The sequence below is a fragment of the Defluviitalea raffinosedens genome (assembly GCF_016908775.1).
In the GTDB taxonomy this organism is placed as follows: Bacteria; Bacillota; Clostridia; order Lachnospirales; family Defluviitaleaceae; genus Defluviitalea; species Defluviitalea raffinosedens.
This window is the reverse complement of the sequence record NZ_JAFBEP010000002.1, coordinates 1-57,671: the sequence shown is the minus strand read 5'-3', so window position 1 is coordinate 57,671 and position 57,671 is coordinate 1. Positions and strand designations below refer to the sequence as shown.

Annotated in this window: 50 protein-coding genes and 3 other annotated features (1 of these 53 running past the window's edge); of the genes, 40 read left to right on the top strand and 10 right to left on the bottom strand. The window is 36.3% G+C overall.

Translation table 11 applies throughout. From position 1 onward, the window contains the following. Positions 1-347, top strand: the end of a protein-coding gene (locus JOD07_RS02180) for an FtsX-like permease family protein (RefSeq protein ID WP_158740222.1). The gene continues 1,600 nt to the left of window position 1, outside the view; only the last 347 of its 1,947 coding nucleotides appear in the window; the start codon falls outside the window, past its left edge; its stop codon occupies positions 345-347. Between the two features lie 63 nt (positions 348-410). Here JOD07_RS02180 and JOD07_RS15775 read toward each other — a convergent pair whose 3' ends face one another. The 4 genes from JOD07_RS15775 to JOD07_RS02160 form a co-directional block, all read right to left on the bottom strand. Continuing rightward, a complete protein-coding gene (locus JOD07_RS15775; protein WP_204611920.1) occupies positions 411-1,769 on the bottom strand; it encodes a nucleoside recognition domain-containing protein in 1,359 nt (452 codons plus the stop codon). Then, a complete protein-coding gene (locus tag JOD07_RS15770) occupies positions 1,762-2,529 on the bottom strand; it encodes a FeoB small GTPase domain-containing protein (RefSeq protein ID WP_204611918.1) in 768 nt (255 codons plus the stop codon). Before JOD07_RS15770 ends, JOD07_RS15775 begins: the two co-directional genes overlap by 8 nt. A gap of 12 nt (positions 2,530-2,541) precedes the next feature. Beyond that, the gene (locus JOD07_RS02165) at positions 2,542-2,784 is read right to left on the bottom strand and encodes a FeoA family protein (protein ID WP_204611909.1); all 243 of its coding nucleotides are present in this window, start codon (positions 2,782-2,784) and stop codon (positions 2,542-2,544) included. 119 nt (positions 2,785-2,903) lie between these two features. Then, positions 2,904-4,742, bottom strand: coding sequence for a sensor domain-containing protein (locus JOD07_RS02160; protein ID WP_204611907.1), 1,839 nt, complete (start codon positions 4,740-4,742; stop codon positions 2,904-2,906). Between the two features lie 461 nt (positions 4,743-5,203). On the opposite strand from JOD07_RS02160, the gene uxuA reads away from it, so the two are divergent. The 11 genes from uxuA to JOD07_RS02105 all read left to right on the top strand — a co-directional run bounded on the left by uxuA (position 5,204) and on the right by JOD07_RS02105 (position 17,030). Further along, positions 5,204-6,274 carry a mannonate dehydratase gene (gene uxuA / locus JOD07_RS02155; RefSeq protein ID WP_204611905.1) on the top strand — a complete coding sequence of 357 codons (1,071 nt, stop codon included), beginning with the start codon at positions 5,204-5,206 and terminating at the stop codon, positions 6,272-6,274. A gap of 5 nt (positions 6,275-6,279) precedes the next feature. Further along, positions 6,280-7,884, top strand: coding sequence for a mannitol dehydrogenase family protein (locus JOD07_RS02150; protein WP_204611895.1), 1,605 nt, complete (start codon positions 6,280-6,282; stop codon positions 7,882-7,884). A 149-nt stretch (positions 7,885-8,033) separates the two neighbouring features. Beyond that, complete coding sequence (locus JOD07_RS02145) at positions 8,034-9,107, top strand: TRAP transporter substrate-binding protein (protein ID WP_204611893.1); 1,074 nt, start codon at positions 8,034-8,036, stop codon at positions 9,105-9,107. A 69-nt stretch (positions 9,108-9,176) separates the two neighbouring features. Continuing rightward, positions 9,177-9,656 carry a TRAP transporter small permease gene (locus JOD07_RS02140; protein ID WP_204611891.1) on the top strand — a complete coding sequence of 160 codons (480 nt, stop codon included), beginning with the start codon at positions 9,177-9,179 and terminating at the stop codon, positions 9,654-9,656. A gap of 14 nt (positions 9,657-9,670) precedes the next feature. Continuing rightward, entirely contained in the window at positions 9,671-10,948 is a 1,278-nt protein-coding gene (locus JOD07_RS02135; protein WP_204611889.1) for a TRAP transporter large permease, read from the top strand. Between the two features lie 19 nt (positions 10,949-10,967). Next, positions 10,968-11,987: an alcohol dehydrogenase catalytic domain-containing protein gene (locus tag JOD07_RS02130; RefSeq protein WP_204611887.1), complete on the top strand. Its 1,020-nt coding sequence runs from the start codon at positions 10,968-10,970 to the stop codon at positions 11,985-11,987. 297 nt (positions 11,988-12,284) lie between these two features. Then, complete coding sequence (locus JOD07_RS02125) at positions 12,285-13,007, top strand: GntR family transcriptional regulator (protein ID WP_204611885.1); 723 nt, start codon at positions 12,285-12,287, stop codon at positions 13,005-13,007. 330 nt (positions 13,008-13,337) lie between these two features. After that, positions 13,338-14,099 (top strand): IclR family transcriptional regulator, encoded by a 762-nt coding sequence (locus tag JOD07_RS02120; protein WP_158740235.1) that lies wholly within the window; start codon positions 13,338-13,340, stop codon positions 14,097-14,099. A gap of 184 nt (positions 14,100-14,283) precedes the next feature. After that, entirely contained in the window at positions 14,284-14,928 is a 645-nt protein-coding gene (locus JOD07_RS02115) for a bifunctional 4-hydroxy-2-oxoglutarate aldolase/2-dehydro-3-deoxy-phosphogluconate aldolase (RefSeq protein WP_158740272.1), read from the top strand. 14 nt (positions 14,929-14,942) lie between these two features. Then, a complete protein-coding gene (locus JOD07_RS02110; RefSeq protein ID WP_158740236.1) occupies positions 14,943-15,968 on the top strand; it encodes a sugar kinase in 1,026 nt (341 codons plus the stop codon). Between the two features lie 114 nt (positions 15,969-16,082). Further along, entirely contained in the window at positions 16,083-17,030 is a 948-nt protein-coding gene (locus JOD07_RS02105) for a sugar kinase (RefSeq protein WP_158740237.1), read from the top strand. Positions 17,031-17,139: 109 nt separating this feature from the next. On the opposite strand, the gene JOD07_RS02100 is transcribed toward JOD07_RS02105, so the two are convergent. Next, the gene (locus JOD07_RS02100) at positions 17,140-17,514 is read right to left on the bottom strand and encodes a phage holin family protein (RefSeq protein WP_158740238.1); all 375 of its coding nucleotides are present in this window, start codon (positions 17,512-17,514) and stop codon (positions 17,140-17,142) included. Positions 17,515-17,757: 243 nt separating this feature from the next. Beyond that, positions 17,758-17,996, top strand: a binding site (T-box leader). Between the two features lie 225 nt (positions 17,997-18,221). Between JOD07_RS02100 and leuA the strand changes: the two genes are divergently transcribed. From leuA to hcp, 10 genes are all read left to right on the top strand, one after another. Next, positions 18,222-19,898 (top strand): 2-isopropylmalate synthase, encoded by a 1,677-nt coding sequence (leuA, locus tag JOD07_RS02095; protein WP_330636088.1) that lies wholly within the window; start codon positions 18,222-18,224, stop codon positions 19,896-19,898. Positions 19,899-20,243: 345 nt separating this feature from the next. Further along, on the top strand, positions 20,244-21,896 hold the full coding sequence (gene abc-f, locus JOD07_RS02090; protein WP_204611883.1) for a ribosomal protection-like ABC-F family protein: 1,653 nt from the start codon (positions 20,244-20,246) through the stop codon (positions 21,894-21,896). Positions 21,897-21,980: 84 nt separating this feature from the next. Next, positions 21,981-22,481 (top strand): pyridoxamine 5'-phosphate oxidase family protein, encoded by a 501-nt coding sequence (locus JOD07_RS02085; RefSeq protein ID WP_158740240.1) that lies wholly within the window; start codon positions 21,981-21,983, stop codon positions 22,479-22,481. 212 nt (positions 22,482-22,693) lie between these two features. Next, positions 22,694-23,149 (top strand): IS200/IS605 family transposase, encoded by a 456-nt coding sequence (gene tnpA, locus JOD07_RS02080; protein WP_204611881.1) that lies wholly within the window; start codon positions 22,694-22,696, stop codon positions 23,147-23,149. 287 nt (positions 23,150-23,436) lie between these two features. Then, positions 23,437-24,381, top strand: a complete 945-nt coding sequence (locus tag JOD07_RS02075) for a methyl-accepting chemotaxis protein (protein ID WP_158740241.1) — start codon at positions 23,437-23,439, stop codon at positions 24,379-24,381. A 228-nt stretch (positions 24,382-24,609) separates the two neighbouring features. Continuing rightward, positions 24,610-25,833 (top strand): FprA family A-type flavoprotein, encoded by a 1,224-nt coding sequence (locus JOD07_RS02070; protein WP_207756771.1) that lies wholly within the window; start codon positions 24,610-24,612, stop codon positions 25,831-25,833. 218 nt (positions 25,834-26,051) lie between these two features. After that, a complete protein-coding gene (locus tag JOD07_RS02065; RefSeq protein WP_204611871.1) occupies positions 26,052-28,175 on the top strand; it encodes a DNA topoisomerase III in 2,124 nt (707 codons plus the stop codon). A 79-nt stretch (positions 28,176-28,254) separates the two neighbouring features. After that, complete coding sequence (locus tag JOD07_RS02060) at positions 28,255-28,896, top strand: YesL family protein (protein WP_204611869.1); 642 nt, start codon at positions 28,255-28,257, stop codon at positions 28,894-28,896. A 53-nt stretch (positions 28,897-28,949) separates the two neighbouring features. Further along, positions 28,950-29,834: a C39 family peptidase gene (locus JOD07_RS02055; RefSeq protein ID WP_204611867.1), complete on the top strand. Its 885-nt coding sequence runs from the start codon at positions 28,950-28,952 to the stop codon at positions 29,832-29,834. A gap of 154 nt (positions 29,835-29,988) precedes the next feature. Beyond that, on the top strand, positions 29,989-31,623 hold the full coding sequence (hcp, locus tag JOD07_RS02050) for a hydroxylamine reductase (protein ID WP_207756768.1): 1,635 nt from the start codon (positions 29,989-29,991) through the stop codon (positions 31,621-31,623). Between the two features lie 234 nt (positions 31,624-31,857). Here hcp and JOD07_RS15315 read toward each other — a convergent pair whose 3' ends face one another. Continuing rightward, the gene (locus JOD07_RS15315; protein ID WP_330636086.1) at positions 31,858-32,022 is read right to left on the bottom strand and encodes a hypothetical protein; all 165 of its coding nucleotides are present in this window, start codon (positions 32,020-32,022) and stop codon (positions 31,858-31,860) included. Positions 32,023-32,359: 337 nt separating this feature from the next. On the opposite strand from JOD07_RS15315, the gene JOD07_RS02040 reads away from it, so the two are divergent. Together JOD07_RS02040 and JOD07_RS02035 are read left to right on the top strand one after the other, a co-directional pair. Then, complete coding sequence (locus JOD07_RS02040; protein WP_158740244.1) at positions 32,360-33,826, top strand: NADP-dependent glyceraldehyde-3-phosphate dehydrogenase; 1,467 nt, start codon at positions 32,360-32,362, stop codon at positions 33,824-33,826. A 278-nt stretch (positions 33,827-34,104) separates the two neighbouring features. Then, positions 34,105-34,371 (top strand) — a binding site (T-box leader). A 62-nt stretch (positions 34,372-34,433) separates the two neighbouring features. Further along, the gene (locus JOD07_RS02035) at positions 34,434-35,921 is read left to right on the top strand and encodes a sodium:solute symporter family protein (RefSeq protein WP_204611859.1); all 1,488 of its coding nucleotides are present in this window, start codon (positions 34,434-34,436) and stop codon (positions 35,919-35,921) included. Positions 35,922-35,988: 67 nt separating this feature from the next. Here the strand turns inward: JOD07_RS02035 and JOD07_RS02030 are convergent, their stop codons facing one another. Both JOD07_RS02030 and JOD07_RS02025 read right to left on the bottom strand, forming a co-directional pair. Next, a complete protein-coding gene (locus tag JOD07_RS02030; RefSeq protein WP_204611857.1) occupies positions 35,989-36,174 on the bottom strand; it encodes a DUF1858 domain-containing protein in 186 nt (61 codons plus the stop codon). A gap of 1 nt (position 36,175) precedes the next feature. Continuing rightward, the gene (locus JOD07_RS02025; RefSeq protein WP_204611855.1) at positions 36,176-36,835 is read right to left on the bottom strand and encodes a hypothetical protein; all 660 of its coding nucleotides are present in this window, start codon (positions 36,833-36,835) and stop codon (positions 36,176-36,178) included. Positions 36,836-36,952: 117 nt separating this feature from the next. Here JOD07_RS02025 and JOD07_RS02020 point away from each other — a divergent pair, with 117 nt between their 5' ends. The 13 genes from JOD07_RS02020 to JOD07_RS01960 all read left to right on the top strand — a co-directional run bounded on the left by JOD07_RS02020 (position 36,953) and on the right by JOD07_RS01960 (position 53,090). Continuing rightward, positions 36,953-37,639: a Crp/Fnr family transcriptional regulator gene (locus JOD07_RS02020; RefSeq protein ID WP_158740248.1), complete on the top strand. Its 687-nt coding sequence runs from the start codon at positions 36,953-36,955 to the stop codon at positions 37,637-37,639. 98 nt (positions 37,640-37,737) lie between these two features. Next, positions 37,738-39,321: a putative bifunctional diguanylate cyclase/phosphodiesterase gene (locus tag JOD07_RS02015; protein ID WP_204611841.1), complete on the top strand. Its 1,584-nt coding sequence runs from the start codon at positions 37,738-37,740 to the stop codon at positions 39,319-39,321. A 75-nt stretch (positions 39,322-39,396) separates the two neighbouring features. Beyond that, positions 39,397-39,654 (top strand) — a binding site (T-box leader). Between the two features lie 50 nt (positions 39,655-39,704). Then, positions 39,705-41,315 (top strand): biosynthetic-type acetolactate synthase large subunit, encoded by a 1,611-nt coding sequence (gene ilvB, locus JOD07_RS02010; protein WP_204611839.1) that lies wholly within the window; start codon positions 39,705-39,707, stop codon positions 41,313-41,315. Positions 41,316-41,347: 32 nt separating this feature from the next. Further along, positions 41,348-41,863 carry an acetolactate synthase small subunit gene (gene ilvN / locus JOD07_RS02005; RefSeq protein WP_204611824.1) on the top strand — a complete coding sequence of 172 codons (516 nt, stop codon included), beginning with the start codon at positions 41,348-41,350 and terminating at the stop codon, positions 41,861-41,863. A gap of 3 nt (positions 41,864-41,866) precedes the next feature. Continuing rightward, the gene (gene ilvC / locus JOD07_RS02000; protein WP_158740252.1) at positions 41,867-42,862 is read left to right on the top strand and encodes a ketol-acid reductoisomerase; all 996 of its coding nucleotides are present in this window, start codon (positions 41,867-41,869) and stop codon (positions 42,860-42,862) included. A 37-nt stretch (positions 42,863-42,899) separates the two neighbouring features. Beyond that, entirely contained in the window at positions 42,900-44,501 is a 1,602-nt protein-coding gene (gene cimA, locus JOD07_RS01995) for a citramalate synthase (RefSeq protein ID WP_330576556.1), read from the top strand. Between the two features lie 16 nt (positions 44,502-44,517). After that, positions 44,518-45,780, top strand: coding sequence for a 3-isopropylmalate dehydratase large subunit (leuC, locus tag JOD07_RS01990; protein WP_158740253.1), 1,263 nt, complete (start codon positions 44,518-44,520; stop codon positions 45,778-45,780). Between the two features lie 15 nt (positions 45,781-45,795). Then, on the top strand, positions 45,796-46,287 hold the full coding sequence (leuD, locus tag JOD07_RS01985; RefSeq protein WP_158740254.1) for a 3-isopropylmalate dehydratase small subunit: 492 nt from the start codon (positions 45,796-45,798) through the stop codon (positions 46,285-46,287). Between the two features lie 91 nt (positions 46,288-46,378). After that, the gene (gene leuB, locus JOD07_RS01980) at positions 46,379-47,449 is read left to right on the top strand and encodes a 3-isopropylmalate dehydrogenase (RefSeq protein ID WP_158740255.1); all 1,071 of its coding nucleotides are present in this window, start codon (positions 46,379-46,381) and stop codon (positions 47,447-47,449) included. Between the two features lie 57 nt (positions 47,450-47,506). Beyond that, a complete protein-coding gene (gene ilvE, locus JOD07_RS01975) occupies positions 47,507-48,391 on the top strand; it encodes a branched-chain-amino-acid transaminase (RefSeq protein WP_204611817.1) in 885 nt (294 codons plus the stop codon). A gap of 11 nt (positions 48,392-48,402) precedes the next feature. Further along, the gene (ilvD, locus tag JOD07_RS01970; RefSeq protein ID WP_158740257.1) at positions 48,403-50,064 is read left to right on the top strand and encodes a dihydroxy-acid dehydratase; all 1,662 of its coding nucleotides are present in this window, start codon (positions 48,403-48,405) and stop codon (positions 50,062-50,064) included. A 59-nt stretch (positions 50,065-50,123) separates the two neighbouring features. Next, positions 50,124-51,794 carry a biosynthetic-type acetolactate synthase large subunit gene (gene ilvB, locus JOD07_RS01965; RefSeq protein WP_158740258.1) on the top strand — a complete coding sequence of 557 codons (1,671 nt, stop codon included), beginning with the start codon at positions 50,124-50,126 and terminating at the stop codon, positions 51,792-51,794. A 222-nt stretch (positions 51,795-52,016) separates the two neighbouring features. Further along, positions 52,017-53,090, top strand: coding sequence for a hypothetical protein (locus tag JOD07_RS01960; RefSeq protein ID WP_158740259.1), 1,074 nt, complete (start codon positions 52,017-52,019; stop codon positions 53,088-53,090). A 209-nt stretch (positions 53,091-53,299) separates the two neighbouring features. On the opposite strand, the gene JOD07_RS01955 is transcribed toward JOD07_RS01960, so the two are convergent. Further along, the gene (locus JOD07_RS01955; protein ID WP_204611815.1) at positions 53,300-54,115 is read right to left on the bottom strand and encodes a DUF2225 domain-containing protein; all 816 of its coding nucleotides are present in this window, start codon (positions 54,113-54,115) and stop codon (positions 53,300-53,302) included. A gap of 34 nt (positions 54,116-54,149) precedes the next feature. Further along, complete coding sequence (locus JOD07_RS01950; protein WP_158740261.1) at positions 54,150-54,872, bottom strand: heparan-alpha-glucosaminide N-acetyltransferase; 723 nt, start codon at positions 54,870-54,872, stop codon at positions 54,150-54,152. A gap of 259 nt (positions 54,873-55,131) precedes the next feature. Here JOD07_RS01950 and JOD07_RS01945 point away from each other — a divergent pair, with 259 nt between their 5' ends. From JOD07_RS01945 to JOD07_RS01935, 3 genes are all read left to right on the top strand, one after another. Then, positions 55,132-55,608: a MarR family winged helix-turn-helix transcriptional regulator gene (locus JOD07_RS01945; RefSeq protein ID WP_158740262.1), complete on the top strand. Its 477-nt coding sequence runs from the start codon at positions 55,132-55,134 to the stop codon at positions 55,606-55,608. Further along, entirely contained in the window at positions 55,577-56,944 is a 1,368-nt protein-coding gene (locus tag JOD07_RS01940) for an MATE family efflux transporter (RefSeq protein WP_158740263.1), read from the top strand. The genes JOD07_RS01945 and JOD07_RS01940 overlap by 32 nt, the downstream gene beginning before the upstream one ends. A 302-nt stretch (positions 56,945-57,246) precedes the next feature. Next, positions 57,247-57,671: transaldolase family protein (locus JOD07_RS01935; protein ID WP_204611813.1), on the top strand; the 425-nt coding region annotated here is incomplete at its 3' end.

Here is a 57,671-nt window from a genome sequence, read left to right as displayed (position 1 = left end):
TGGTTTTTATTATGGCTACTGTACTGATTATTTATTATAAGCAGATTTCCGAAGGGTATGAGGATAAGAATCGGTTTGAAATCATGAAGAAAGTAGGAATGACCAAAGATGAGATCAAAAAAGTAATTAAGAGTCAAGTCCTTATGGTATTTTTCCTGCCATTGATTACGGCAATCATTCATTTTATGGTTGCGCTTAAAGCCATTATAAAGGTTTTTGCAATGCTTAGCCTTATGAATACTACCTTATTTCTGTATTGCATCATTGGGACCATTGTGATTTTTACATTTTTTTATGTTGCCATATATGTCCTTACTTCCAGAACGTATTATAAAATAGTCAGTTAAATGATGAGAGTAGACGGGCAGTTTTGAAGTGATGATTTCAAAACGGCCCTTTTTGATGGAGTATTATATTAAATGAAGCCAGTGGGTGATCTTAGTAGTACTAAAACATATAACAATGGCAACAAGTGTTGGAATGATAAATGAAGCTATGGTCCATTTAAGACTCTGGGTTTCTTTCCTAATTGTCCATAGGGTAGTACCACAGGGGAAATGGAAGAGAGAGAACAGCATAACATTTAAACAGGTAAGCCAGGTCCAGCCGTTGGCTATAAAGACATTTCTCATTTCTTCAACGGTTTCAAGCTCAATCATAGAGCCTTTTGATAAATAACTCATGAAAATAATAGGCAATACGATTTCATTGGCTGGTAATCCGAGAATAAAAGCGAGAATAATAACCCCGTCTAACCCTATAGCTCTTCCAAACGGCTCTAAAAATCCGGAAATATGATTCAGGATACTGGTATCTCCCACCATTATATTAGCCACAATCCAGGTAATGGCGCCGGCAGGAAGAGCTACACTGACTGCACGGCCGAGAACGAATAAGGTTCTGTCAAATATAGATCTGACAATGACCGTACCAATTTGAGGTTTTCTGTAAGGAGGCAGTTCTAAATTAAAGGTGGAAGGAGTACCTTTCAGTAAAGTTTTAGACAGTATGAAGGATACAATAAAAGTAACTGCTATTCCGGATAGCACAAGGAGTATAACGATCCCGGAGCTTAAGAAAGCAGCAAAAGGTGAATGAACAGAAATACCAATAAGGATCATAGAAAGTGCAATAAGGGTAGGGAATCTGCCGTTACAAGGAACGAAATTATTTGTTATCGTGGCAATCAGTCTTTCTCGTGGAGAATCAATAATACGGCAGGCAACAACCCCTGCTGCATTACAGCCAAATCCCATGGCCATGGTAAGGGCCTGTTTCCCATGGGTTCCGGCTTTCTTAAATAATCGATCCAAATTGAAAGCAACTCTGGGCAAGTAACCAAAGTCTTCAAGTAAGGTAAAGCATGGAAAGAAAATAGCCATAGGCGGCAGCATAACAGATACAACCCATGCTACAGTACGATACATACCAAGAATTAAGATACCATAAAGCCAGTCAGGAGCTTTAAAGAATATAAAAATTTCAGTTAATCGGTCTTCCATCCAGAATAAAAAATTAGCGAGCATAGCAGAAGGAACATTGGCCCCAACAATAGTTAACCAGAAAATAAAGCAAAGCAGTATGAGCATGATGGGGAATCCGGTCCACTTTGAAGTTAAAATGTCATCCAGCTTATGGCTCCAATCTATATGTTTTTGCTTGGGGCAGTTAATGACAGAGTCTGATATTTCCTTTGCACGTTTATAAATGGACGTTACAATATCATCTCTAAAAAGATCAGACGAAATCGTTCTATTCGAATCATGCATGTTTGCACACCCCTTTACAATAAGAATAATGGGTAATTTTATCTAAAATATCAGTTTCTCCGTCAAGAAGTCGTAAGGCAATCCATCTGGGGTTGAATCCATCTGGTACTATGGGTTTTATCATATTAAGAATTTTTTGGATTTCTGTTTCAATGGTTTCAGTATAGATCGTAGGCTTCGGACTCGGAATAATTTTCTTGGTACACACATTATAAACAGTATCCATCAGTTCTTCTAAACCTTTTCGGCTTCTTGCAACTGTTCCAATTACGGGGATTCCCAGTTCATCTGAAAGTTTCTTTAGATCAATTTTAATATGTTTTTTTTCTGCTTCATCCAGAAGATTTACGCATAGGATCACACGATTTGTAATTTCTATCACTTGAAGGACCAGATTTAGATTTCGCTCAAGACAGGTTGCATCTACAACGACGATGGTCGCATCAGGTTTTGCAAAACAGATAAAGTCCCTTGCTACTTCTTCCTCTACAGAGTTGGCGAGAAGAGAATAGGTTCCCGGCAGATCGACTATAATAAATTCTTTATCCTTTCTTTTATGAAATCCTTTAGCATTGGTTACGGTTTTACCGGGCCAATTTCCTGTATGTTGTTTCAATCCTGTCAGTTCATTAAATAGTGTACTTTTACCCGTATTAGGATTCCCTGCTAAGGCGACTACCATTTGATCAGCGGATGTTTTTTCAACATGATATAAGTCCACAATAGATTTTCTTTTGCAGGTACTGCACGTTAATCCCATAAGGATACCTCCTTAATGATTTACTTTTACAAGGATTTTTGAGGCTTCTTCTTTTCTTAAGGCGATAACGGTGTTTCGAACGAAATAAGCCGTAGGATCTCCCAGAGGGCTACACCGCATAACTTTTACTTCAGTATCTTTTATAAACCCTAAATCAAGCATGCGTCTTCTTTGCGCTCCTGTGGCCCTTAGATCTTGAACGATACAGGTTTGCCCAGTTTCAACTTTATTCAAAGGAATATATATGGCTTTCATTATGTCTCCCCCCTTTATAATGTTAGACATGGCAAATATCAGCATTCAAATCAATAACATACTATTCAGCAAGTAAAAAAAAGAAACTTGTCATACCAAGTTTCTTTTTTGAAATTTATTTAAAGGATTTCAAATTTCCCCTTTTTAAGCAGTTCTTCAAATTGGTCAGCAGGAACAGGAGGGCTGAATAAAAAGCCTTGTACTTTTGGACACAAATTTTCGGTGGTGATTTGAGGTTTACTTTGGGTCTGCAATTGGGCATTTATTTTAAGCTGTAAGGTGCTGCGGGCAAAGTTTAAGATTTTTTTGAGAAAATCCAATTGATTCTGTGTTTCTATGCCTTCAGGCACTATATTTAGGTTGAGACTATTTGCCAAAAAAAGAATTGCGGTAAATATGGCACAGTTATTGGAATTTAAGTCGATGTCGTATAAAAAGGAACGGTCAATTTTCAGATGATGCAGGTTCAGATTTTTGAGGTTATTCAGTGAAGAATAGCCCATGCCGAAATCGTCCATGGAAAATTTAATCCCCAGTTGTTTTAATTGATTCAGCTTGATCAAATCTTCAATATCACTTTTCATAACAATACTTTCTGTAATTTCCAGTTCTAGATCGCTGGGATTTAATCTGCTTGTTCTTAAAATATTGGTGACAGTATCAACAAAGTCATTTTGCTGAATTTGTAGTGCGGATAGATTAACAGCGATTTTGATTGGCGAGTATCCAAAGTCTTGCCATTTTCTGTTTTGCATACATGCGGTTTCCAGAACCCATTTTCCGATGGGAATGATTAATCCGTTATCCTCTGCCAGAGGAATAAATTGATCTGGATTGAGTAGCCCCAATTCCGGATGCTGCCATCGGATTAAAGCTTCGGCGCCTACTATTTCACCAGTGCATATATTGACTTGAGGTTGATAATATAATACCAATTGGTTTTTTTCCAAAGCATGATATAAATCGTTTTCTAATGCAAGACTGGAGAAAGCAGATAAATTTATTGCGGAAGAATAGAGTTGATAATTGCCCCTAGAGTGCGTTTTAGCCTTATACATGGCTGTATCTGCATTTTTGATGAGTGTTTCTGAATCTGTGCCATCATAGGGGTAGATTCCTATTCCCATACTGGTTGTGATAAACAATTCTTTGCCATGAATAATGAATGGGAGTTCAAAAAGTTTAATAATTTTTTCAGCAGTTTTTATAATGATGTCAATGTAATATACTTCTGGAAGCAGAATAACGAATTCATCACCACCAAAACGAGATAAGACATAAGTTTCGTCCAGGGATTTTCTTAACCGTTCAGCAACGGACTGAATCAGTAAGTCTCCTGCTGAATGGCCTAATACATCATTTATATTTTTGAATCTATCTAAATCAAGAAACATGACTGCAAGCATATGATTACATTTGGAGCATTTTTCACGGGCGGCATTTAAACTCTCCATAAAATATTTTCGGTTAGGCAATCCGGTAAGACTGTCATGATAGGCTTGATAGCGAAAAATTTCTTCTATCTTTTTTTGTTCAGTAATATCAACAACATAAGATGCTTTTTTAGGTAATGCATTGGAGTCTGTAAAATAAACAGAGGTAACAATCACAGTAAACTGTTCTTGTTTTTTATTGATGACTTTGAATTCGTTTGTAGTAGTGATACGATTCATCATAAATGCTTTATGTTGCTCAATCAGCGCAGCTTTGTTTTCAGAAGGTATGACCATGGAAAAATGCTTCCCTATTAATTCTTCTGGAGTATATCCATATAATTTACAGTAAAATTCATTAACATATTCATACAATCCTTCTTCGTTCACAATGGAAAGACCGATAGGAGCTGTATTGAATAAAGTTTGAAGATTCTCGTGAGTTTTTTTTAATTTCTCAATTTCTTTCTCCATGGCTTCAATGTCTTGAATCAATTCTTTTTTAGTTTTATGGTACCTGTTCACTTTGCCACCTCCAAATATGGCGCTCCAAAAACAGATAAAATGTGCTATGTATTTCAATATATGCAGGAAAGATGCAAAAATGATAATGGTATATTTGCCTTTTGCTTTTGAAAGATTTTATAGAAGAGATCAGAGCAGGCATAAACTACGGAAAGCGGCATAGGCTTAACCATTGTAAAAAGTGTTTTAGACTTTCAAATACTTTGAATTAAGCGAGAGGTAAGAAGTATTTGATTTTTAGATAAAAAACTGTTCATTATTTCAAATCAGAGCAAAACAAGTATGGATAGCTATAGGAATTTCAAGAAGTGACTTAAAGGGAACACCAAAAAGATCTTCTACAGGATTTAATGAAGGTAGAGTAAAGTTTTAAAAAGTATTTAGCTAGTAAAATGTGAAAGGCAGGTGAAAGTGTTACAGATTTACTAAAGTTATTAGTAAGTACATTGTAACAATGCGATATGCAGATGACATTTCGATGGTATGGAGAAGGAAATGACTCAGTAACACTGGAACAGATCAAACAAATTCCGGGAGTAACAGGAATTGTTTGGGCACTTCATCACAAGCAACCGGGTGAAATCTGGTACGAGGAAGAGATTGCTGAAGTTAAAAAACAACTGGATCAATATGGATTCAACATGGATGTTGTAGAATCTGTAAATGTACATGATGATATTAAGATAGGATTGCCTTCAAGAGATCAGTACATTGAAAACTACAAAACCACTTTGCGCAATCTGGCAAAGTTTGGTGTTAAGGTTGTTTGTTACAACTTTATGCCAGTATTTGATTGGACCCGTACAGATTTGCACCATAAGCTTCCGGATGGTTCCACTGCTTTGTTTTATGAAAAGAATTTAATTAAAGAAGATCCAATGGAAATGGCAGAATATATTCTTAAAGAATGCAAAGGGTATACCATGCCAGGCTGGGAACCAGAACGTATGGCTAAACTTCAAGAATTATTTGAAGCCTATAAACCAGTTACCAAAGAAAAGCTTTGGGAGAACTTAAAATATTTCCTTGAAGCAATTATGCCTACTTGTCATGAATGTGACATCAAAATGGCTATTCATCAGGATGATCCGCCATGGGATATTTTTGGATTGCCACGATTGCTTGTTGACGAAGCTTCTATTTCAAAATTTTTATCTATGGTGGACGATCCATACAATGGACTGACACTTTGTTCCGGTTCCTTAGGGGCTAACCCAAACAACAATATTGCAGATATTATTCGTAAACATCATGATCGTATTTATTTCGCCCATATCAGAAATGTGAAGCATTATGAAAATGGGGATTTTTCAGAGGTATCCCATCGTGATTGCGATGGAGATGTTGGTATTCTAGACATTGTGAAAGCATATCACGATTGCGGCTTTAAGGGATACATTCGTCCTGATCATGGTCGTCACATATGGAATGAACAGTGTCGACCAGGTTATGGTTTATATGACCGCGCTCTTGGGGTTATGTATATTCTGGGTATATGGGATATTTTGGATAAAATTGAAGGGAAGAAGTAGCAATTATGAAGCTTAATCGTGAATCTATTAAGAATAAAGAGGCATGGAAAGGCTATAAACTTCCAAAGTATGATCTTGAAATGATCTCAGCAAATACAAAAGAAAGACCCAATTGGATTCATTTCGGAGCGGGCAATATTTTTCGGGCATTTCAAGCCAATGTTTTAAATAATCTCTTGAATGAAGGGAAAACAGATGTTGGGTTGATTGTTGCTGAAGGATATGATTATGAAATTATCGATGCAGCATATCAAAAGCAAGATAATTTAGGAATTCATGTAAAGCTTAACGGAGAGGGTTCTATCGATAAAACAGTGATCGGCAGTGTATTAGAATCCTTAAAATTAGACTCTGCTAATAAAAAGGATTTTGACAGATTGAAAGAAATTTTTAGAAAACCGTCCCTGCAAATGGCAAGTTTTACAATTACGGAAAAGGGCTACAGTTTAGTAAATGGAAAAGGTGAGATTGTTCCAGAAATAGCTGAAGACTTAAAAGAGGGTCCACAAAAAGTATCCAGCTATCTTGGAAAAGTTGCTGCCCTATTATATGAAAGATACAAAGCAGGCGAGCTGCCCATTGCTATGGTTAGTATGGATAACTGTTCCCACAATGGAGATAAGCTGAAAAGTGCCATGATTACCATCGCAAGTAGGTGGGTGCAAAATGGAGTTGCGGATGCTGGATTTGAGGCATATGTCGACAATCCTGATAAAGTGACTTTCCCATGGTCCATGATTGATAAAATTACACCCAGACCAGATGATAAAGTAAAAGAGATTTTAATAAATGATGGTTTAGAAGATATGGACCCTGTTATTACTTCTAAAAGTACTTATGTCGCTCCCTTTGTAAATGCAGAAGAAGCAGAATACCTTGTTATTGAAGATGCATTTCCCAATGGGCATCCTCCAATTGATTTAGGTGGTGTGATTTTCACCCAACGAGAGATTGTAGATAAGGTTGAAAAAATGAAAGTTTGTACTTGCTTAAACCCATTACATACGACACTTGCAGTATTTGGATGTTTGTTATCCTATACCAAGATATCTGATGAAATGAAAGATCCAGATCTTAAAAGATTGGTTGAAAGGGTAGGTTATGTAGAAGGATTACCGGTAGTAGTAGATCCAGGAATTATTAATCCAAAGGAATTTATTGATACAGTTGTAAATGTAAGAATACCTAATCCATTTATGCCGGATACCCCTCAACGTATAGCGTGTGATACCTCACAGAAACTTGCCATTCGCTTTGGAGAAACCATTAAAGCATATGTAAAAAGTCCTGACCTGGATGTTAAGAGTTTAAAAGGTATTCCACTTGTTTTGGCAGGATGGTGCCGTTATCTTATGGGAATTGATGATCAAGGTAATAAGTTTGAACTAAGTCCAGACCCAATGCTTGACAAGGTATGCCCAATTGTAGCGGATATTAAATTGGGAGATAAAGTAGATATTCATAAAGTACTACAACCCCTTCTTTCAGATGAAAGCATTTTTGGTGTTAATTTGTATGAATGTGGACTTGGTGAGCTAGTTGAATCCTATTTTAGTGAGTTGATCAGCGGTACTGGTGCAGTCAGAGCGACGATTAAAAAGTATGTATAGATTTTAGGAGTTTTTTTGAATCAAAATTAAGCGGACATGTGCAAAAACACTAAGGTCAAAAAAGTGCTGCAAAACAAATATAGTGGTTTTTATTTAAAAATTTAATTATATAATTTAAAGCATTTTACTTTTATTAGGAGGGAACAAAAATGAAGAAGAGAATTTTAGCAGTTATTTTAACAATTGGAATGATGTTTTCGTTAGCGGCATGTTCTGGTGGAAAAGGAGCTTCCAGTAATAACAATGCAGCACCAGAAAGTAATAAGCCGGCAGAGTCTGCAGATACTTCCAAAGAGCAAAAAGAATCAAATGAATCATTTGAACTAGTAATTGGTCATATTGTTGATGAAGAAAACACATGGCACAAAGCTTCATTGAAATTCAAAGAAATAGTGGAAGAAAAGTCACAAGGAAGAATTAAGGTTACTATTTATCCTAACTCTACTTTAGGATCAGAAGTTGATATGCTTCAATCTATGTTAAATGGCGGCGGCGTTGATATTGTATTTACAGGTGAAACTATGCAGACATACGCTGAAGAATTGGGTATCATTGGAATGCCATATGCGATCACCAGTCCAGAACATTTAAAAGCAGTTGTTGAAGGTGAAGTAGGAGAAGAGCTTAAGCAAATTATGATCAATAGTGGATTTAGACCATTAGCGTATTTTGAACGTGGACCACGTAATATTACATCAAATAAAAAGATTATGACTCCCGATGATCTGAAAGGATTTATTATTCGTACACCACAATCTCCAATGACAGTTGCGGCGTTTGAAGCAATGGGAGCAAAACCAACACCAATGGCTTTCTCTGAAGTATTTACTTCTTTACAACAAGGTGTTATCCATGGACAGGAAAACCCACTTGCAATGATTAGATCTGGCGGATTATTTGAAGTTCAGGATTATGTAATCCAATCAGAACACTTAAGAGCATGGGTATACGTTACAATAGCTGAACAGAAGTGGCAACAATTACTAGAAGATTTGCAGACAATAGTAGCTGAAGCAGCACAGGAAATGCAAAGCTATGAACATGAATTATTCTTAGCACAAGAAGAAGCTGACAAAACTTTCTTAGAAGAAAAAGGAATGGAATTTGTTGAAGTGGATCAGGAACCTTTCAGACAAAAAGCAGTTGAAGGAGTACTTAAGGTATTAACTGACAAACAGAAAGAGCTGTATGAAAAAATCCTAGCAGCTAATCCAGCAAAATAAAACAAAATAAAAGATGAGATTAAAGAAAGAGTGGGCGCTGCCTATCCTTTCTGCTTTTGGAGGGGAAATATGAAAAAATTTGTAAAGGTTTACAATGATATTATGACATACATTGCTTTAGTATGCTTACTTGGGTTTGTAATCAGTGTACTGATACAAGTATTTAGCAGAACTTTTTTACCATTCTCTCCATCTTGGACAGAAGAAGCAGCCAGATATTTGTTCATCTACATGGTGGCTTTTGGGGGAAGTGTTGCAGTAAGAAAAAATGAATATGTAGGTGTTGAGATTCTGTCAGATATGCTTCCTGAAAAAGCACAGCGCATTTTAAAAATAGCTATTTTAATAGCCTTGGCAGTATTCAGTGGATATGTATTAATCAATTCTACCATGGGGTTTGCTTTAATCAAATATCGAATGGTATCTACTGCAATGCAGATCCCAATGCAATATGTTTATGGATCCTTATTAGTATTTTTCGGATTATTGGTATTTAGCTATATATTAGAAATTATTCTTGTATTAACAAAACAAGACACAAGAGAGTAAGGGGGCTTAGGTAGATGGTCGCAGTATTATTTATTACATTTTTAATTTGTCTGGCTATTGGTGTTCCAGTTGCTTTTAGTTTAGGGATTTCATCTCTTGTGTATTTCATAGGAGCAGGAATGCCTCTGACGACGATGTCTCAAAGATTTTTTGCAGGACTTGATTCATTTACCTTATTATGTATTCCTGGATTTGTATTAGCAGGAAGCTTAATGAATCAAGGTGGTATTACAGAAAGATTGATAGGATTTTGTAATAAAATAGTAGGACACATTACAGGTGGATTAGCCCTTGCAAATGTTGGAGCATCTATGCTTTTTGCAGGTATTTCAGGGACAGCTTTGGCGGATACTGTTAGTATTGGTGGAGTTCTGATTCCAGCTATGAAAAAACAAGGTTATGATTCAGAATTTTCCTGTGCAGTAACTGCAGCGTCTTCCTGTGTAGGTCCAATTATTCCTCCATCTGTTCCAATGATTATAGCAGCTACAATGACAGGTTTATCTGTTTCTAAAATGTTTATTGCAGGTATTATTCCAGGAATTTTACTTGGTGTGGTTATGCTGATCGTAGCCTATATTATTTCTAAAAAGAGAAATTATCCGAAAGCAGAAAGACGAGCTACTCTAAAGGAAATTATAAAATCAGGTAAAGAATCCTTCTTTGCTATTGTGATGACTTTAATTATTTTAGTTGGTATTCTGGGCGGTATTGTAACACCAACAGAGGCGTCTATCATTGCTGTTTTATATGGTGTTCTTGTTGGATTCTTTGTTTACAAAGAATTAACAATGAAACGATTTTTAAAGTGTTTACAAGATACCGTTGTTTCCAGTGCTGCAATCATGGCATTGGTTGGATTTGCAAATATCTTTGCGTATATTTTAACCAAGGAACAGATTCCACAGATGATTGCGGAATTTATGTTGTCTGTGACAAGAAATAAATATATTATTTTATTACTTGTTAATTTGCTTTTAGTTTTTGTTGGTATGTTTATGGAAACGATTTCCGCTATTTTAATTCTTTTTCCAGTACTCCTTCGCTTAGTGACAGCAGTTGGAGTGGATCCAATTCAGTTTGGAGTTATCTGTGTATTAAATCTTGTTTTAGGATTGTGTACACCTCCGGTTGGAGTATGTCTGTTCGCAGCAACAAACATTGGAGAAACAAAATTAACAAAAGTTACAAAAGAATTAGTACCTTTCTTAGTAGGCAATTTTGCTGTATTAGGTTTAGTAACTTATGTTCCAGCACTTACTATTGGAATTGTTAATCTTTTTAGCAAATAGAGGGCGGTGAATTAAAATAATGAAAGCAATTCAAATTGAAAAGCCAGAGGTTTTGAAGATCATTGATATTGAAAAGCCAGAGATATCGGAAGAAAATAATGTATTGATTAAAGTTACAGCATCAGGTATTTGTGGTTCTGACGTTGGAATTTATCATGGGCGTAATGCGGCTGCTACCTATCCTCGTATTATTGGACATGAAATTGTAGGACGAGTAGAGGATGTAGGAAATAACGTATCAAAACTTAAGGTAGGAGACAGAGTTATTATCGATCAAGTTGTAAATTGCGGAGAATGCTATGCATGTAAAAAAGGAAGAGGAAATGTTTGTGGTAATTTGTATGTTCGAGGAGTACATATAGATGGGGGTTACCGTGAATATATTGCAGTACCTGAAGATGCCTGCTACTTACTTCCAGACAGCCTTTCTGATGTAGAAGCAGTGATGATTGAGCCTACTACAATTGCAATTCAAAGTTGCTCCAGAGCGGAACTTTCTGGAGAAGATACGTTATTATTATTAGGTTATGGTGCATTAGGAAGCAGTATTTTAAAAATTGCAAGATTAAGTGGTGCAAAAATTATTGTAGCCGATATAGTAGATGAAAAATTAAAAGAGGCCTTAAATAATGGAGCAGATTATACAATCAATATTTTAAAAGAAGATGTGGTTGCTAAAGCAAAGGAATTAACTGGGGGATATGGACCAACAGTTTCTATTGATGCAGCCTGTACAAAAGATTCGCTTTCTATTTTGCTAAAGGCTACTGGAAATGCAGGGAGAGTTATCACTATGGGATTTTCTGTAGATCCAACAGAAGTGACACAGTTTATGATTACTTCCAAAGAGCTTGACGTTCGAGGGTCCAGACTACAAAATAAAAAATTCGGAGAAGCTATTCAGTTAATTCAGGAAGGAAAACTGAATCTAAAAGGAACGGTATCTCATACATTTTCATATCTTGATGCACAGAAAGCTTTCGATTTTATCGATTCAAAAGATCCTTCTATTAGAAAAATTGTATTAACATTTGAATAAAGTAAATGATTTCACTTAATTAATGGATTCCTACTTTTATAATGTGAAGCAGGGTTGACAATAAAAAGTCTCCCTGCTTTAAATTTTCAAAAGGTTGTTTTGATATAGAGCGCTAAATAAATTATTTATATTGATTAATATCTGATATATAATTCATTTAGGAGTAAGTTTGAATTCTTTATATAGTTTAATCTCAAAAAGCAAAAATAGCATTATTATGGTAAAATTTAATAAGCCATAATTTTAGAGTAGATTCAAATGATTGCAACAGCTAAAAAATAGTGATGGAGGGAAAGTATGTCACTAAAGTATAGAGATCATGAAAATACAGTTCAAGGAGCAGTGTATTTAACTTTAAGAAATAATATTATGAATTTGCAGTTAAAGCCTGGTACTGTTATGAGTACCCAGGAAATAGCTACAAAGCTTAAGGTGAGCAGGACCCCTGTACGAGAAGCTTTCATTCGTCTCCAAAGAGAAGGATTAGTGGAGATTTTTCCGCAAAAAGAAACAGTTGTGTCAAAAATTAATTTAGACCGTGTCAGACAAGAGAGATTTATTCGTGAGAATTTAGAGATGGCAGTAATGAACTTAGCGATACAAAATTATATGCCGGAAGATATTGTAAAATTAAGAAAGAATATTCAAGTACAAAAAGATCTCTGTCAATCAAAAGATTATATAGGTTTTTTGAATATGGATACCCAATTTCATAAAACATTTTATGAAATATCTAAGCAACAATTGGCTTGGGAAACTATTAAAAATGTCAACGGACATTATAATCGCATTCGTTTAATGACTACGTGGTCTGAAGAGATTATTACAAACTCAATTAAACAACATGAAAATATAGTCAATGCATTGGAAAAAAAGGATATAGAACTGCTGCAAAAGGAAGTAAAATATCATTTGGAAAAATTAATTATAGAAAAAAATGATATTATCAAACAATACCCTGAATATTTTGAGTTAAATGCTGATGAGCAATTATACGATTTATCTATCATAAAAATATAATAAAAATCATTAATTACATCTACAACGTTCTTTTGGACATTCATTCTATGATGAATTTTTAGCTGTATTAGAGGGAAAAATAGAGAAAGATGACATAAGGGAAATGAAAAGACGGGATTATAAGGTCTCGTCTTTTCTTGTTTTACTATTTATTCAGTTTTGCTGAAATTTGTCCATAATCTTTCTTTCATCTTTAGTTTTTGGAAGAGGAGAGAAGCAAAAAATATTTTCTAAATTTAAAAAGTATGTTAAACTATGCTGGTAAATAGAATTTCTCTATTTTTGAAGAGTTTTTTAAGGAGTGAGCGCTTTTAAGAAAGGAAGATAACGATGCAGGATGTGGTTCAGTCTGTAGATCGAACATTATCCATACTGGAAGTATTATCAGATTATGAAGATGGGTTAGGATTAGCAGAGTTAAGTGCAAAATTGGACCTTCATAAGAGTACAGTACATAGATTATTATCTACATTGATGATCAAGGGATATGTAGAGCAAAACCCTGTAACGAATAAATACAAAATCACGTTTAAATTATTCGAATTAGGCAGCAAACGGCTTGCTCATATGGATATTTTAGAAATTGCCAAGCCATATTTAAAAGAATTAATGGAAAAGACCAATGAAGTGGTCCACTTAGTGATGAGGGAAAATACGGATATTATTTACATAGACAAAGTAGAATCCGAAACAACAATCAGAATGCATTCAAGAATTGGCAGAAGAAGTCCCATGTATTGCACTGCTGTAGGAAAAGCTATGATGGCATGGCTTCATGAAAAAGAAGTAGTTGATATCTGGAGCAAAAGTGACATACAACAATATACCCCTTTTACTATTACAAATTTTGAGGATATGAAAAATGAGCTGAAACTTATTAAACAGAAGGGTTTTGCCATAGATAATCAGGAAAATGAATTGGAGGTTAGATGCATAGGGGCTTCCATTTTTGATTATACAGGTAAACCTTGTGCAGCGATCAGTATATCTGGTCCTATTACAAGGATGACTGATGAAAGAATTGAAATGTTTTCAAAATGGCTTATAAAATATACATCCGAAATTTCTAAAGAACTGGGCTATAAAATGTAGCCTGGTTTTTTTATTCTTAAAAAATGCAAGATTATAAGTATGGAAGAGAATGACGGAATAATTTTGCTCAAACTAAAGATAATTGAAATATATAACCTGATTTAATCTCTTGCATAATTCATGATGATTTCGTATAATGAAACTATAGTTCATATTGTGAAACGAGAAAGGATTGAAAATCACCATGATTTCTAAAATCGAAACTTTAAAAAAGATTATGGATGTCGGTATTGTAGCAGTTGTTAGAGCTGAAAATGAAGAAAAAGCTGAAAAGATTGCTCAGGCTTGTATTGAAGGGGGAATTCCTGCAATCGAAGTTACTTTTACCGTTCCCAGAGCAGATAGAGTGATAGAATCATTAAAATCTAAATTCACTAAAGATGAATTAATCGTTGGAGCAGGTACAGTATTGGACAGTGAAACTGCAAGAGTAGCTATCCTGGCTGGAGCAGAGTACATCGTTAGTCCAGGATTTGATTTAGAAACAGCAAAATTATGTAACAGATATCAAATTCCTTATATGCCTGGATGTATGACCATTACAGAAATGATTCGTGCAATGGAAGCAGGGGCAGATGTTATTAAAGTGTTCCCAGGCAGTGCCTATGGACCAGACATTATTAAAGCAATTAAAGGGCCTCTTCCACAGGCTGTATTGATGCCTACTGGTGGAGTAAGTTTAGATAATGTAGATCAATGGATTAAAAATGGATGTGTTGCTGTAGGTGTTGGCGGAGAATTAACTGCCGGGGCAAAAAGTGGAAATTATGGGCTGATTACTGAAACAGCAAAACAATTTATAGAAAAGATCAAACAAGCTAGAAATTAAGGAGTGAAATGAAGATGAGTAAAAAAATTGTTACTATGGGAGAAATCATGCTTCGTCTTTCAACACCTGGTTATTTAAAATTTGAGCAGGCGAATTCTTTTGACGTTGTATATGGTGGTGGAGAAGCTAATGTGGCTGTATCTGTAGCAAACTATGGACTGGATGCTTATTTTGTAACCAAGCTCCCTAAAAACCCAATTGGACAGTCCGCAATAAACAGCTTAAGACAATTTGGAGTGCATACAGATTATATTGCGCGCGGCGGAGAAAGAATTGGTATCTATTATTTAGAAACAGGAGCATCCATGCGTCCTTCCAAGGTTGTTTATGACAGAGCTCATTCTGCCATCGCAGAAGCAGATGTTTCTGATTTTGATTTTGATAAAATTTTCGAAGGAGCAGACTGGTTCCATTTTAGCGGAATTACTCCTGCAATCAGCGATAAAGCAGCCGAACTTACAGAAGCAGCTTTAAAAGCAGCTAAAAAACACGGTGTAACTGTAAGCGTGGATTTAAACTACAGAAAGAAATTATGGTCTCCGGAAAAAGCACAAAAAGTAATGACCAACTTAATGCAATACGTAGATGTATGTATTGGAAATGAAGAAGATGCTGAAAAAGTATTAGGATTCAAACCTGGAGAAACCGATGTAACCAAAGGTGAATTAGAATTAGAAGGCTACAAAAATATCTTTAAAGCTATGAAAGAAAAATTCGGTTTTAAATATGTAGTAACCACTTTAAGAGAAAGCTATTCTGCATCCGATAATGGATGGAGTGCTTTAATATATGACGGAAACGAATTTTATCGTTCCAGAAAATATGATATTCGTATCGTTGACCGTGTAGGTGGTGGCGACTCTTTTGCAGGAGGATTAATTTATGGTTTGGTTACTGGTCAAAACTTCAAAGATGCATTAGAGTTCGCAGTTGCAGCTTCCGCACTGAAACATACCATCCCAGGAGATTTTAACCATGCTTCATTAGATGAAGTAATGACCCTTGTTAAGGGAGATGCTTCTGGCAGGGTTCAACGATAATACGTTAAATGTGTTCATGAGAATTACTTCCTATACATTAAAATTATTTCCTATATGAGTATGTCTAAAAACATACTCTCTTTTTTTATATAAATGATAAAGGAGATGAAAGGCATGGAGCTGATTACTTTTGGAGAATCAATGGTATTATTTAATCCAGGATCAAAAGGACCTCTTCGTTATGTCAATAATTTTTATAAAACTATAGCTGGTGCAGAGTCTAATGTGGCCATAGGTCTTGCAAGACTTGGACATGAAGTAGGATGGTTTTCAAAATTAGGAGATGACGAATTTGGAAGATATATAAAGGCAACCATCAGAGGGGAAGGGGTTGATGTTTCCAGAGTAAGAACGGATCCCCAGAATAATACGGGATTGATATTTAAAGAACGTTTTGCCCATGTTAATCCTAATGTATATTACTATCGCAAAAATTCTGCTGCTGCGAATATAACCCCGGAGGATCTGGATGAGGAATATATAAAAACAGCAAAAATACTGCATTTGACAGGCATAACTCCAGCGCTTTCTCAGTCAGCAAGAGAGACTGTATTCAGAGCTATTCAAATAGCTAAGGACAATGGGGTTTTAGTATCTTTTGACCCCAATATAAGATTAAAACTTTGGAGCGTTAATGAGGCAAGACCAGTGTTGCTAAAGATTGCAGAATCTGCAGATGTGATTTTCCCTGGAATTGATGAAGGCAAAATTTTGTTGGGAATGGAAAAACCAGAGGAAATTGCAAAAGCATTCATAGATATGGGATGCAAAATAATAGCAATTAAACTTGGGAAAGAAGGATGCTACGTAGCCAATAAAGACCAGGGAGAATATGTTGCCGGGTATCCCGTGGATGAAGTAGAAGATACTGTAGGGGCAGGAGATGGATATGCAGCAGGATTCTTATCAGGCATCTTAAGAAATTTATCTTTATCAGAATGTGCACAGTATGCTAATGGTGTAGGAGCTATGGCTACTTTAGTGAGCGGAGATATGGAAGGCCTTCCAACTTACCTTCAGCTATTGGAATTCATCGGTAAAACAGAGCATATTGATCGATAACATGTTTTTAAAAAATAGGGATCATGTTAAAACAAAAGCAAAACCTTCAAGTTCCCAACTTGAAGGTTTTGCTTTTGTTTTAACTGTTCGTATCGAACAGCTTTTAATATTATAGTGCTCGTCCGGGAGTAAGTGCATTAATGATTCCGATAACGATAGAACCAATAATGGCTCCCCAAAGGGTTACATCAAAACCTTGCACCAGATATTTTGTAAAATATATAATGGCAACAGATACGATGAATCCTACGATCCCTCTTCCAAAAGGAGAAGCATCAATTCCTGTAACTTTTTCTATCAGATAGTCTATTGCAGTAATAACAATGGAAGCAACAATGAGTGACCATAAATTAGCAATACTAAATCCAGGGGTAAAGAATGCAGTTATTGCTAGAACGACTGCTGTACCTAGTAATCGCAGCAATACATGTCCAATGCTAAAATTACCTTCATTATTGGTTCTGTTACGTGTTTCATCAGCCATATTTTTCCCTCCAATATTTCAAAAATTATTTGCTTCGAGAATAATCATATCTCAAATGCTTTAACATAAATATTTATTATATAGTGTAGTGTCTCCATTAATTATAGAATCATACAAGAGATGAAGAAAAAATTGTATTAAAAATCTTCATTTTTAAGATTAATAATAAAATTTTTCAAAAAAATTAAAATAATGATTGACTTTATGAAATATCCATGATATATTATTTTACAACTTAAAGGCTTAAAAACGATGAAGAGGAGTAGTAAGTTTTTGGATGATTTCAGAGAGCTGTTGGGTGGTGTGAAACAGCATCAGAAGAAGACTGAACTCGCCTCGGAGTTGCTCACTGAAATGTAAGTAGGATGAGACGGCAGTCAACCGTTATGATGACAGGATATCGGCAGTAATTGTATATTTTCATGGCTCGTATCCGTTAATATTTGCAATAAAGGGTGGTAGCGAATTCTTTCGTCTCTTTTGGGATGAAAGATTTTTTTATATGAAAATATACTTATTATGACTGCTTGTATCTGCTTAAGATGCATTCCTTTTTGAGGAATGAACAAGAGTGGTACCGCGGAAGAAGGTCTTTCGTCTCTGTTTGAGATGAAAGACCTTTATTATTTGTATAGGAAATTCACCAGGATTTCCTAAACGATAAAAATTAATCGTTATAATTTTATTAATATAGAGGAGGAAAAAGTATGAGAAGTATGAATTATCAAAAGTATCGACCTTATCCACCGTTAAACTTGAAAAACAGAAGATGGCCTGATCAAACTATTACAACAGCGCCTATTTGGTGCAGTGTAGACTTAAGAGACGGAAATCAGGCTTTAGAAATTCCTATGAATCTTGAGCAGAAATTAAAATTGTTTCACTTCCTTGTAAAGATGGGATTTAAGGAAATTGAAGTAGGATTTCCTGCAGCTTCAGAAACAGAATTTAAATTTGTAAGAAAACTTATTGAAGACAATTTAATTCCAGAGGATGTAACCATACAAGTATTAACACAGGCGAGAGAGCACATCATAAAAAGAACATTTGAAGCCCTGGAAGGAGCAAAGAGAGCGATCGTTCACTTATATAATTCTACTTCTGTACTTCAAAGGGAAGTTGTATTTAAGAAGAATAAAGAAGAAATCAAAGCATTGGCTGTTGAAGGGACAAAAATAGTAAAAGCACTGGCGGATGAAAGAGAAAAAGGAAGCATCATTTTAGAATATTCTCCAGAAAGTTTTACAGGAACAGAAGTAGACTATGCAGTAGAAATTTGTGAAGCAGTGATGGATGTATGGCAGCCTACGCCTGAACATAAAGCAATTATTAATCTGCCTGCTACAGTAGAAATGTCCACGCCTAATATTTATGCAGATCAAATCGAATATTTTGGAGATCATATTAAAGGCAGGGATTCCATCATTATAAGCGTCCACACTCATAATGACAGAGGAACTGCTGTGGCTGCTTCTGAATTGGCAATGCTTGCTGGTGCTGAAAGAGTAGAAGGAACTTTGTTTGGAAACGGAGAAAGAACGGGGAATGCGGACATTATTACCCTTGGAATGAATTTATTCTCCCAGGGTATAGACCCAGAACTGGATTTTAGCGATGCCAATGCAATTGTAGAGATTTATAAAGAAAATGTAAGAATGGATGTATCTCCAAGACATCCTTATGTAGGGGATTTGGTATATACTGCATTTTCTGGATCTCATCAGGATGCCATTAAAAAAGGTATGGACAGATACAAAAAAGAAAAACCAAAATATTGGGAAGTACCCTATCTTCCTATTGATCCTGCGGACATAGGAAGAAGCTACGATCCGATTATCCGCATCAACAGCCAATCCGGCAAAGGCGGTGTAAGTTATATTTTAGAAAATGAATTTGGGTTCCGTCTTCCTCGATCTATGCAGCAGGAATTCAGTGTAATCATTACCAATGAATCTGACTATAAGCAGGAAGAGCTGTCGCCACAAGAGATTTACGATATTTTTATAAGAGAATATACGAATATTTATTCACCTGTTTCATTAAAAAAATATAATGTTACAACAGAGGATGATTCCATTACCATTTCTGCGATTGCGACAATCGATGGAACAGAAGCAAAACTGAGTGGAGAAGGTAACGGACCAATTGATGCTTTATGTAATGCCTTAACACAATATGCACCTGTAAGTTTTAAAGTAGTAGAATATGAGGAACATTCTTTAGAACAAGGGTCTAATTCGAGGGCAGTGTCCTATATAAAATTACAGGATGAGAATGGCAAATCTTATTTTGGTGCAGGAATCCACAGCAATATTAATACTTCATCTATTCAGGCGCTTATTAATGCATTTAATAAAATGGTAAAGGCGTTGACAAAGAAATAATATATTTATATAATAATGTTGATTTATAAACATATTTTAATGAAAGGGTAAGGTATTGGCAGAAATGAGAATGTAATCCACTTTGATTTATTTAAAATGATGAATTGAATAAAGTCTTAATGAAAGGCTTTATTTGCATGCATTTTATTGAATTTGGAAGTGGATAGTATTCTTATAACTGTTGATACCTGAATATATAATGGTATTGTCATCTGATGGTCTGATTGTATTTATTGATAGCCTTAGTGCGTTTTATTGCATTTTCAGAGATTATTGGGTGGTTTTGATTAAAAATAGTTATAATGTAGTACTATCCTCTCCAAATTATAAAGGAGAGGTTTTTTTATGTTATTGTTAGAAGCAAAAAATATAAAAAAGTACTTTGGTGATCGATTGATTTTGGACATTGAAGGATTAAATATTTATTCTGAAGACAGAATAGGTATTGTAGGCGTCAATGGAGCAGGAAAGACTACATTAATCAATGTATTGAGCAAAAAATTAGAACCGGATGAGGGTTGGGTGAAATTATACGGAAATTATTCCCATATTTCGCAGCTGGATGCCCCTGATGGTCAAACGCTCAGTAATGAGATGGCTTCAAAATTTGGCGTACCAAGGACATGGAGTATGTATATGAGCGGTGGGGAAAAAACAAGGTTTAAACTTGCCATTGCACTGGAAGAAAAAAGCGCTCTGATTTTTGCAGATGAGCCGACCAGTAATGTGGATATGGAAGGCATTGAGTTAATGGAAAAAAGATTTGAAGAATATAATGAGGCCCTGCTGATTATTTCCCATGACAGAGATTTTTTAGATCGATTATGTAATAAAATTCTGGAGATAGAACATGGGAAGATCAAAATTTATAATGGAAATTACAGCGATTATGCTGCTCAAAAGAAGCAGGAAGTTGAAAGAGCACAATTTGAATATGAGGCATATATCAAGGAAAAAAAGAGACTTCAGGAAGTGATCCTTGAGACCAAACAGAAGGTAAAAAGTATTAAAAAAGCTCCAAGACGAATGGGAAATTCTGAAGCCAGACTTCATAGGAAAATAGGAAACCAAAAAGCAAAGGCGAATTTAGAAAGAGCCATAAAGAATATAGAAAAAAGAATAGAGCATCTGGAGGTTAAAGAAAAACCTAAAGAACAAGAAAGCATCAAATTGGATTTGCAGGATGCCAATAAAATCTACAGCAAAATCCTTATTGAAGGCAGGAATATTTATAAGGCATTTGGAGATAAAATGATATTTGAGAATGCCGAATTCAGCATTTATAATTCTTCAAAGATTGCTTTGATTGGTCCTAACGGCTGCGGAAAAACGACTTTGATTAAGATGATTATGAATAAAGAAGCACCGGTTAAAGTTGCCCAAGGGGCAAAGATAGGGTATTTTAGCCAGGATATGAGTATTTTAAAGGATGACTTAAGTATCATAGAAAATATAATGGAAAGCAGCATTTATCCTGAAAATTTTGTAAGAACACTCCTTGCAAGGCTGCTCTTTAAGAGAGAAGATGTTTATAAAAAAGTGAATGTTCTTAGCGGAGGAGAAAGAGTTAAAGTTTCCTTTGCCAAAATATTATTGCAGGACATCAATCTCCTTATACTGGATGAACCTACAAATTATATGGACATCAATTCTCTTGAAGTAGTGGAAAATGCTTTAAAGGACTATGACAGAACTCTTTTATTTGTTTCCCATGACAGAAGATTTGTAGAATCTGTGGCGAACCACATTATGACGATTGAAAATTATAAAATCAAAACATTTAAGGGAACTTATAAAGAATATTTAGCCAGTAAAGATACAGCAAAACGCAGTAATGAAAAAGAAGAAATCCAAAAGCAAATTCTTATACTGCAGAATCGCCTTTCGGAAGTTATAGGTAAGCTCTCCATGCCTTCTCCAAAAGATGACGTAGAAGCCTTAGACAGAGAATATTATGAAATCCTAGGACAAATAAAAGAGCTTAAAAATATGCTTTAAAGATTCAAAGCTTCTCTGAGGAATGAGAACTAAAGTTATGCAGCATACTAATGAGGTAATTCATTCATAAAGGAGGACTATGCATTGAATAAGACGATGTCTTCGGAAGAACTCAGAGAAGCGATTGAAGAGTTTATGCTGGAACATAGGTCTGCATCCCTTGCAACCTGTAAAGATAATGTTCCAAGGAGTAGTCCGGTACAGTTTTTTCTGGGAAAAGACTTAAGCGTCTTTATACTTTCGGCAGGGGGTGAAAAATTCGATGCGATTAAAGCCAATCCCAATGTTTGCCTGCTTGTCAATACTGAATATATCAACTACAGGAAAATAAAAGGGGTACAGGTATTTGGCAAAGCAACTACCAACATGGAGGCACCGGAAATTTTCGAAGAAGCAAAGGTTTACTGTCCGGAACCATTTTTGATGGATCATGAAGGAGAACGCTTAAAAGTCATCAAAATTATTCCTCAGAAAATCGTATATCTGGATTCTCTGGAAGATGGGGACAGGACAAAACAGATCTTAGACCTTAAGGCGAATCGTGTACAAATCAAGGAAGATGAATTGGGATTGGCAAAGTTGTAAATTGTGATTCTAATCACAGTTTTAAAATGATATCTATAGTATGATAAAGGGTGCTTAATATGAGCACCCTTTTTTATTGTGTTTAAGAATACTACCTGCTGTGCAGGTAGTTCTGAAAAGCTTTTAGCGGTAAGTATGACATAAAAAACCTCCTTTTGTTACAATAGAATTGGTTTCGCCAGCCAATCTAAAAACAAAAGGAGGTCATCCACATGGATGAAAATAGTTTATCACACACCAAATGGGATTGCAAATATCATATAGTATTTGCACCAAAGTATAGAAGACAAGAAATATATGGAAAGAAAAAGAAAGAGATAGGAAAGATATTACGGGAGTTATGTGATTGGAAAGGAGTGCAGATAATAGAAGCCAATGCATGCCCAGACCATATACATATGCTAGTAGCAATTCCACCAAAATTAAGTATATCAAGCTTTATGGGATTTCTAAAAGGGAAAAGTAGTTTAAGGATATTTGAGAAGTTCGGGAATCTCAAATATAAATATGGAAATAGACACTTTTGGTGCAGAGGATATTATGTGAGTACGGTAGGGAGAAATAAAAAGGCAATAGAACAATATATAAAAAATCAATTACACGAAGATATGATGTCAGATCAAATAAGTCTAAAAGAATACATGGACCCTTTTAAGGGTAGCAAGTAGAGAACTTTATGCAGCTGGCGGAATCAAAGAGTGCCTTAAGGCACAGCAGGTACCATGCCCTTATAGGGCTAAAGAAATACCACCAGCTAAGCTGGTGGATATTTATTACACAGAAATTTCTTTGAATTTCCTATGTAATAAAAGCCCTCCGGCTAAGATGTGCACTCGCGCGTAATATATTTTGTCGGTTTTGCCGACTCACTTGATACAAAAGTTTTAAGGACGAAACTTTTTTTGCATTAAAAAGTTACTATAGATGAAAATAATGATTAAGAGGAGAATGATTAATGTTTTTTAAAAAGAAAAGAAGTAACGAGATAGTGAATAATGACTCAGATGAAGTTGTGAACATGAATGAGCAATCTTTAAGGGAAGACGAGATTAAAGATAGTGTAAAGAATATATATGGGCAGATCCTTCAGACAATAGAAAAACATGCAAGCATTAATGTTCAGCATGGAGAATTAGCCGCCCTTGCAGAACAGATGAATAAGTCTGTTAATGAAGTCAACTCGGTGGTTGAACGGTCCGATCAAAATATCGTTGAATTATCTGAGATAAGCGAGATATTATCAACCATATCCAAAGAATCTGGAGATCAAGCAAAAGAAGGGCAAGTGGCAGCGGACAAACTCTATAAAATCATTACATATCTTGAGAAAGGCTCCCAGGAACTTTCAATGAAAATGATGGAACTGGAAAAAAGATCTAATGAAATCAATATGATTAATCAGACCATAAGAAACATTGCAAGTCAAACCAATTTATTAGCTTTAAATGCAGCGATAGAAGCAGCCAGGGCTGGGGAGTCTGGAAGAGGTTTTGCGGTGGTAGCCAATGAAGTAAAAAAATTAGCCGAAGAAACAACAAAAAGTGCCAAAAATATCGAAGAACTCATTAAAAATATACAGAATGATATTATAGAAACTTTAGAAAAGAATAAGAAGAATGAGGAAACCATTGGGAAAGGCATCCAAATGAGTCAAGTGGTGAATGAAAAAGTAACAGGTATGGAAAGCGGTTTTCAGCAAATGCAGCTGAAAATAAATGATGTGGATCAAAGTATTGGGATTCAAAGACAGTACTCCAATGAAATATTAAAGCAGACAAAAATATCTGGGGAGTTACTTATGAGCATGAATGACAAATTAATCAGTCATGTTGAAAAAGCAAGCATAGTGGATGAATATTTGCAAAATCACTTAAAAGAATTAAAAGACATTATAGCATAAAATAATTTCATTACATCTGCAATTTTCTATTATCCTCCATTGAACTGGTTTATAAGCCAGTTCTTATTTATTGCATAGAAAATTCTGCTGAATTCCTATGCAATAAAATGTACAATTATGCGTCCAGTCACAGTTTTATTTCTGTAGATATAGTATCCTTTAACCATCAGACGGACAACCTTAGAAGTTCATCTCATTATTAAGAATAAAATTGATGGAGGGATATATATGAAAAAAATAACAGACAATGTATTTTGGGTAGGAAAAAATGACGACAGGAAGGTACCATTTCACAGATTAATTTTGGAGAGAGGGACAACCTATAACAGTTATCTTTTGACAACCGGAAAACCTACAGTGATTGATACAGTAGATATTGCCTTTGCGAAGGAATATGTTGACAACCTTAAAGAAGTCATTGATCTTAATACCATTGAATATATCGTAATTAACCACGTTGAACCAGATCATGCAGGAGCTCTTCCGGCACTGGCAGCCAGAGCAAAAAATGCTAAAATTGTAACAACCAAGCTGGGCAGTGAACTTTTAAAAGATATGTTTAAACTGCATAATCGTGAATTTATCATTGTTCATGATGGGGACAGATTAGACATAGGAGGGAAAATCCTGCAATTCTTTGAAACACCGTATCTTCATACGGAAGAAACAATGATCACTTACAGTATTGACGATAAAACTCTATTCCCCTGCGATATTTTCAGTACTCATATAGCTAATAATGAACTTTTTAATGATTTGGCTGCGGGTGAGTATATTGAAGATTTCAAGGTGTATTATAAACTCATTATGGGGCCCCACAGACCATATGTCCGTGAGATGCTTAGGAAAATCAATAAATTGGAGATTGATATGATTGCGCCATCCCATGGTTATATATTAAGGGAAAATGCCCATGATTTTATCAGAATGTATGATGAAATGAGCAGTTTAGTGGATGATGCAAGCTCCAAAAAGGTAACGATTGTTTTTTCAACCATGACAGGGAACACCACAAAAATTGCCGGGAAACTAGCTGAAGGTCTTAAGGAATCAGGTATTGAACCCTATGTATTTAACTTAAAGAATTCCAATTTAGACGAGGTTTTAGACCGAATTCAAATTTCCGATGGGGTTTTGATCGGAAGTTCCACAAAATACGGCGATATGGTAGGGAATGTGGAAGAATTACTTCAAGCTCTGAAAAACATGGAAGCAAAGGGAAAACTCTCAGCAGCCTTTGGTTCCTTTGGCTGGAGTGGAGAAGGTATTACCCATATAGAAAACTATTTGAATGACTCCGGGTTTACAGTAATCAATCAAAAATATCTTATACTCAACAGGGGAATAGATACACCAGCATTTCCTCTCAGAATAAAATTCGCCGATGAAGAAAGTTTGCACACTGCTTATGAGGCAGGAAAGATTTTTGGAGAACAAGTATTGACCCATTAATAGAAAGATCAACAAGTCCTTTTGCCGATTGGATGGCAGGAGGGCTTTATTTTTACATAGGAAATTCTTTCGGATTTGCTATAAAATAAAAAATAAAATGATAAAATTTTTCTTGCCTGCAAAGGGCAAGCTTTCTTATTTCACCAGTGGGACGCAGTCGCTTTCTTGCCATTCTTATGATAAAATAGTATAAAAGTAATTATTGAAGGATGAATAGAATGGGGAAAATATTAGTTATTGCAGAAAAACCCTCTGTAGGCAAAGATATTGCCAAAGTTTTAGGATGTAACCAAAAAGGCGAGGGCTGCCTTATAGGAGAGAAGTATGTTGTAACCTGGGCCATAGGCCATCTGGTAAGACTATTGGAACCAGAGGAATATGATGAGAAATATAAACGCTGGGCCTACGAGACTCTTCCCATTATTCCAGAGCAGATGAAAACAAAACCTGAGAGAAAAACAAAAAAGCAGTTTGATATCCTTAAGAAACTTATGAATTCCAAAGAAATTGATTCTCTTGTTTGTGCGACGGACAGCGGAAGAGAAGGGGAATTGATTTTCAGATATATCTATGAAGCAGTCAAATGTAAAAAGCCTTTTAAAAGACTTTGGATTTCCAGTATGACCGATACGGCAATAAGAAAAGGTTTTGAATCTTTAAGACCGGGAGAAGAATATGATGCCCTTTATTATTCAGCAAAATGCCGTTCGGAGGCAGACTGGCTGGTGGGAATGAACGCAACTCGCGCCTTTACCATCCGGTACAATGTACTTTTATCTATTGGGCGGGTGCAGACTCCAACTTTGAGTATTTTGGTGCAGAGACAGAAGGAAATTGATACCTTTGTTCCAAAGGACTATTGGGAAGTAAAAGCAGATTTTAGTGGCTTTAAGGGACTATGGACTGATCTTGAAAATCATGAAACAAGAATTTTCGAAGAAGAAAAAGCTTTAGACATTGCACGCAAAGTAAGGGGTAAGCAGGGGATCATTAAAGATCTGTCAGAAGAAAAGAAAAAGCAGCCTCCTCCTCTCTTATATGATCTAACAGAGCTTCAAAGGGACGGGAACAAAATGTTTGGTTTTTCTGCCAGCAAAACTTTATCCATTGCTCAGGGATTATATGAAAAGAGAAAGATGATTACTTATCCGAGGACCGACAGCCGATATGTCAGTACGGATATGATTCCTGTGCTTAAAAGTACCTTGCGTAAATTAAATATTCCCCTATACAGCAGATTTGTAAAACCGATATTGGATATGGACAAACTGCCTGTTTCTAAAAGAATTGTGGATGACAGTAAGGTAACGGATCATTTTGCAATTATTCCAACAGATACAGTTCCCAAACTGGAAAATCTGACAGAGGACGAAAAAAAAATTTATGGGTTAATTGTCAAGCGATTTTTCGCAGTATTTTATTCTGATTATGAATATACCGTTACCAAAGTGATTACTGAAATAGAAAATGAGTTTTTTGTGACCAAAGGGAAAACCGTTTCTCAATTGGGATGGATGTTGTTTTATAAGAATGATGCCAAAAAGAATGAGGAAGAACAAGAACTGCCTGTTCTGAAAAAAGGCGATCCTGTCACAGCTTTTGATGTAAAGACCGAAAAGAAAAAGACAACTCCTCCAAAGCCTTATACGGAAGCATCCTTATTATCTGCTATGGAGAATGCCGGACGACTGGTAGAAGACGAAGAGTTAAAAGAGCAGCTAAAAGACAGTGGGCTTGGAACCCCTGCCACAAGAGCTTCTATTATAGAGCGGCTTATTCAAGTGGGATATGTTGTTAGAAAGGGAAAAGCTCTTTATCCTACAGAAAAAGGGATGAAATTAATTGAGATTGTGCCGGAAGAATTAAAATCTCCGGAGATGACAGGTAAGTGGGAAAAAGGCCTTTCATCCATTGTGAAAAAGAAAATGGATCCCCAAAAATTTATGGAAAGTATTATCAGATATGTTTACTTCATTGTTGAGGAATCCACAAAATCAGAGAATCCCATTACTTTTCCTGAAGAAACTCAAAAGAAAAGAGCTAAAAAGTCAGTGTCTCTGGGGAAATGTCCTTTATGCAGTAAAGGGGATATAAAGGAGAATACCAAAGCATTTTATTGTACCAAATGGAAAGATGGGTGTAAATTTACCATTTGGAAGAATAGCTTGGAACAATATGGACAAGCCATTACGCCCAAAATGGTTAAGGAACTCCTTAAAAATAACAAGATCAAAGGGATTCATATTATTCTGCCCCAGACTCATGAGAAAGCCACTGCAGATTTACAGTTCAAACCGGATGGCAACGGAGCAGTGGAGTTGATTAATGTAAACAGAATATAAGTTTATGAGCAATTTTTCAAATTCATAAAAATATGATATTATAAAAAAACATAACGCTGATTCAATGGAGGAAATAACAATGCTTAAAGGATTTTTTGACTTGGACGGGCCTTTTAATCGTATAGGGACCCTTGTTTTTGATATCATTTTTTTAAATTTTTTATGGTTTATTTTTAGCATTCCGATTTTTACCGTAGGTGCATCTACGACAGCACTTTTCTATGTCATGGGAAAAAAAGTAAGAAATGAAGACGGATATATCTGGAGAGATTTTTGGAAAAGCTTTAAATTGAATTTCAGGCAATCTACAGTAATTTGGCTTATTTTGCTTGTCGCTTTTTTAATTGCTCGGTTTAATTTAAGCAATTCCTATTTATTTGGTAATATGGGAAAAATACTGGTTGTATTCCAATATGCTGTTTTACTGCAGCTGATTTTCATCACTATTTACGTTTTCCCTCTTTTGTCCAGATTTTATATGAGCATTGCGGGCGTAATAAAGATGGCCTTCTTTATGGCAAACAGGCATCTTTTAACAACCATTGTATGTATTGTTTTATTAGTGGCGATTTTCTTATTAACCTGGACGGTACCTGTTTTTATGTTTGTAGCGGTGAGTCTTTATGCACTTTCATCTGCCTATTTTATAGAAAAGGTATTGCATAAATATATGCCTCAAAAAGAAGACGGGCCTTCAGATGAAACTGTATCGGAAGAATAAATTGAGATTTTCAAAAGTATAATGTATAAACGAATAAAATAAGGATGAAAGAAATGAAAAAAGGTCTGGTCAAAATTAGCCTGTCATTTCTTGTGGTGTTTTTATTTGTTTTTACATTATGCCATATTATAGAAAAGGATATGGTTATTCCTGTCAGCAAGCAATATCTTTGGGACAAGGAAAGACCTTTTGCAGTTTGTCAGCAGAAAAAGTATTTAAATTCATTTAAAACTTTTGCACAGGCTGCTAATGTTGCCAGGGAATATAAGAATAGCTCCATCTATTATTATAACAATAAAACACTGATTTGGACCAATTCTGCCAAGCGCAAATCCCGTGTGATTCTAAAGGTTCCTCTGATTTCTCAGATGCCTGAACTGGCCAGAGGCTGCGAAGTAACGAGTCTTGCAATGCTGCTAAGACATGCAGGGGTAAAAGCCAATAAAATGACGCTGGCAAAAGAAATCAAAAAGGATCCTACACCCTATCAAAAAAAGAACGGAAAGATCTATTATGGCCATCCTAATGTGGGATTTGTAGGAGATATTTATACTTTTAAAAAAAGAGGATATGGTGTATACCATAAGCCAATCAAAGCATTGGCAGAGAAGTATTTACCCGGAAGAATTCTGGATTTGACAGGATGTAATTGGAGTGACGTATTATATTTTGTGAATACTGGCACTCCCGTATGGGTGATTACCAATGGCAGTTTTAAAGAATTAAGCGATGACTATTTTCAGGAATGGCAAACCCCATATGGTCCAATACGCATTACGATGAAAGAACACTCCGTTCTTGTAACGGGCTATGATCAAAACTATGTTTATGTCAATAATCCTTTGAAATCAAAAGCTAATCAAAAAGTGCCTGTGAATGATTTTGTTAAGGCATGGGTACAGATGGGCAGGCAGGCCATTACTTATATAAGAAAATAGCTCTTCCATGGAAGAGTTATTTTTTTTATCTTTTTTAAATTTGTGACATAAATCACTGATTTAAACCTGAAAATCCTCTATTATATTCTCAACAGCTAAAAACACACTAAACAAATAAGAATAATAAAAATGAATATAATAGGGAGGAATAAAGATGTTTTGTTATCAATGTCAAGAAACAGCTAAAGGAAGCGGATGTACTTTAAGAGGGGTATGTGGAAAAACCGGAGATGTATCCAATCTTCAGGACTTACTCATTTATACCCTTAAAGGAATTTCCATGTATGCTGTAGAAGGAAGAAAAGTAGGAGTAGAAAACAAAGAAGTAAATAAATTTATTATGGAGAATTTATTTGCTACCATTACCAATGCAAACTTCGACAGAACAGATTTTATTAATCGTATTAACAAAGCATTAGAAGTGAGAGAAGCATTAAAACAAGAAGTAGTTAATGCAGGAGGAAATGTTGAACACATTACCCATGATGCAGCCAACTTCATGGCAAATGAAGAAGAATTTGACAAAAAGGCTGAAACTGTAGGCATTTTGGCTACAGAAAATGAAGATATCCGTTCCTTAAGAGAACTCATTACCTACGGGTTAAAAGGAATGGCTGCCTATGGAAAGCATGCATTAAACTTAGGCTATGAAAGTAATGAAATTCATGCTTTCCTTCAAAAAGCATTGGCGGCTACACTGGATGACAGCTTGTCTGCTGAGGATCTAATTGCCTTAACCATGGAAACAGGAAAACATGGGGTAGATGTCATGGCGCTTTTAGACCAGGCAAATACTTCCACTTATGGGCATCCTGAAATTACAAAAGTAAATATCGGCGTAAGAAATAATCCTGCTATTTTAATCAGTGGCCATGATTTAAAGGATATGGAAGAATTGCTTAAACAAACAGAAGGCACTGGAGTAGATGTATACACCCACAGCGAAATGCTTCCTGCAAACTACTATCCTGCATTCAAAAAGTATGATCATTTTGTAGGAAACTATGGAAATGCATGGTGGAAGCAAAATGAAGAATTTGAAAAATTCAACGGACCTATTTTAATGACAACCAACTGCCTTGTTCCCCCAAAAGATTCTTATAAAGACAGAGTATACACAACAGGTTCCGTAGGCTTTGAAGGATTAAAACATATAGCAGAAGGAAAAGATGGAAGAAAAGACTTCTCTGAAATCATCGAACACGCAAAGAAATGCGCACCTCCTACAGAAATTGAAAGAGGAGAAATCATTGGAGGATTTGCTCATAATACAGTGCTTTCTCTTGCCGATAAAGTAGTGGAGGCAGTTAAGTCAGGAGCGATCAAACGCTTCTTTGTTATGGCTGGCTGTGACGGAAGAATGAAGAGCAGAGACTACTATACTGAATTTGCAAAAGCCCTGCCAAAAGATACAGTGATTTTAACAGCAGGATGTGCGAAATACAAATACAACAAATTGGAATTAGGAGATATTGGAGGTATTCCAAGAGTATTGGATGCCGGACAATGTAATGACTCTTATTCCCTTGCCGTAATTGCTCTTAAGTTAAAAGAAGTATTCGAATTAAATGACATCAATGAACTGCCGATTTCTTATAATATCGCATGGTATGAACAAAAAGCAGTGATCGTACTTCTTGCATTATTATATCTTGGTGTTAAGAATATTCACTTGGGACCAACCCTGCCAGCTTTCCTTTCTCCAAACGTTGCAAAGGTACTGGTAGAAAACTTCGGCATCGGCGGTATTACAAACGTAGAAGACGATTTAAAAATGTTTATGGCATAATAACATAAATTAGAGTGAAATGTATAAACCCCTTCGCTGATCCCATAGGATAGAAGCGAAGGGGTTTATAATTATATCGGTAGCAAATTTCCTACTATCTTATGATCTAAGTAGAATATTTTCTACTCACTGGTGAAAAAATACTTTTGATTAAATAAATAACAGCAACCTGACAGCCATTACGACCATACCTGCCACAACATCCTATATGGACAGATGATGTTCTCCATATTCTTAAGTCACAGAAAGAAGTTCATCCAGGGAGATATACACCATAATGCCGGCCACAGTTGCAAATAATATTCCAAAGGTAATATCAAAGAGTGATGACAAGAGTACATAGCCTACCAAGGTTCCCAAAGGCTCTGAAAGACTTGATATAAAAGAATACTTAATCATTACCCCTGCAGAGAAGCCGAGGATGACAGACAGGAATCTTGTATTGTTTTTTTGGTAAAGAACGCTTTCAGGCTTCCGATACCGGTAGAAAAGAAAGACCAGCAAATAAAGTGAATTTGAAAGCGATGAGTATGCTGTTTAGATCCATAAATCTATCCCTATCAAGTTAAATTATGTCATTCCTTATTATAATATGTCTGAGTGAATATAATAAATCATTACATCTTCATATTAAAAATAAAAACAGTGGAAAAACAATAATAATTATTATATAATAAATAAATAATATTAAATATTATCTGACAATGCTTAAATTATAAATTAAAGAGGTGATGGCATGTTTTCATGCATATTCAGAGAAGGAAATATATACAAAAATTTATGTGGTGGACAGTGGACAGAATCGTCTGCTGGAGAAAGAATTAAGATCTATTCTCCGGTCGATGACTCTTTAATTGGAGAGATACAGGCTCAAACCAGAGCAGATGTTGATTTTGCTATTCAAAATGCAAAAGAAGCACAAAAAGAATGGGCAAAAATACCGACAAGCGAAAGAGCTGATATCATTCACAAAGCAGCAAGAATTATGGAAAAGTATGAAGAAGAAATTGCTGATGTTTTAGTTAAAGAAATAGCGAAGGCAAAAAGCTCAGCCATATCTGAAGTGAAGAGAACCGTTGACTTTATGCATTTTACGGCTGAAACTGCCAAAAGAATGACCGGTGAAACGATTTATGGCGATGCTTTTCCAGGGTTTGATAAAACCAAAATATCTCTTGTAGAAAGAGTGCCATTAGGAGTAATCTTATGTATTTCTCCTTTTAACTATCCTGTTAATTTATCCATATCAAAGATTGCTCCGGCACTGGCAGGAGGCAATAGTGTTGTATTCAAGCCTCCGACCCAGGGCTCAATCAGTGCCATGTATTTAGGGCAAATCTTCTGTGAAGCCGGGCTTCCAGGAGGCGTGCTTAATATTGTAACAGGGAAGGGCTCTGAGCTGGGAGATTATTTAATTACCCATCCAGGCATTGATATGATTAATTTTACAGGCAGTACGGAAGTTGGCCAGCATATTGCAAAAGAAGCAGGCATGATTCCGTTATTATTGGAACTGGGAGGCAAAGACGCAGCCATCGTCTTGGAAGACTGTGACCTGGATGAAACCGCTCAAAATATCGTTAAAGGTGCCTTCAATTACTCTGGGCAAAGGTGTACGGCTGTAAAGAGAGTATTGGTTATGGAGAGTATTGCTGACGAACTGGCTTCAAAAATCGTTGCGGAAGTCGCAAAACTTACCGTAGGCAGACCTGAAGACGATGCACAAATAACACCTTTGATTAATGATAAGGCGGCAGATTTTGTACAGGAACTTATTGATGATGCAATTGAGAAAGGTGCTAAACTTCTTATAGGCAATAAACGAGAAAAAAGATATATCTGGCCTACGGTGTTTGATTATGTTACGGAAGATATGAGAATTGCGTGGGAAGAACCTTTTGGTCCTGTACTGCCAATTATGCGCGTAAAAACGATCGAAGAAGCCATCGATATTTCTAACAAATCGGAATACGGTCTTCAAGGCTGTGTGTTCACCAAAAATATCGATAAAGCGTTTGCCATTGCACAGAAATTAGAAGTTGGAACTGTTCAGATTAATAATAAAACAGAAAGAGGTCCAGACCACTTCCCATTCCTCGGTGTAAAAGCATCCGGTTTAGGTACTCAGGGAATCCGATACAGCATTGAAGCCATGACAAGGTCAAAGGCTATTGTTATTAACCTGGATAAGGATTTTCAATGATAAGTATAAGGGTTTGAAGCTTTTGGGTAAATATTTAGAAGACATCTTAATAAACAGTAAAAATTATGGTCACTATGAAGTTATTACTTTGTAGTGACCTTTTTGTGTTTTAAAAATTATAATTTAAACTACATTAATGGTTGGAGAGATTTTAGAATCTAATTACTTGATTGAAACGACTTTAATTCATATAGAGATTTCAAAAAATAATTTTAAAATAAATTAAACTATTGACAATATTTTAAATAGATAATAATATATTGATAACTAAATACTGCGTTAAAACGTTGAAGAGAAGAAGTAAAATTAAGTAGGCTTTTACAGAGAGCACCCGGTTGGTGGAAGGGGCAAAGCGGCATTAATTTGAATACATCTTGGAGTGCTTGCTTGAACGCATATTAAATATGCCAGTAGAGGAAGACGGGTTCACCCGTTATAGTGATAGAGTATCCCAAAAGGTTGCTTTGGCGTACTTGAAGAGGTTATTGCTGCGAAGCAATAATAAATTAAGGTGGTACCACGGGAAATATACTCTCGTCCTTATGATAGGACGGGAGTTTTTTATTTGCAAAAAATTTATAAAAATGAATAGGAAGGAAGTGGATCAATGAAGGCATTATTCTTATTAGTATTTATTGGGGTGATGATTGGGGTAGGCATTTACAGCAAGAAAAAAGTAAAAGACACCAATGACTTTTTCCTTGGTGGAAGAAATATGGGAGCATGGATGAGTGCTTTTGCCTATGGGACTTCGTATTTTTCAGCGGTTATTTTTATTGGCTATGCAGGAGGATTAGGATGGAAATATGGTGTATCAGCTTCTTGGATAGGTATGGGGAATGCAGTATTTGGCTGTTGGCTTGCTTGGAAGATGCTGGCTCAAAAGACCCGCGATATGACACATAATTTGGATGTTCGTACTATGCCGGAATTTTTTGAAAAAAGGTATGAAAGTAAAAATATGAAGTTTATTGCAGCGCTTGTCATGTTTGTGTTCTTAGTACCCTATACAGCTTCAGTATATAAAGGATTAGGATATATTTTTGAGAGTTCTTTTGGGATCAGCTTCAATACTGTTATTTTAGGTATGGCAATATTAACTGCTTTTTATCTTCTTTTAGGGGGCTATGTGGCTACAGCTATCAATGACTTTATCCAAGGAATCGTTATGTTAATAGGCAGCATACTTATGGTCTTTTTTGTCGTTAATAATGATGCGGTTGGTGGCTTTAGCGGAGCATTTACGAAATTATCGGCTCTTGATTCGGGGCTTGGTATGGTATTTAGTGATTCCAGCAGAAGATTGTCATTGATGAGCATGATTTTTATGACAAGTTTTGGTGTATGGGGATTGCCTCAAATGATTCACAAATTTTATGCGGTCAAAGACGATCACGCGATTAAAAGAGGGACAATTATTTCTACTATTTTTGCATTCGTCATAGGGGTCAGTGCGTACTTTACAGGTTCTCTTGGAAGGTTATTCTTTATAGAAGAGGGGGTTGCAGTGATGCCACAAGGCAATGCAGATATGGTTGTACCTCTTATGTTAGAAAAAGCATTGCCGGATGCTTTGCTAGGGGTTATTGTTGTACTGATTCTCTCTGCTTCTATGTCAACCCTTGCATCTTTAGTGCTTGTTTCCAGTTCGACTATTTCTATAGATTTTATAAAGGGATATGTAAAACCCGATTTATCTGATCAAAAGACCATGAGCATAATGAAAGTTTTTTGTGCGCTTTTTGTTGCTTTATCCTATGTTATGGCTGTATTCCAATCCAATACGATTGTTTACCTTATGTCTTTATCCTGGGGCATTGTGTCCGGTATGTTCCTTGGTCCTTATGTTTGGGGAATATGGTGGAAAAAAACGACAAAGTTTGGTGCTTGGGCAGGATTTTTAGGTGGAGGGATTGTGATAGGAGGATATTTGATCCTTGAGAAATTAGGTATACTTTTAATTGATATGCCGATTATTTCATGTATTGCCATGATTGTATCCAGTATTACTGTACCTTTAGTGAGTCTTTTAGGTAAAGAAACGAATACGGCGCTTATTCAAAAAGCCTTTGGAGAAGCAACTATTGAAAATTAGGTGTATAATTATGAAAAAGGATTATAGACTTAAAAGCATTAAGTCTATAATCCTTTTTTAATATTTTCTATTGATTCAGTTTTTCGATCAGTTCATCCACGTCAATGCCGTGAACTGCGGCAGCCTGTTCTAAAGATTCAGCCTGGGATGAAGGGCATCCAAGACAGCCCATTCCGCTGCTCATTAATATTCTGGCAGCATTGGGGTTGATTCTTAAAACTTCTGCGATCAGCATATCCTTTGTGATTTTCATATTATCTTCCTCCTTTTAATATTTTGTGAGATAATGAATCAGAGATTTTCTCAAATTCATATTTATAATCAGGATTTGCATTTTCGATAAATGCAGAGATCCATTGTTTTCTTAAAGTATAAAATATATCGGGATCTGCCCCTGCAGCATTCCAGTAACCTATATGAAGACAGAAAACTGTTTTCCATTCCATACACTCTTCTTTAGAAACTATGATTTCATTGACACGGTCACAGGGCATTCCGTCTAAAATATAGTTATTTAAGGCCTTGAACAATTCAGGGGCAGAAGAAGGTGCTTCCTGAGACTGACTTCTTTTGCCTGCAGCTGCTCCTTGTCTGCTGTATATATCTGACGCAAGATGTAACGCTTGCTTTCCATGGATATTCAGTACTTCATTCAAAAAAGCTGCCTGACGGGTTTCTGCGATACTGATTTTTTCTTGAAGCCAGCCATGGATATTGCTTTGATCAATAATATTTTCCAAAGGTTCATCGATTGATACAGGATCGCCATATCGATCACAGTATTTTATGTAAATTTCACCAATAGATTTACCGTATTGATTTATATAAGTCTCAACCAATGATTTTTCTAATGCTTCAAATAAAACAATTTTATTGTACAGCCAATAATGTATAGGGCCTAAAAAAGCACTCATAAGAAATCCTCCTTGTCACAATTGATGTATTCATTATAAAATATATAGGAATACTTGAATATGATATTAATCACATTTTAATCAAATATAAATAAAATAAGGAAATGGGGGACTATAGTGGAGAAACATATCATAGCTTTAAAGAGGATACCTGTTTTTTCAGGCTTATCAGAGGAACAGCTTATAAAAATCAGCCAGCTGGAAATTAAAAAAAAGTATCCAAAGGGTTCAATTATTTTTAATGAAGGGGATAAAGGGGAGTCTTTTTTTTATATTCAATCGGGGAAAATAAAAGTATATAAAACTTCTTTTGACGGAAGGGAAATTATCCTGAATATTTTTGGAGAAGGTGCGATCTTAGCAGAAGTAACCATGTTTAATGACATAGAGTATCCTGCAACAGCAGAAGTGATAGAAGACGCTGAAGTCGGAATGATTTACAACAGGGATATAGAAAAGATGGTGTTAGAAAACAGAGAATTGTCATTGCAAATTATAAAAGTACTTACTAGACGCCTTTATTATTCTCAAATGAACGTAAAAGAAATTGCCTTAAATGATACATATATAAGAACAGCTAAAGTATTGATTAATCTAGCCAAAGAATATGGGAAGCTTACGAATAAGGGCATAGAAATTCATCTTGGAATGACAAGACAGGATATAGCTAATCTTGTCGGAACCACAAGAGAAACGGCAACACGGGTGATGAGCCAATTAAAGAAGAAAAAGCTGATAGATATGGATGGCAAAAATATTATTATTAAGGATCTTGGAAAATTAAAGGAAGAAATTGAAGAATGAACAAAAATCTTAAATAATATGATTTACTTTAATATTAAGGTAAATTATAATTATTATAGATAGTTGGAGGAGGCAATTCTAGGGACGGAGCTGGTATCGTGAGCACTATTAATTCTAATAACAAATTGTTAAAAAGAAGAAAACGGCCGGTAGACGTAATGGGATATAATAATATCCCATTTAGAATAGCAGGCATTGTTGCTTTCGCAATTTTGTTATTATTAATTTTTATGGGTATTAAACTTGCAAAATTATACCTGAATATTCAAAATGCAACCCAGATATCCATTGTGCTCCTTTTGATTGGAGCGGCTTTAACTGGAAGTCTTTTTGTGTTCATGAGAAATTACCAAAGATCTCAAAACAGGATTTTTCAGTTGATTTATTATGATGATCTGACCAAAATACCAAACCGAAAGTTTTTTGAAGAGACTTTATTGAGAAGTATTGAGGATTGCAAAAAAAATAACCAAAAAGTTGCACTGATTTATATAGATTTAGATCATTTTAAAGTCGTTAATGATACTGTGGGGCATGCTCAGGGAGATATAGTATTAAAGCAGGTAAGCCAATTACTTAAAGGCTGTCTGTGTCAAAATGATTTTATTTCACGCTTTGAAGGAGACGAGTTTGCTGTTTTAATCCCTGAGGTTATTGATAAAAATGATGTCATTAATATTGTTAAAAAGTTCATTCATGTTTTTCAGGCCCCTTTTATATTAGATGGAAAAAAGTTTCATATTACTGCCAGCATGGGGATTGCTGTTTATCCTGATGATGCTGAGGATGTGAAAACAATCGTTCAATATGCAGATATGGCAATGAACTACGCAAAAGAAAAGGGCAGAAATCAATATTGCTTTTTTGAATCCTGCATAAGTGCAAAAGTATTGGAGAAATACCAGTTGGAAGAGGATCTAAGACAGGCGCTGGATCATCAGGAGTTTGTGCTCTGTTATCAGCCTCAGATAGATATTATGACAGGAAAGATAGTAGGAGTAGAAGCGTTGATCCGTTGGATACATCCTACAAAAGGCTGCATCTCTCCTGCTCATTTTATTCCTCTGGCAGAAGAAACAGGATTGATTGTCCCTATAGGAGAATGGGTTATTCGTACAGCATGTCAGCAAAGTGCGGAATGGAGAAAAAAAGGGTTTAGAGATGTTCGTATTTCTGTTAATTTATCTGCAAAACAGTTCCAGCAGCCTGACTTAGTTGAAATGATCACGAAGATTATCGAAGAAACGGATATGAATCCGGGACTTTTGGATTTAGAAATTACAGAAAGCCTGGCAATGATGGATATTGAACTTACTAAAGAAATTCTTGGGAAATTAAAAAAGATGAATATTAATATTTCTTTAGATGATTTTGGAACAGGATATTCCTCTTTGAATTATTTAAAACAGTTGCCGATCAATACGGTAAAAATCGATAAAACTTTTGTAGATAATATTACAGTGGATAAAGGTCAACAGACCATTGCAAAAGCAGTGATAGATTTGTCACATAATATGGCACTTCAAGTTATTGCTGAAGGAGTAGAAACATGGGATCAATATTCTTTTTTGAAATATCAGCAATGCGATAAGGTTCAAGGTTATTTGTTTAGCAAACCCCTTTCGTTGGAAGAAATAGAAAATATTCTTAAAGAAGATGAAGGTTTTGTTAAATGTAAATAATATTACAATTTTCTCAAAAAAGTTATTGACTTTAGTTTTAATTACTGCTAAAATACATACAAATTTAATTTTCTGATAAATGCAATGAAGGAGCCTGGTATTTTGCATAATATAGGTGCAGAGAGTCGGTGGGTGGTGTGAACCGATCCTATAGCGAAATACAAATCTCTCCAGAGCAGTTTCTCCGAAGTATAGAACTTCTTCTATACAAGTAAGAGATAAACGGCAAGCCCCGTTACAGGCGAAGGTTTGATTGAACCTAGTGAGAGAACTTTATTGCAAAATAAAGTTAATAAGGGTGGTAACGCGCGGAATGTATTCCTCGTCCCTGCAAGTCAGGGATGGGGTTTTTTTATACTCTTTATTTCGAAGGAGGGGAGTCGATGAAAGCTGCAGATGCGATTGTAGAATGTTTAAAGAAAGAAGAAGTTACAACAGTTTTTGGCTATCCAGGGGCCGCGATCATGCCTTTGTATGAAGCTTTAAGAAAGTCACCAATCCGTCACGTGTTGGTCCGACAAGAACAGGCAGCTGCTCATAGCGCCAGTGGATATGCCCGCACTTCAGGTAAAGTAGGTGTCTGCATTGCTACTTCAGGACCGGGTGCTACAAATTTGATTACAGGCATTGCAACTGCTTATATGGATTCCATTCCTCTTGTTGCATTTACAGGACAGGTAAAATCAACACTAATAGGAAGAGATGTATTTCAAGAGGTAGACATTACAGGAGCGACAGAACCTTTTATAAAACATAGTTATCTTGTAAAAGATGCAAAGGATCTTCCTCGCATAATTAAAGAAGCATTTCATATCGCTAAAACAGGAAGACCTGGTCCGGTTCTTATTGATATACCGGTAGATATGCAGAATGAAAATATTGAATTTTCTTATGATGAAGAAGTCAATATCAGAGGTTACAAACCTACATACATAGGACATATAGGTCAGATTAAACGTGCGTTGAGAAGGCTTAAAGACAGTAAAAAACCGATTATATGCATAGGTGGAGGAATTGTCAGTGCAAAGGCAGAAAAAGAACTTCTTGCTTTTGCAGAAAAGTCCAAAATTCCGGTGGTATGCACCCTAATGGGGTTAGGAGGAATGGACCACAATTCACCTTATTATATCGGGATGATTGGTTCTCATGGGGATAAAGTTGCCAATAAGGCAGTATCTGAAGCAGATGTAGCAGTTTTTATGGGGGCAAGAATTGCAGACAGAGCAACCGGAGGAAGCAAATTATTTGCAAAGAATGCAGATATTATCCATATTGATGTGGATCCTGCGGAAATTGGTAAGAATTTAGGAACCTCCATACCGGTTGTGGGAGACGTGAAAAATATTTTGGAACAGTTTCTTGAGATGGCACAGCCTCTTAATACGGATGAATGGGTAAAATATCTGACAGATTTGAAGCAAAGCGGTATAAAAAACAGGAAGCCTTCCAGTAATGTAAATCCTAAATATGCGATTCAACTTCTTTCTGAAGTTTTAGATCAAAATGCTATTTTAGTTGCTGATGTAGGGCAAAATCAGATGTGGTCAGCCCGTAACTTTAAGATTTTCGATGAGAGAAAGTTTTTTACTTCCGGTGGTTTAGGGACCATGGGATACAGCTTGCCGGCTGCTATTGGGGCAGCGATCGCGGCACCTAATAGGCAGGTTGTCGCAACCATGGGAGACGGTGGATTTCAGATGAGTTTCTTTGAATTGGCCACATTAAAGCAAAATAAAGTTAAGCTGATCATACTGCTGTTTAATAATGAAGGATTGGGCATGGTCAGAGAAATGCAGTATAAAAATTATAAGGCGGAATATGGTGTAAACTTAAGCGGCAATCCTGATTTTATTAAACTGGCAGATGCTTATGGTATTAAAGGAAGAAGAGTTCTTCAGGATGATGAACTAAAAGAAGTATTTGATGAAGCGATTCATTCCGACGAGACATTTTTAATTGAATGTATCGTTGATCCAAAAGAAAGCACACTTTAACATATCTTTTTACTATAGAGAGGGGGATTGCAGTGAAGAGACATGTTTTATCTGTTTTAGTAGAAAACCATTCAGGGGTGTTAAGCCGGGTGTCAGGACTTTTCAGTCGACGCGGCTATAACATCGACAGTCTTTCCGTGGGAGAAACGGAAGATCCCAATGTATCCCGCATGACCATTGTTGTTCGAGGAGATGAATATATCCTGGAACAAATCAAAAAGCAACTAAATAAACTCATCGATGTAATTAAGGTTATAGAATTAAAGCCTGAACAATCTGTATACAGGGAACTGGTACTTATAAAAGTAGGTGTTGCTACCCATCAGAGGCCAGAAGTTATTGAAATCGTGAATATTTTCAGAGGAAGAATAGTCGATGTAGCCAGTGAATCCTTGATGATTGAGATCACTGGAGATGAAGCAAAAGTATCTGCATTAATCAGCATGCTGGAACCTTATGGTATCAAAGAAATGATTCGCACAGGCCTTACAGCTCTGGAGCGAGGGAATAAAGAAATCAAACAACATAATAAATATGAGGAGGAATAAAAAATGGCAAAATTATATTATGAACAAGATTGCAATTTGAATTTATTAAAGGGAAAAAAAGTGGCGATTATCGGATATGGAAGCCAGGGGCATGCCCATGCGCTTAACTTACATGACTCTGGTGTGGATGTAATTGTTGGACTTTATGAAGGCAGCAAATCCTGGGCGAAAGCAGAAGCAGCAGGACTTAAAGTTGCAACTGCAGCAGAAGCAGCAGCCGAGGCTGATATTATTATGATTCTTATTAATGATGAAAAACAACCTAAATTATATAAAGAGAGCATTGAGCCCAATTTAACCGCGGGCAAATCTTTAGCCTTTGCTCACGGATTTAATATTCACTATGGACAGATTACACCTCCTGCAGATGTAAATGTATTCATGGTTGCACCAAAAGGACCTGGACATACAGTAAGAAGTCAGTATTTAGAAGGAAAAGGTGTTCCTTGTCTGATCGCAGTACATCAAGATGCTACTGGTAATGCAAAAGAATTAGGGCTTGCATATGCAGCAGGAATTGGTGGAGCAAGGGCAGGTATTCTTGAAACCACATTTAAAGAAGAAACTGAAACAGACCTCTTTGGAGAGCAAGCGGTACTCTGTGGAGGCGTTTCTGAACTTATGAAAGCGGGATTCGAAACATTGGTAGAAGCCGGATATCAACCAGAAAGTGCTTATTTTGAATGTATGCATGAGATGAAATTAATCGTAGACTTAATCAACCAGGGTGGATTAAGCTACATGAGATATTCGATCAGTGATACTGCAGAGTATGGAGATTACAGTGTTGGAAAACGTATTATTACAGAAGAAACAAAGAAAGAAATGAAGAAAGTATTAAAAGAAATTCAAGATGGTACCTTTGCTAAGAACTGGATTTTAGAAAATCAAGCCAATCGTCCTAACTTTAATGCAAGAAGAAGAATGGAATCAGAACATCAAATTGAAAAAGTAGGAAGAGAACTTCGCAAGATGATGAGCTGGATTCAGGACAAATAAGAAGCAATCAGGCAGAGTTTACAACAGAGGGGGGAGAATGAAGCGAATGGCGAATAAAATCACTATTTTTGATTCTACATTAAGAGATGGTGCTCAGGCAGAAGGAATTTCCTTTTCTGTAGAAGATAAATTAAAAATTGTAAAGACGCTGGATGAGTTTGGAGTTGCCTATATTGAAGCAGGCAACCCCGGCTCAAATCCTAAAGATTTGGAGTTTTTTGATAGAGTTAAAAAGATTCATTTGAAGAATGCAAAAATAGCGGCTTTTGGAAGTACAAGAAGAAGAGGTATATCTGTTGAAGAAGATAGCAATGTCCAGTCACTGCTTACTGCAGATACGCCGGTTGTTGTGATATTCGGGAAAAGCTGGGATTTTCATGTGACGGATATTATTAAAACATCTTTGGAAGAAAATTTGGAGATGATTAAAGAAACCTTAAGATTCTTCAAAGAAAAAGGCAAAGAAGTGATCTTTGATGCAGAACATTTCTTTGACGGATATAAAGCTAATCCGGATTATGCGATGGCAGCACTGGCTGCTGCAGTGGAAGGCGGAGCAGATTGTATTGTTCTTTGTGAAACCAATGGCGGCGCATTTCCTGATGAAGTCTATGAAATTACCAAAAAAGTAGTGGAAACTTTTAAAGTACCTGTTGGAATCCATCCTCATAATGACGGAGGTATGGCAGTTGCCAATGCGATCATGGCAGTAAAAGCCGGAGCTACTCATGTTCAAGGAACTTTTATAGGATTTGGAGAGCGATGTGGTAATGTTAATCTCTCCACTGTTATAGGAAATCTTCAACTTAAGAAAAAACTTGAATGCGTACCCCAGGAACAGATGGTCAATCTTACTCAAACCGCAAGAAGAATAGCAGAAATTGCCAATGTTACTTTAAGTGATAGTATGCCTTATGTTGGCAAGAGTGCATTTGCACATAAAGGTGGTATGCACATTGACGGGGTTTCTAAGGCCAGTCATTCCTTTGAACATGTTAATCCTGAACTGGTTGGAAATGAAAGAAGATTTTTGATGTCGGAAGTTGCAGGCAGAAGCACAATCTTATCTAAAATACAGAAGGTTAATCCTGACGTTACGAAGGATTCACCAGAAACAAAGCTGATTATTGACCGGTTAAAAGAATTAGAACATTTGGGATATCAATTTGAAGGGGCAGAAAGTACCTTCGAACTCATCATTCGTAAACAACTCGGAAAATATAGACCATTCTTTGAATTAGATCACTTCAAGATTATCGGCGAACATCCTGCAGGAAATGAAGATTTCAGCTCTTCAGCTATGGTTAAAGTTAAAGTTGATGGTAAAGCTGAAATCACTGCAGCAGAGGGCGATGGTCCAGTTAATGCTTTAGATAAAGCTTTAAGAAAAGCATTAGAAGTATTTTATCCTAATCTTAAAGACGTTCATCTTACAGATTATAAGGTAAGGGTATTAGATACCAAAGAAGCTACTGCTGCAAAGGTTAGAGTATTGATTGAATCTACCGATGGAGAGGACATTTGGACGACTGTAGGCGTATCCACAGATATTATTGAAGCCAGCTGGATTGCGCTGGTAGATTCCATTGAGTATAAACTTATTAAAGATATTGAAAAGAAATTTAAACCATATTTATGACAGAGGAGATGATACAATGGGAATGACAATGACTCAGAAAATATTGGCTGCCCACGCAGGTCTTGAAAGTGTAGTAGCAGGCCAACTGATCGAGGCACGTTTAGACCTGGTACTTGGAAATGACGTAACCACACCGGTTGCTGTAAAGGAATTTAAAAAAATTGGAGTAGATCAAGTATTCGATAAAGCAAAAGTGGCAATTGTACCCGACCATTTTACACCGAACAAAGACATAAAAGCGGCAGAACAATGCAAATTCATCCGAGAATTTGCCCGTGATACGGAAATAGAAAACTATTTTGAAGTAGGAGAAATGGGAATAGAGCATGCTCTTATCCCAGAAAAAGGTTTAGTTGTACCTGGAGATGTAGTGATCGGTGCAGATTCCCATACCTGTACGTATGGAGCACTTGGAGCTTTCTCAACAGGGATCGGAAGCACAGACATGGCAGCGGGTATGGCAACAGGTAAAGCATGGTTTAAAGTACCTTCTGCGCTTAAATTTGTTCTTAAAGGAAAATTGCAAAAATGGGTAAGCGGTAAAGATGTAATTCTCCACATTATCGGCATGATTGGCGTAGATGGTGCATTATATAAATCTATGGAATTTGTTGGAGATGGTATCAAAAATCTTTCTATGGATGATCGCTTTACCATGGCGAATATGGCGATTGAAGCCGGAGCCAAAAATGGTATTTTCCCTGTAGATGAAAAAACATTGGAATATGTCAAAGCGCATTCTACAAAAGAATATACAATTTATGAAGCAGACGAAGATGCAGAATATGATGCGGTATACGAAATAGACCTTAGTACCATTCGTCCGACTGTAGCATTCCCGCATCTTCCAGAGAATACTCGTACCATTGATGAAGTAGGAGATGTCAAAATAGATCAAGTGGTTATCGGGTCTTGTACCAACGGACGTATGGAAGATTTAAGAATTGCTGCAAGTATTTTAAGAGGAAAGAAAGTGGCAAAAGGCGTTCGTGTAATTGTATTCCCAGGAACACAAAATATTTATCTTCAAGCTTTAGAAGAAGGATTGGTTAAAGATTTCGTTGAAGCTGGTGCAGTATTCAGTACGCCTACCTGTGGACCTTGTCTTGGAGGACACATGGGAATACTTGCTAAAGGCGAAAGGGCTATTGCGACGACTAACAGAAACTTTGTAGGCCGTATGGGACATCCAGAGTCCGAAGTTTACTTAGCAAGTCCTGCAGTGGCAGCTGCATCCGCACTGACAGGTAAAATCACTAATCCGGAAGAGATTGCGTAAAAGGAGGACATATCAATGAAAGCACGAGGAAGAATATTTAAGTACGGAGATAACGTAGATACAGATGTAATTATTCCAGCGCGTTATTTAAACACATCTGATCCACAAGAATTAGCGAAACACTGTATGGAAGATATAGACAGTACCTTTGCTCAAAAAGTACAAAAAGGAGACATTATCGTTGCCGATAAAAACTTTGGCTGCGGGTCTTCAAGAGAGCATGCCCCTATTGCGATTAAAGCTTCAGGAGTGTCCTGCGTTATTGCAAGTACCTTTGCAAGAATCTTTTATCGCAATGCCATTAACATAGGGCTTCCGATTTTGGAATGTGAAGAAGCTGTAAAAGGAATCGATGCGGGCGATGAAGTGGAAATTGATTTCAGTACAGGTACGATCACCAATTTAACAAAGAATGAGACTTATCAGGCTCAGGCATTCCCTGAATTCATGCAAAAAATTATCGCTGCAGAAGGCTTGATTAATTATATTAAAAAAGACTTGGCATAATCAGTTATCGAGTCGCTAAAAAGCGACTCGAATTTATAAAATAGTTCGGATTAAAGAAATACATTTAAAATTAGAAACGGAGGCGAAGATTATGAATTTTAATATAGCTACTATTCCTGGAGACGGAATTGGTCCAGATATTATAGAGCAAACCGTATTGGTATTAAACAGAATTGGAGAAAAGTTCGGACACACATTTCATTTTACAGAAGTATTGGCAGGAGGGGCAGCAATCGATGCAACAGGCGAACCTCTTCCGCAAGAAACCATAGACATTTGTAAAAAAAGTGATTCTGTATTGCTTGGGGCTGTGGGAGGACCAAAATGGGATAATCTTCCCGGAGACAGAAGACCTGAAAAAGCCCTTTTAGGACTTAGAGGAGAATTAGGCCTTTTTGCAAACCTTCGACCAGCTTTGCTTCACAAAGCATTAAAGGATGCTTGTCCTCTAAAGCCTGAAATTATAGGAGACGGGCTGGATATTTTGGTAGTTCGCGAATTAACTGGTGGTATTTATTTTGGTGAAAGAGGAAGAAGAACTGGGAAATTTGGAGAAGAAGCTTACGATACAGAAACTTATTCTGTTCATGAAGTAGAACGCATTGCCAGAGTAGGTTTTGAATCTGCAATGAAAAGAAATAAAAAAGTAACCAGTGTGGATAAAGCAAATATCTTGGAATCTTCAAGACTTTGGAGATCCGTAGTGGAAAAAGTTGCAAAAGATTATCCGGAAGTTGAGCTTAATCATATGTATGTAGACAATGCTGCCATGCAGCTGGTAAGAAATCCAAGACAATTTGACGTGATTATTACAAGCAATATGTTTGGGGATATTTTATCCGATGAAGCCAGCATGATCACAGGTTCCATAGGTATGCTGCCTTCTGCCAGCTTAGGAGAAGGAACCCTTGGAATGTATGAACCGATACATGGCTCAGCGCCTGATATTGCAGGACAGGATAAAGCAAACCCAATAGCGACCATTCTATCAGCAGCTATGATGCTTCGTTATTCCTTCAATTTGGAAAAAGAGGCAGCTTGCGTTGAGGAAGCAGTAACCAAAGTATTAGAGCAAAACTATCGCACAGGAGACATCATGAGCGACGGAATGAAACTGGTTGGAACGAGAGAAATGGGTCAATTGATCATTAATGCACTTTAAAATATAATCAATTCCCACCTTTACAGAGGCGATGGATAAAAACAGGGAGGAATTAAAATGTCCGATGAATTAATCATTTATTTAGATGGAGAATATGTAAAGAAATCAGAAGCAAAAATATCCGTATTTGACCATGGGGTATTATATGGAGACGGCGTATTTGAAGGTATTCGCGCTTACAATGGGCGAATTTTTAAGTGCAAGGAACATATCGACAGAATTTATGCAGCTGCAAAAGCTATTATGTTAGAGATTCCTATGACCAAAGATGAAATGAAAGAAGTTTTACTTGAAACCTGCAGAAGAAACAATTTAAGGGATGCATATATCCGATTGGTTGTAACCAGGGGAACAGGAGATTTAGGGCTTAGTCCTACAAAATGCCCAAAACCTACAGTATTCTGCATAGCTTCTACGATCACCTTGTATCCTCCGGAAATGTACGAAAAAGGAATGCCAGTGATTACTGCTGCTCAGCGCAGAAATAAGGCAACCATTGTTGATCCTCAGGTAAAATCTTTAAATTATTTAAATAATATTTTGGCAAAAATAGAAGCTAACCGTGCCGGAGTGCCTGAAGCTATCATGCTTAATCATGATGGAATCGTAGCAGAATGTACAGGAGACAATATTTTCATTGTAAAAGATGGTGTGATTTATACGCCTCCTATTCATGTAGGTATATTAGACGGAATTACAAGAAGAACAGTCATAGACCTGGCAAAAGAAATGGGTATCGAAGTTTATGAAAAAGAATTTACATTATTTAATGTATACAATGCAGATGAATGTTTCTTAACGGGAACAGCCGCAGAAGCTATTGCTGTAACTCAGGTGGATGGCAGAGTGATTGGGGATGGTGTAGCAGGACCTATTACAAAGAAACTGCTTGAAGCATTCCAAGTTTATGCAAATAGCCACGGAGAGCCAATTTATAACTAAGGGGTGGATATATGAGAAGCGATCGTGCCAAGAAGGGACTGGAAAGAGCACCCCATCGGTCTTTGTTTAAAGCGATGGGTTATACAGATGAAGAAATCAATCAACCTTTGATTGGTATAGTGAATGCACAGAATGAAATAATTCCAGGACATATCCATCTGGATACCATTGCAGAGGCTGTAAAAGCAGGCGTGCGAATGGGCGGAGGCACCCCTATAGAATTTCCGGTAATCGGGGTATGTGATGGTATTGCCATGGGGCATATAGGAATGCACTATTCCCTTGTATCAAGAGAACTTATTGCCGATTCTATTGAAACGATGGCAATGGCCCATGGTTTTGACGCCTTAGTGATGATCCCCAACTGTGATAAGATTGTCCCGGGAATGCTTATGGCAGCAGCCAGACTCAATATTCCTACCGTCGTAGTCAGCGGAGGGCCAATGCTTCCAGGAAATGTGGAAGGAAAGAGAATGAGCTTAACAGATGTATTTGAAGCTGTAGGTGCGGTTAAAGCGGGTAAAATGACGGAAGAAGAACTCCTTAAGTGTGAAGAATCTGCTTGCCAAAGCTGTGGTTCCTGTTCCGGTATGTTTACGGCTAACAGCATGAACTGCTTAACGGAAGTATTGGGCATGGGATTGCCGGGAAACGGAACAATTCCTGCAGTATATTCAGAACGCATCCGCCTGGCTAAACAAGCTGGTATGACCGTAATGAAACTTTTAGAAAAGGATATAAAGCCAAGGGATATTATGACCAAAGAAGCATTTTACAATGCTCTGACAGTAGATATGGCTCTGGGTTGCAGTACCAACAGTATGCTTCATCTTCCGGCTATTGCCTATGAAGCAGGTGTTGAACTGAATTTAGAAATTGCTAATGAAATTAGTGCGAGAACACCAAATCTGTGCAAACTGGCTCCTGCAGGTCATAATTTCATTGTGGATCTATATGAAGCAGGCGGTGTTCAGGCTGTAATGAAGGAATTGTCTAAAAAGGATTTATTAAACTTATCTTTAATCACAGTAACAGGGAAAACTGTGGGAGAAAATATTGCTTCAGCAGTGAATAAAAACCCCAATATTATCCGACCGATTGATAATCCTTACAGTCCAACAGGAGGTATTGCCGTATTAAAGGGTAATTTAGCTCCTGACGGATGTGTTGTAAAACGTTCTGCTGTTGCAGAAGAAATGCTGCAGCATAAGGGACCAGCCAGGGTGTTTGATTCCGAAGAAGAAGCTACCGCAGCAATATTTGCCGGAAAAATCAATAAGGGAGATGTCGTTGTGATCCGCTACGAAGGCCCTAAAGGAGGTCCGGGCATGAGGGAAATGCTTACACCTACCTCTTCACTGGCTGGTATGGGCCTTGATAAAGATGTTGCTCTGATTACAGATGGAAGATTCAGTGGTGCGACAAGAGGGGCTTCTATAGGGCACGTATCTCCTGAAGCAGCTGAAGGCGGCCCAATAGCTTTCGTAAAAGAAGGAGACATTATTTCCATAGATATGATCAACGGAAACATAGAGTTAGAAGTATCTGATGAAGAACTTCAAAGAAGAAAAGAAAACTGGATACCTCCAGAACCAAAAATCAAAACCGGTTATCTTGCAAGATATGCAAAATTGGTTTCGTCTGCAAGTACAGGAGGAGTATTAAAGTATTAATGAAGTAGGGGTCGCTCTTCCCACAGCGATCCCTATAATTCTAAAGAAGGAGGAGACTTATGCAACTTACAGGATCGCAAATCTTAATAGAATGTTTAAAAGAGCAGGGTGTGGATACGATTTTTGGATATCCAGGAGGTTCTGTTCTAAACATCTATGATGAATTGTATAAGCATCAGCATGAGATCAGACATATTTTAACCGCTCATGAGCAAGGGGCAGCCCATGCAGCGGACGGGTATGCAAGAGCAACTGGCAAAGTAGGAGTATGTATTGCGACGTCAGGTCCTGGAGCGACCAATTTGGTTACTGGGATCGCAACAGCATATATGGATTCTGTTCCTATGGTGGCGATTACAGGGAATGTACCAGTTTCTTTATTGGGGAAAGACAGTTTCCAGGAAGTTGATATTTGTGGGATTACCATGCCGATTACAAAGCATAATTTTATTGTAAAAGATGTGAAAGACTTAGCGGATACAATAAGAAGAGCATTTTACATTGCAAAAGAAGGACGTCCGGGACCAGTTTTGATAGATATTCCAAAAGATGTGACTGCAGCAAAAGCAGACTATCATTATCAGGAACCAAAATCAATTCCTGTATATACAGAATATATAAAGGAAAAAGATATTGAAGAAGCTATTAAGATCATTAATGAATCGGAAAAGCCATTTGTGTATGCAGGGGGCGGGATCATCCGTGCTGATGCAACAGAGGAACTGCTTCAATTTGTAGAAAAGCTTAGTGCACCGGTGAGCTGCAGCCTGATGGGACAGGGGGCATTTCCTGCAAACCATAAATTGTATACAGGAATGATTGGTATGCATGGAACGAAAGCATCCAATACCGCAGCCACAGAATGTGATCTGCTCATTGCTATAGGAGCTCGTTTTAGTGACAGAGTTGTAAGCAATATAGAAAGATTTGCTCCTAATGCTCAGGTTATCCATATAGATATTGATCCGGCAGAAATCAATAAAAATATAAAAACCCATCATTGCATCATTGGTGATGTAAAAGAAGTTTTAAAAATCCTTAATGAAAGACTGGAAAATAAAAACCCTAATGGATGGAATAAAAAAATCGAAGAACTCATGAATGAGTATCCTGTAACTTATCCTCAGGATGATACTTTAAGACCCCAATATATTATAGAAAAGATTTACGAGAAGACTCAGGGAGATGCGATTGTTACTACGGAAGTAGGACAGCATCAAATGTGGACTGCTCAATATTATAAGTTTGTAAAACCACGTACCTTTATTTCTTCAGGAGGACTTGGAACCATGGGATATGGTACAGGTGCAGCCATAGGAGCACAGCTTGGAATGCCGGATCAGCAGGTGATTCATATTGCAGGGGACGGAAGCTTCAGAATGAATTGCAATGAATTGGCTACTATCACCGCCTATAATATACCATTAATCATTGTTGTTATTAATAATGGAACCCTTGGTATGGTTCGTCAGTGGCAAACGATGTTTTACGGAGGCAGATATTCTGCAACTACATTAGATAGAGGTCCGGATTTTGTAAAACTGGCAGAAGCCTATGGCGCTAAAGGTTATAAAATTACAACCAAAGAAGAACTGGAAAGGGCTCTGAATGAAGCCTTGAGTTTAAGGGGACCCGTACTTTTGGATTGTCATGTGGATATAGACAATAAAGTTCTTCCAATGGTACCTCCGGGAAAAGCTATTGAAGATGTTATTACAGAAGAATTTTAAAAAGTTCTCTACAATTATGTAGGGAACTTTTTTTGAATTACGAAACACAGGCCATCAAAAAAATTCTGCAAATAGCAGAAAAAAGTAAAAAAATTCAAAGAATTTGATGTATAGTATTGAAAATAGTTCCTGAATGTGCTAATATAGCGGACATAATGGAAATTTTTCGGATTTACGGAAGATGATCCAGCAAAATAACTATGTAATCAATGAGGTGAAATGATGAAAGAAAAGAGATTATTTAAACTTATTGTTACATCCATGGTGTTAGCTTTAGTTATTTGCTTTAACAGTCTTGTCTTTGCAAATGCAGAAGTGCCTTTAAAACAACCAACGGGTAAAATTTACTTATATGGGGAATATCATGGGAATGAGAAAATACTGAATAAAGAATTTGAACTGTGGAGTAAGTATTATCATGAAGACAATATGAGACATTTATTTATTGAAATGCCTTGCTATACTGCAGAGTTTTTAAACCTTTGGATGAAGGCAGATAACGATGACATTTTAAATGAGATCTATGAAAGTTGGGCAGGGACACCCAGTTATAAAGAATGCGTCAAAGAATTTTATCAAAAGATTAAAAAGCAATGTCCGGAAACGATTTTCCACGGAACTGATGTAGGACATGGATTCGATACGATTGGACAACGATTTTTAAAGTATCTTGAAGAAAATGATATGAAAGATACAGAAAAATACAAATTGACATTAGAAGTAATCGAACAGGGAAAAACTTTTTACAAAGACGAGGACTTTGTTTATCGGGAAAATAAAATGGTAGAGAATTTCATCCGAGAGTTTGACAAACTAAAGGATGTTAACATTATGGGAATTTACGGCGCAGCCCATACAGAATTTGATGGGATGGAATTTACTACTCAGTCCGTTCCCTGCATGGCAAATCAATTGAAAAAACGTTATGGAGATGCTATTTTTTCAGAGAATTTAATTTGGATAACAAAGGTTGTTGAGCCGGAGAGAGTAGATACATTTTTCATCAATGGTAAAAAGTACAAGGGAAGCTATTTTGGAAAGCAGGATATAAGTGAATTTAAGGGATATGATTACCGAGAATTTTGGCGTTTGGAAAATGCCTACGATGATTTTAAAAATAATAAGAAAACAGGTGAGGTTTTACCCTATGAAAATTATCCCATGCTGATAGAAACAGGCCAGGTTTTTGTTATAAAATATGTAAAAACAGATGGTTCTGTAGAAAGAATGTATCATCGTTCTGATGGATATATTTGGGAAGGGTCGCCTTCAACGGAAGGATTTATGCTTAAGTAAGTTGTAAATTGATCAATATGTAGAAATTGAGGCGAATTTCAGGTGTGAATGAATTCACTTCATACAGAGGAACGTGAATATGGATGAATGATATGATACCTCTTAAGCAGATCATAAAAATGACCAGAATCTGCTCAGGAGGTATTTTTAGATTTTTAATTTCTATCTGCTCAAGGACTTCTTTCAAAAGTTACAGGATTATTTAGTGATTATGTCTGTTCCGTATCTTTATAATCTTTTTGCTGAGATGCTCGGATTAAATCTTTTAAGTTCCTGGCTCTATCCTTTAATCGGGCTGGTGCATTTCTTGATACAAGTACATCACTGAGCCACTTAAGAGCATTTTCTGTATCTCCAGTTCGTCTGAAAAGATCTCCCATTAAATATCTTAAAGTATGTTCATTCATGCCGCAAACCGGAAAGCGTTCTTTTTCAAAAGCTTCAAGAAAGCCTTTCAGTGCTTGCTCTAAAAAACGCTTTTCATTATCCTGATCTTCTAAATCTCTGTAAAGCCACGCTATTTTTAAACAGATATATGCTTTCTCGCTTACTTTTGCTTTTTTTACGATTGCATTGAGTAAAGCCAGCTTATATCTCTCAATGGCAATTTCAGTGGTATATATGTCCGGGTATTGCTTTGCTTTAAACGCAGACGAAATCTGATTTCTAATCCACTCTATTTGTGTAGCCCGGAGACTATGAAAAAACTGAGTTAATACTGCATATCCGCAATAAGGACATAAAATAACATCATACTTAACAGGGTTAATGATCGAATAATGGGGCTTAAAATCCGTATCTGTAGAGATGAGCCGTGCTTTGCCTGATTTTACAGTTCTTGCTTTAAAGTTTAAAGAGCAGACAGGGCAAGTATATGTTTTGTCATAAAGGCAGTCTGCTTCTGTCAGTTCTTTTTTTATTACCATATTTTTATCTTGAGATTCTTGTTTTTCTTCGAATATTTTTAAATCATTTAGATTGCTAAATCCTAAAGCTTCTAATCCTTCAAAAAAATTATTATTCATGGTATTAATCCTTTCAAGTAAAGCTTAAAAGATTTTATCTGTCTTTTAATATGAAATGAAAAATCACATACAGTAAGGATAAGAATATGGGTTGATGAATCAGATAAATAAAGAGAGAATGCCTGCCCATAAAATTAATAAATCCTCTATTTCTTTTTATATGAAAAATACTTTTTTTATCCTTATATACAACTTTTCCGATTATGGTTCCAATTAAGAAAACTCCAAACCAAGGGAAAAGGGGGTAGTAATCCATTGAGACAAAATCGCCGTGTATGAGTCCTAAAGGAATAAGAATCCATGTATTTATAGTGATGTGATTCATCATATTACCTAAAATAATAATTATTAAAGCCAAAGCACCGGACCATACATGAGGGATTTTTTTAATGAAATGAAATATAATCATGCTTAAACCGAGAAGATGAAGAATGCCAAACCGAATATATTCGCCTGGCATAAATATATAAGATCCAATGGTTAAAAGCATTCCTATAAGAAAAATTTTACAACCTCTTATCAAGTTATTTTTGCTTAAAGTACAGCTTATACCTGCTAAAAACATAAAAAGAATAGCAGATGTCTTCCCTTCATAATACCAAAAGTTATTCCAGTAAGGTATGGGGATGTTATAAAATTCCTGCAAGTCATATAGAAAGTGGAATAACATCATAAGAATCAGAGCGATGCCTCTAAGAAAATCAATTTCAATAATCCGATTAGAGTATTGTCTTTGTCCACTTTTACTTATAACCATAGTTATACTCCCTTGCGCGATCAACTAAGAATCGACGACGTACATCTATTTAATATACTTATACTTCATGAGAAAAACAAGTAAAAAATTGTTACTTTAATCTAATATAAAGTTTGGTACTTTAATATTATGATATAAAAATTGAATTGTAAACAAAGAAAGACAAAACTATGAAGAATTTTTGTAAAAATAGTTGCGTTGACAACTAACTTAAGCTGTGTTATAGTTGTCGATGCAACTATTTTTAAGGAGAAGAATTATGGAACATAGCAGATTAATTGGTAAGTATATTTCAATTATTTATCGGCAAGGCCAGTGTTATATCAATAAAAGATTGGAGCCGTACGGGATAGGAAGCGGCCAGTTTATCTTTCTGAACATCCTCTATCATAAGGATGGAATTCGCCAGGAAGACATGGCAGAATTTCTGGATATAGATAAAGGGACAACTGCCAGGGCGATCAAGCGACTTGAGGAAGAAGGATATGTATATAGAAAAACTGATTCAGAAGACCATAGGGCCCAGCTTATATTTTTAACTCAGAAGGCAAAAGATATTGAAGACGATATTAAAAACATATTAAAAAGCTGGACAGAGATTTTGCTATCTGACTTTTCAATGGAGGATTGCAAGAAAGCAGAAGAACTCATGGAAGCAATGACAAACAATATTCATCGATATTATGAGAGGGAGGAAAGATTTAATGGAAGACAGACAAGAGCAATTAAGAAGTGAACGTATTGGAACTTTACTTTTAAAATTTTCTATTCCTGCTATTGTGGGAATGCTGGTAAATGCTTTGTACAATATTGTAGACAGAATTTTTATTGGGCAAGGTGTAGATGCTTTTGCAATTACGGGAATAGGTGTTGTTTTTCCTATCATGACGATCATTATGGCATTTGGGATGCTCGTAGGAATTGGCAGTACTTCTTTGATTTCTATTCGATTGGGTGAAAAAAGACAGGATGAAGCTGAACATATTTTAGGAAATGCTTTTATCCTTCTTGTAATCGTTTCTTTAGCAATTACTTTTTTTGGGCTTATCTTCATAGATCCATTACTTCTGATTTTTGGAGCCAGTCCAGATACAATCGGATATGCTAAAGATTATATTATCATTATTTTATACGGAACAATTTTCAATGCTTTAGGTTTTGGACTCAACAATATTATACGGGCTGAGGGAAATCCAAAGGCTGCAATGTTAACAATGCTGCTTGGCGCAATTATTAATACTGTTTTAGACCCCATATTTATCTTTGTGTTTGATATGGGTGTAAAAGGAGCTGCTTATGCTACAGTCATAGGACAGCTGGCCAATACGATATATGTATTGTCTTATTTTAATAGCAAGAGAAGCATTTTAAAGCTTCACAAAAAAAATATGAAACTTTCAAAAGAGATTATTATTGGAATTTTTTCTATTGGCATGTCGCCTTTTGCTATGCAGCTTGCAGCCAGTGTGGTTCAACTTTTATCAAATAATGCTTTAAAAATTTATGGTGGAGATTTGGCCATAGGTGCCATGAGTATTATTTCAAGTGCAGTTACGATTTTCTTTATGCCTATTTTTGGAATTAACCAAGGAGCACAGCCTATTATTGGCTATAATTATGGAGCCAAACAATATGACCGTGTGAAGCATGCAATGAAATTAGCAGTGGGTGCAGCTACTGTAATTTCATTAATAGGATTTATATCTGTACAGGTATTTCCACAAGCAATTATACGGATTTTTAATAATGATTCTGAATTAATCAGAATTGGTACTCATGGAATTCGAATTTATTTAGCCATGATGCCTATTATAGGGTTTCAGATTGTAAGCGCTAACTATTTCCAGGCTATAGGTAAAGCTAAAATATCAATGTTTTTGAGTTTGCTGAGACAAGTTACACTTCTTATACCGCTACTCATTATTTTACCGCCGATTTTTGGTCTTACAGGAGTATGGATGTCGGCACCTGTATCAGACTTTATCTCAGTTATTATAACAGGAATTTATGTATGGCGTGACATGCGAAAACTAGATCAGGAACATGCTTTAATTTTGGCGATGCAAAAATAAATTCGTAATTTATTGAGCATATGAGATACTCCCTTTGTGGCAGACAGTTTGAATGATGAAACTGTTTACTGCAGGGGGAGTATATTTTTTATTATACATTACAGCAATATTGTTTGACATTTTTTACATTTGCAAATATAATAATAAGTGTAACTTTTTAAAACCAATTTAAAAAGTAGATCAAAGTAATTAGTTTTAGAATTAAAGCTTTATCGGATAGATGTTTCTTAAAACATTTAAGAAAGCATGGCAAAAATGCTTACTATGGTCAAAATTAAACTAAAAATAAAGGGGAGACAAAAATGAAAATATTTATTGACACTGCCAATGTGGAAGAAATCAGAAAAGCCAATGATATGGGAGTTATCTGTGGCGTAACCACGAATCCTTCTCTTATAGCCAAGGAAGGAAGAGATTTTATCGAAGTGGTAAAAGAAATTACAACCATTGTTGATGGTCCAATCAGTGCAGAAGTCATCAGCCTTGAAGCAGAAGGCATGGTAAAAGAAGCAAGAGAACTGGCTAAAATCCATAAAAACATCGTTATTAAAATCCCTATGACTATGGAAGGGTTAAAAGCAGTAAAAATCTTAAGTGCAGAAAACATTAAAACCAATGTGACCCTCATTTTCTCAGCAACCCAGGCACTCCTTGCTGCAAGAGCAGGAGCAACTTATGTAAGCCCATTCCTTGGCCGTTTGGATGACATCGGCAACGAAGGCATGAA

Coding starts and splice junctions, on each gene's coding strand:
- JOD07_RS15775 (WP_204611920.1), bottom strand. CDS start 1,769: ATGCATGATTCGAATAGAACGATTTCGTCTGATCTTTTTAGAGATGAT.
- JOD07_RS15770 (WP_204611918.1), bottom strand. CDS start 2,529: ATGGGATTAACGTGCAGTACCTGCAAAAGAAAATCTATTGTGGACTTA.
- JOD07_RS02165 (WP_204611909.1), bottom strand. CDS start 2,784: ATGAAAGCCATATATATTCCTTTGAATAAAGTTGAAACTGGGCAAACC.
- uxuA (WP_204611905.1), top strand. CDS start 5,204: ATGCAGATGACATTTCGATGGTATGGAGAAGGAAATGACTCAGTAACA.
- JOD07_RS02150 (WP_204611895.1), top strand. CDS start 6,280: ATGAAGCTTAATCGTGAATCTATTAAGAATAAAGAGGCATGGAAAGGC.
- JOD07_RS02145 (WP_204611893.1), top strand. CDS start 8,034: ATGAAGAAGAGAATTTTAGCAGTTATTTTAACAATTGGAATGATGTTT.
- JOD07_RS02140 (WP_204611891.1), top strand. CDS start 9,177: ATGAAAAAATTTGTAAAGGTTTACAATGATATTATGACATACATTGCT.
- JOD07_RS02135 (WP_204611889.1), top strand. CDS start 9,671: ATGGTCGCAGTATTATTTATTACATTTTTAATTTGTCTGGCTATTGGT.
- JOD07_RS02130 (WP_204611887.1), top strand. CDS start 10,968: ATGAAAGCAATTCAAATTGAAAAGCCAGAGGTTTTGAAGATCATTGAT.
- JOD07_RS02125 (WP_204611885.1), top strand. CDS start 12,285: ATGTCACTAAAGTATAGAGATCATGAAAATACAGTTCAAGGAGCAGTG.
- JOD07_RS02120 (WP_158740235.1), top strand. CDS start 13,338: ATGCAGGATGTGGTTCAGTCTGTAGATCGAACATTATCCATACTGGAA.
- JOD07_RS02115 (WP_158740272.1), top strand. CDS start 14,284: ATGATTTCTAAAATCGAAACTTTAAAAAAGATTATGGATGTCGGTATT.
- JOD07_RS02110 (WP_158740236.1), top strand. CDS start 14,943: ATGAGTAAAAAAATTGTTACTATGGGAGAAATCATGCTTCGTCTTTCA.
- JOD07_RS02105 (WP_158740237.1), top strand. CDS start 16,083: ATGGAGCTGATTACTTTTGGAGAATCAATGGTATTATTTAATCCAGGA.
- JOD07_RS02100 (WP_158740238.1), bottom strand. CDS start 17,514: ATGGCTGATGAAACACGTAACAGAACCAATAATGAAGGTAATTTTAGC.
- leuA (WP_330636088.1), top strand. CDS start 18,222: ATGAGAAGTATGAATTATCAAAAGTATCGACCTTATCCACCGTTAAAC.
- abc-f (WP_204611883.1), top strand. CDS start 20,244: ATGTTATTGTTAGAAGCAAAAAATATAAAAAAGTACTTTGGTGATCGA.
- tnpA (WP_204611881.1), top strand. CDS start 22,694: ATGGATGAAAATAGTTTATCACACACCAAATGGGATTGCAAATATCAT.
- JOD07_RS02075 (WP_158740241.1), top strand. CDS start 23,437: ATGTTTTTTAAAAAGAAAAGAAGTAACGAGATAGTGAATAATGACTCA.
- JOD07_RS02070 (WP_207756771.1), top strand. CDS start 24,610: ATGAAAAAAATAACAGACAATGTATTTTGGGTAGGAAAAAATGACGAC.
- JOD07_RS02065 (WP_204611871.1), top strand. CDS start 26,052: ATGGGGAAAATATTAGTTATTGCAGAAAAACCCTCTGTAGGCAAAGAT.
- JOD07_RS02060 (WP_204611869.1), top strand. CDS start 28,255: ATGCTTAAAGGATTTTTTGACTTGGACGGGCCTTTTAATCGTATAGGG.
- JOD07_RS02055 (WP_204611867.1), top strand. CDS start 28,950: ATGAAAAAAGGTCTGGTCAAAATTAGCCTGTCATTTCTTGTGGTGTTT.
- hcp (WP_207756768.1), top strand. CDS start 29,989: ATGTTTTGTTATCAATGTCAAGAAACAGCTAAAGGAAGCGGATGTACT.
- JOD07_RS15315 (WP_330636086.1), bottom strand. CDS start 32,022: ATGATTAAGTATTCTTTTATATCAAGTCTTTCAGAGCCTTTGGGAACC.
- JOD07_RS02040 (WP_158740244.1), top strand. CDS start 32,360: ATGTTTTCATGCATATTCAGAGAAGGAAATATATACAAAAATTTATGT.
- JOD07_RS02035 (WP_204611859.1), top strand. CDS start 34,434: ATGAAGGCATTATTCTTATTAGTATTTATTGGGGTGATGATTGGGGTA.
- JOD07_RS02030 (WP_204611857.1), bottom strand. CDS start 36,174: ATGAAAATCACAAAGGATATGCTGATCGCAGAAGTTTTAAGAATCAAC.
- JOD07_RS02025 (WP_204611855.1), bottom strand. CDS start 36,835: ATGAGTGCTTTTTTAGGCCCTATACATTATTGGCTGTACAATAAAATT.
- ilvB (WP_204611839.1), top strand. CDS start 39,705: ATGAAAGCTGCAGATGCGATTGTAGAATGTTTAAAGAAAGAAGAAGTT.
- ilvC (WP_158740252.1), top strand. CDS start 41,867: ATGGCAAAATTATATTATGAACAAGATTGCAATTTGAATTTATTAAAG.
- cimA (WP_330576556.1), top strand. CDS start 42,900: ATGAAGCGAATGGCGAATAAAATCACTATTTTTGATTCTACATTAAGA.
- leuC (WP_158740253.1), top strand. CDS start 44,518: ATGGGAATGACAATGACTCAGAAAATATTGGCTGCCCACGCAGGTCTT.
- leuD (WP_158740254.1), top strand. CDS start 45,796: ATGAAAGCACGAGGAAGAATATTTAAGTACGGAGATAACGTAGATACA.
- leuB (WP_158740255.1), top strand. CDS start 46,379: ATGAATTTTAATATAGCTACTATTCCTGGAGACGGAATTGGTCCAGAT.
- ilvE (WP_204611817.1), top strand. CDS start 47,507: ATGTCCGATGAATTAATCATTTATTTAGATGGAGAATATGTAAAGAAA.
- ilvD (WP_158740257.1), top strand. CDS start 48,403: ATGAGAAGCGATCGTGCCAAGAAGGGACTGGAAAGAGCACCCCATCGG.
- ilvB (WP_158740258.1), top strand. CDS start 50,124: ATGCAACTTACAGGATCGCAAATCTTAATAGAATGTTTAAAAGAGCAG.
- JOD07_RS01960 (WP_158740259.1), top strand. CDS start 52,017: ATGAAAGAAAAGAGATTATTTAAACTTATTGTTACATCCATGGTGTTA.
- JOD07_RS01955 (WP_204611815.1), bottom strand. CDS start 54,115: ATGAATAATAATTTTTTTGAAGGATTAGAAGCTTTAGGATTTAGCAAT.
- JOD07_RS01950 (WP_158740261.1), bottom strand. CDS start 54,872: ATGGTTATAAGTAAAAGTGGACAAAGACAATACTCTAATCGGATTATT.
- JOD07_RS01945 (WP_158740262.1), top strand. CDS start 55,132: ATGGAACATAGCAGATTAATTGGTAAGTATATTTCAATTATTTATCGG.
- JOD07_RS01940 (WP_158740263.1), top strand. CDS start 55,577: ATGGAAGACAGACAAGAGCAATTAAGAAGTGAACGTATTGGAACTTTA.